This window comes from Eggerthella sp. AM16-19, from assembly GCF_003474385.1.
GTDB lineage: Bacteria > Actinomycetota > Coriobacteriia > Coriobacteriales > Eggerthellaceae > Senegalimassilia.
Window position 1 is genome coordinate 27,615 of sequence record NZ_QUCY01000010.1, and the last position, 57,671, is coordinate 85,285.

General features: G+C 60.8%; 43 protein-coding genes, 2 tRNA genes, 2 pseudogenes and 1 riboswitch (1 of these 48 only partly in view). Of the genes and pseudogenes, 18 read left to right on the forward strand and 29 right to left on the reverse strand.

Going from position 1 to position 57,671, the window contains the following annotated elements; all coding sequences use genetic code 11:
* The 21 genes and pseudogenes from DW178_RS11520 to DW178_RS05345 form a co-directional block, all read right to left on the reverse strand.
* Positions 1 to 554 (reverse strand): annotated as a pseudogene (locus DW178_RS11520) (3'-5' exonuclease); the annotation flags it as partial.
* On the reverse strand, positions 555 to 1,844 hold the full coding sequence (locus DW178_RS05245) for a S41 family peptidase (RefSeq protein ID WP_118350042.1): 1,290 nt from the start codon (positions 1,842 to 1,844) through the stop codon (positions 555 to 557).
* Positions 1,845 to 1,860: 16 nt separating this feature from the next.
* The gene (gene ftsX / locus DW178_RS05250) at positions 1,861 to 2,769 is read right to left on the reverse strand and encodes a permease-like cell division protein FtsX (protein WP_118350043.1); all 909 of its coding nucleotides are present in this window, start codon (positions 2,767 to 2,769) and stop codon (positions 1,861 to 1,863) included.
* The gene (gene ftsE / locus DW178_RS05255; protein WP_042433871.1) at positions 2,762 to 3,604 is read right to left on the reverse strand and encodes a cell division ATP-binding protein FtsE; all 843 of its coding nucleotides are present in this window, start codon (positions 3,602 to 3,604) and stop codon (positions 2,762 to 2,764) included. The genes ftsX and ftsE overlap by 8 nt, the downstream gene beginning before the upstream one ends.
* 56 nt (positions 3,605 to 3,660) lie before the next feature.
* Positions 3,661 to 4,626, reverse strand: coding sequence for a transketolase family protein (locus DW178_RS05260; protein WP_114621185.1), 966 nt, complete (start codon positions 4,624 to 4,626; stop codon positions 3,661 to 3,663).
* Positions 4,627 to 4,629: 3 nt separating this feature from the next.
* Entirely contained in the window at positions 4,630 to 5,457 is an 828-nt protein-coding gene (locus DW178_RS05265) for a transketolase (protein ID WP_118350044.1), read from the reverse strand.
* Positions 5,458 to 5,615: 158 nt separating this feature from the next.
* Complete coding sequence (gene prfB, locus DW178_RS05270) at positions 5,616 to 6,716, reverse strand: peptide chain release factor 2 (RefSeq protein WP_118350045.1); 1,101 nt, start codon at positions 6,714 to 6,716, stop codon at positions 5,616 to 5,618.
* Positions 6,717 to 6,809: 93 nt separating this feature from the next.
* Complete coding sequence (gene secA, locus DW178_RS05275) at positions 6,810 to 9,620, reverse strand: preprotein translocase subunit SecA (protein ID WP_118350046.1); 2,811 nt, start codon at positions 9,618 to 9,620, stop codon at positions 6,810 to 6,812.
* Positions 9,621 to 9,885: 265 nt separating this feature from the next.
* Positions 9,886 to 12,411: an AfsR/SARP family transcriptional regulator gene (locus tag DW178_RS05280; RefSeq protein WP_158574073.1), complete on the reverse strand. Its 2,526-nt coding sequence runs from the start codon at positions 12,409 to 12,411 to the stop codon at positions 9,886 to 9,888.
* Between the two features lie 280 nt (positions 12,412 to 12,691).
* Positions 12,692 to 13,129, reverse strand: a complete 438-nt coding sequence (gene rsfS, locus DW178_RS05285; RefSeq protein ID WP_042435097.1) for a ribosome silencing factor — start codon at positions 13,127 to 13,129, stop codon at positions 12,692 to 12,694.
* Between the two features lie 44 nt (positions 13,130 to 13,173).
* Positions 13,174 to 14,574, reverse strand: coding sequence for a nicotinate-nucleotide adenylyltransferase (gene nadD, locus DW178_RS11525; RefSeq protein WP_286168525.1), 1,401 nt, complete (start codon positions 14,572 to 14,574; stop codon positions 13,174 to 13,176).
* 1 nt (position 14,575) lies between these two features.
* Positions 14,576 to 15,883, reverse strand: a complete 1,308-nt coding sequence (locus DW178_RS05300) for a glutamate-5-semialdehyde dehydrogenase (RefSeq protein WP_118350048.1) — start codon at positions 15,881 to 15,883, stop codon at positions 14,576 to 14,578.
* A 48-nt stretch (positions 15,884 to 15,931) separates the two neighbouring features.
* Positions 15,932 to 17,074 (reverse strand): glutamate 5-kinase, encoded by a 1,143-nt coding sequence (gene proB, locus DW178_RS05305; protein WP_118350049.1) that lies wholly within the window; start codon positions 17,072 to 17,074, stop codon positions 15,932 to 15,934.
* On the reverse strand, positions 17,074 to 18,468 hold the full coding sequence (gene obgE, locus DW178_RS05310) for a GTPase ObgE (RefSeq protein ID WP_118350050.1): 1,395 nt from the start codon (positions 18,466 to 18,468) through the stop codon (positions 17,074 to 17,076). The genes proB and obgE overlap by 1 nt, the downstream gene beginning before the upstream one ends.
* A gap of 120 nt (positions 18,469 to 18,588) precedes the next feature.
* Positions 18,589 to 18,840: a 50S ribosomal protein L27 gene (gene rpmA, locus DW178_RS05315; RefSeq protein ID WP_042433844.1), complete on the reverse strand. Its 252-nt coding sequence runs from the start codon at positions 18,838 to 18,840 to the stop codon at positions 18,589 to 18,591.
* A gap of 18 nt (positions 18,841 to 18,858) precedes the next feature.
* Positions 18,859 to 19,164 carry a 50S ribosomal protein L21 gene (rplU, locus tag DW178_RS05320; RefSeq protein ID WP_118350051.1) on the reverse strand — a complete coding sequence of 102 codons (306 nt, stop codon included), beginning with the start codon at positions 19,162 to 19,164 and terminating at the stop codon, positions 18,859 to 18,861.
* Positions 19,165 to 19,387: 223 nt separating this feature from the next.
* The gene (polA, locus tag DW178_RS05325) at positions 19,388 to 22,018 is read right to left on the reverse strand and encodes a DNA polymerase I (RefSeq protein ID WP_118350052.1); all 2,631 of its coding nucleotides are present in this window, start codon (positions 22,016 to 22,018) and stop codon (positions 19,388 to 19,390) included.
* A gap of 99 nt (positions 22,019 to 22,117) precedes the next feature.
* Entirely contained in the window at positions 22,118 to 22,789 is a 672-nt protein-coding gene (locus tag DW178_RS05330; protein WP_042433833.1) for a winged helix family transcriptional regulator, read from the reverse strand.
* Between the two features lie 37 nt (positions 22,790 to 22,826).
* Entirely contained in the window at positions 22,827 to 24,170 is a 1,344-nt protein-coding gene (locus DW178_RS05335; RefSeq protein ID WP_118350073.1) for a glutamine synthetase family protein, read from the reverse strand.
* Between the two features lie 265 nt (positions 24,171 to 24,435).
* Positions 24,436 to 25,119 (reverse strand): methionine ABC transporter permease, encoded by a 684-nt coding sequence (locus tag DW178_RS05340; RefSeq protein ID WP_042433827.1) that lies wholly within the window; start codon positions 25,117 to 25,119, stop codon positions 24,436 to 24,438.
* The gene (locus DW178_RS05345; RefSeq protein ID WP_118350053.1) at positions 25,120 to 25,902 is read right to left on the reverse strand and encodes a methionine ABC transporter ATP-binding protein; all 783 of its coding nucleotides are present in this window, start codon (positions 25,900 to 25,902) and stop codon (positions 25,120 to 25,122) included.
* Between the two features lie 216 nt (positions 25,903 to 26,118).
* On the opposite strand from DW178_RS05345, the gene DW178_RS05350 reads away from it, so the two are divergent.
* The 3 genes from DW178_RS05350 (at position 26,119) to DW178_RS05360 (ending at position 29,409) form a co-directional block, all read left to right on the forward strand.
* The gene (locus tag DW178_RS05350; RefSeq protein ID WP_286168526.1) at positions 26,119 to 27,432 is read left to right on the forward strand and encodes a glycosyltransferase family 4 protein; all 1,314 of its coding nucleotides are present in this window, start codon (positions 26,119 to 26,121) and stop codon (positions 27,430 to 27,432) included.
* A gap of 94 nt (positions 27,433 to 27,526) precedes the next feature.
* Positions 27,527 to 28,810 (forward strand): DegT/DnrJ/EryC1/StrS family aminotransferase, encoded by a 1,284-nt coding sequence (locus DW178_RS05355; RefSeq protein WP_118350054.1) that lies wholly within the window; start codon positions 27,527 to 27,529, stop codon positions 28,808 to 28,810.
* Entirely contained in the window at positions 28,810 to 29,409 is a 600-nt protein-coding gene (locus tag DW178_RS05360; RefSeq protein ID WP_118350055.1) for a sugar transferase, read from the forward strand. The genes DW178_RS05355 and DW178_RS05360 overlap by 1 nt, the downstream gene beginning before the upstream one ends.
* A gap of 254 nt (positions 29,410 to 29,663) precedes the next feature.
* On the opposite strand, the gene trpS is transcribed toward DW178_RS05360, so the two are convergent.
* A complete protein-coding gene (trpS, locus tag DW178_RS05365; protein WP_118350056.1) occupies positions 29,664 to 30,707 on the reverse strand; it encodes a tryptophan--tRNA ligase in 1,044 nt (347 codons plus the stop codon).
* A gap of 168 nt (positions 30,708 to 30,875) precedes the next feature.
* On the opposite strand from trpS, the gene DW178_RS05370 reads away from it, so the two are divergent.
* On the forward strand, positions 30,876 to 31,514 hold the full coding sequence (locus tag DW178_RS05370; protein ID WP_118350057.1) for a lactate utilization protein: 639 nt from the start codon (positions 30,876 to 30,878) through the stop codon (positions 31,512 to 31,514).
* 261 nt (positions 31,515 to 31,775) lie between these two features.
* On the opposite strand, the gene DW178_RS05375 is transcribed toward DW178_RS05370, so the two are convergent.
* A tRNA-Ile gene (locus DW178_RS05375) sits at positions 31,776 to 31,850 on the reverse strand.
* 180 nt (positions 31,851 to 32,030) lie between these two features.
* Positions 32,031 to 32,105, reverse strand: a tRNA-Val gene (locus DW178_RS05380).
* Positions 32,106 to 32,296: 191 nt separating this feature from the next.
* Between DW178_RS05380 and DW178_RS05385 the strand changes: the two genes are divergently transcribed.
* Complete coding sequence (locus DW178_RS05385; RefSeq protein WP_118350058.1) at positions 32,297 to 32,953, forward strand: YczE/YyaS/YitT family protein; 657 nt, start codon at positions 32,297 to 32,299, stop codon at positions 32,951 to 32,953.
* A 280-nt stretch (positions 32,954 to 33,233) separates the two neighbouring features.
* On the opposite strand, the gene rlmKL is transcribed toward DW178_RS05385, so the two are convergent.
* The 5 genes from rlmKL to DW178_RS05410 all read right to left on the reverse strand — a co-directional run bounded on the left by rlmKL (position 33,234) and on the right by DW178_RS05410 (position 45,490).
* Positions 33,234 to 35,567, reverse strand: coding sequence for a bifunctional 23S rRNA (guanine(2069)-N(7))-methyltransferase RlmK/23S rRNA (guanine(2445)-N(2))-methyltransferase RlmL (gene rlmKL / locus DW178_RS05390; protein WP_118350059.1), 2,334 nt, complete (start codon positions 35,565 to 35,567; stop codon positions 33,234 to 33,236).
* An 84-nt stretch (positions 35,568 to 35,651) separates the two neighbouring features.
* Entirely contained in the window at positions 35,652 to 36,905 is a 1,254-nt protein-coding gene (gene rpoD, locus DW178_RS05395) for an RNA polymerase sigma factor RpoD (RefSeq protein ID WP_042433802.1), read from the reverse strand.
* Positions 36,906 to 36,999: 94 nt separating this feature from the next.
* A complete protein-coding gene (gene priA, locus DW178_RS05400) occupies positions 37,000 to 39,558 on the reverse strand; it encodes a replication restart helicase PriA (RefSeq protein WP_118350060.1) in 2,559 nt (852 codons plus the stop codon).
* Between the two features lie 429 nt (positions 39,559 to 39,987).
* Positions 39,988 to 41,253 carry a methionine adenosyltransferase gene (gene metK, locus DW178_RS05405; protein WP_118350061.1) on the reverse strand — a complete coding sequence of 422 codons (1,266 nt, stop codon included), beginning with the start codon at positions 41,251 to 41,253 and terminating at the stop codon, positions 39,988 to 39,990.
* Positions 41,254 to 41,263: 10 nt separating this feature from the next.
* Positions 41,264 to 41,358: riboswitch (SAM riboswitch) on the reverse strand.
* Positions 41,359 to 41,596: 238 nt separating this feature from the next.
* Positions 41,597 to 45,490, reverse strand: coding sequence for an FIVAR domain-containing protein (locus DW178_RS05410; protein WP_118350062.1), 3,894 nt, complete (start codon positions 45,488 to 45,490; stop codon positions 41,597 to 41,599).
* Between the two features lie 289 nt (positions 45,491 to 45,779).
* On the opposite strand from DW178_RS05410, the gene DW178_RS05415 reads away from it, so the two are divergent.
* From DW178_RS05415 to DW178_RS05475, 13 genes and pseudogenes are all read left to right on the forward strand, one after another.
* On the forward strand, positions 45,780 to 47,180 hold the full coding sequence (locus DW178_RS05415) for a carboxylate--amine ligase (RefSeq protein WP_118350063.1): 1,401 nt from the start codon (positions 45,780 to 45,782) through the stop codon (positions 47,178 to 47,180).
* 97 nt (positions 47,181 to 47,277) lie between these two features.
* Entirely contained in the window at positions 47,278 to 48,024 is a 747-nt protein-coding gene (locus DW178_RS05420) for a lipoprotein intramolecular transacylase Lit (protein ID WP_118350064.1), read from the forward strand.
* Between the two features lie 313 nt (positions 48,025 to 48,337).
* Positions 48,338 to 48,844 carry a hypothetical protein gene (locus DW178_RS11155; RefSeq protein WP_147363819.1) on the forward strand — a complete coding sequence of 169 codons (507 nt, stop codon included), beginning with the start codon at positions 48,338 to 48,340 and terminating at the stop codon, positions 48,842 to 48,844.
* Positions 48,845 to 49,200: 356 nt separating this feature from the next.
* On the forward strand, positions 49,201 to 49,284 hold the full coding sequence (locus DW178_RS05425) for a 23S rRNA methyltransferase attenuation leader peptide (protein ID WP_001814874.1): 84 nt from the start codon (positions 49,201 to 49,203) through the stop codon (positions 49,282 to 49,284).
* A 124-nt stretch (positions 49,285 to 49,408) separates the two neighbouring features.
* The gene (erm(B), locus tag DW178_RS05430; protein ID WP_002292226.1) at positions 49,409 to 50,146 is read left to right on the forward strand and encodes a 23S rRNA (adenine(2058)-N(6))-methyltransferase Erm(B); all 738 of its coding nucleotides are present in this window, start codon (positions 49,409 to 49,411) and stop codon (positions 50,144 to 50,146) included.
* A gap of 361 nt (positions 50,147 to 50,507) precedes the next feature.
* Positions 50,508 to 50,747 (forward strand): helix-turn-helix transcriptional regulator, encoded by a 240-nt coding sequence (locus DW178_RS05440; protein ID WP_002380754.1) that lies wholly within the window; start codon positions 50,508 to 50,510, stop codon positions 50,745 to 50,747.
* A 393-nt stretch (positions 50,748 to 51,140) separates the two neighbouring features.
* Positions 51,141 to 52,631, forward strand: coding sequence for a primase C-terminal domain-containing protein (locus DW178_RS05445; protein WP_002380753.1), 1,491 nt, complete (start codon positions 51,141 to 51,143; stop codon positions 52,629 to 52,631).
* 2 nt (positions 52,632 to 52,633) lie between these two features.
* Complete coding sequence (locus DW178_RS05450; protein WP_000393259.1) at positions 52,634 to 53,026, forward strand: GNAT family N-acetyltransferase; 393 nt, start codon at positions 52,634 to 52,636, stop codon at positions 53,024 to 53,026.
* Positions 53,027 to 53,779, forward strand: a pseudogene (aac(6')-Ie, locus tag DW178_RS05455) (aminoglycoside N-acetyltransferase AAC(6')-Ie); the annotation flags it as partial.
* Positions 53,780 to 54,068: 289 nt separating this feature from the next.
* Entirely contained in the window at positions 54,069 to 54,242 is a 174-nt protein-coding gene (locus tag DW178_RS11645) for a helix-turn-helix domain-containing protein (protein ID WP_353653290.1), read from the forward strand.
* A 397-nt stretch (positions 54,243 to 54,639) separates the two neighbouring features.
* Positions 54,640 to 56,133 carry a glutamate--tRNA ligase gene (gene gltX / locus DW178_RS05465; protein ID WP_118350066.1) on the forward strand — a complete coding sequence of 498 codons (1,494 nt, stop codon included), beginning with the start codon at positions 54,640 to 54,642 and terminating at the stop codon, positions 56,131 to 56,133.
* A gap of 21 nt (positions 56,134 to 56,154) precedes the next feature.
* Positions 56,155 to 57,228 (forward strand): ATP-binding protein, encoded by a 1,074-nt coding sequence (locus DW178_RS05470; RefSeq protein ID WP_118350067.1) that lies wholly within the window; start codon positions 56,155 to 56,157, stop codon positions 57,226 to 57,228.
* 33 nt (positions 57,229 to 57,261) lie between these two features.
* A protein-coding gene (locus tag DW178_RS05475) for a hypothetical protein (protein WP_118350068.1) crosses the window boundary here: on the forward strand, positions 57,262 to 57,671 show its beginning. Its footprint extends 733 nt past the window's final position; 410 of the gene's 1,143 nt are visible here — the first part of the coding sequence; the start codon lies at positions 57,262 to 57,264; its stop codon lies off the right edge, out of view.

The window sequence follows — 57,671 nt, forward strand, 5'->3', positions numbered from 1 at the left end:
AGAACCGCCGCATCGGCTTGCGCCAAAGCTCCTTCCGAAAACACGGTTTCAAGCTTGGCGCGAGCGATGATGGATTCAACGGAAACAGTTGCCTCGTCAGCCATGCCGAGCACTTCTTCGATAACGCCGCACGCGGCCTCGTGTCGAGACGGATATGCCGTCATGCGAACGCGCACAAGCGCTCTATCCGGGATATCCGGCGAATCGGCGCGCATGGTGAAAATGTCATAGGGGATATTATGATCCTCGGGCACCACCACGCCGAAAGGCTCGGCAACCTCATAGCGCCCCACCACGGTATCGTGCGCGCGGTCGATGACGCGCAGCACGCGCGCCGCCGGCCGATCGGCATGCGCGCCGCCGGACGCGCCGCGCGCGGGAAGCGGTGCCACTTCCACCAGGTCGCCGTCGAAAGCCCCCGCCATCTTCGATTCCGGGATGAAGTATTCCCCTTCTGCCGTCCGTACAAAACCGAACGATCCCGCATGAACCACCAGAATGCCGTGAGGATTGGGGCGCGGACGGCGACGCGTGTGCTTGCGCGTGCGCCCCATCTACTCACGCACCATGGATTGCGCGGTTTCCATGGCCAACGACTTTTGATTGTCGTCATCGTCGGAACGGCCGATGGAGATGTCGGGGTTGATGCCCAGCCCATCGATGTCATGATCGAGCGGGCTTTTGTAGTACGCGGCCGTATAGCGCAGCGCACCGCCGAACGTGAGCTCATGGGTGACCTGCACCGAGCCCTTGCCAAGCGTAGTGGTGCCCACGATGGTAGCTCGTTCGTTATCCTTCAACGACGCGGCAATGACCTCGGCCGAAGACGAGGTGTTGCCGTTAACGAGCACCACCAGCGGCTTGTCGGTAAGCACATCGCCCGTGGCGTTTTTCGTGGTCTCGTCCGAGCTCTTCGTGGTGATGCGCACAATGGTGCCGCTTTTGATGAAATAGCTGGAGATGTCAACGGCCTGCGTGAGGTATCCGCCGGGATTGTCGCGCAGGTCCAGGACATAGGATTGCGCCCCCCTTGCATCCAGATCGACGATGGCCTGCCGCACGAGCTGGGCGGAATTCTGCGTGATTTGCTTCAGCTGGATATAGCCGACGTTGTTCGTGAGCTCGGTGGCGACGTTTTTGACCGTTTGGTCCGTGACGGTGAGCGTGGTGGTGAACTCGGTGCCTTTGATGTCGTCAAGCGAAGAGCCGCGTCTCCAGGTGATGACCACCTGAGAGCCCTGATCGCGCTTGATGGCCTGCGTGACCTCGGATGCGGACCAAGCGTGGCTGCGGTCGCCATCAATGGAAACCACCACGTCATTGGTTCGCACGTCGGCCATCTGCGCCGGCGATCCCTCGAACACGTCGACCGCGTAGGCGCTGCCGTTGTATTCGTTGAACAGCACGCCGATGCCGCCGCCGTTGTCGGAGGCGTCGGAGGTAGACGAGGAAGCAGCGAAGCGGCTTGCATCGTAATAGCGCAGATACGGGTCCTGAGTGGACACGGCGAACGCATCGAGCATCTTAGTGGTGGCGGTGTCTAGATCATAGGAATCAAGGCTGTCCTTGTTCACGATGGTCTCCACCTCGCCCACACGAGCCGAAAGCGAGTTATAGGTTTGCTGCGTTTGCGCAGCCTTCGCCTTCGCGTCCTGGGTGCCCGTGAGCTGCGAAAGGCCCAGCGCATCGAGCAGCTCCATGTCTCCGCGAACGGCGAAGCCGCCGACAAATGCGGCGGCTACGACGATGATCAAGCTAAATAGCTTCGCGAGCTTTATGTTGCGGGCCCGCGCCTTGCGCGCGGACGCCGCCATGTTGGCAAGTTTATCGGTATGCCTTGGCATGCATGCTCCTCAAGCGCTACACCTTCAGATAACGACGCATAGCGAATGCCGAGCCGATCAAGCCGATGACCAGGCCGAACACCGCAAGCATCACATAGAACATAGCGAACGTGCCAGCGGAAAGGTCGATGGGCAGCCACGTCAGCGCATCCTGCAGCTTAGGCAGGGCCACATTGCGCAGGACCTCGAGGGTGCCGATGGCAAGCGCAGCGCCGACGATAGCGTGCAGCGCGCCCTCCATGAGGAACGGCCCTCGAATGAACCCGTTGGAAGCGCCCACCAAGCGCATGATGGCGATCTCCTTGCGGCGAGCCAAAATGGCCAAGCGGATGGTGTTGTTGATGAACACCAGCGCGATGAAGATGAGCAGGCCCACAAGCGCCACGCCGATAACGCGCACATAGCTGGTCAGCTGGAACAGGCGGTCGACCGTCTTTTCGCCGTAACGCAGCGAATCGGAGGGGTCGGAGGGGTTGTCGCAGATCTTCTGGAACGTCTTGTTCGCCTCGATCTGGGAGGCAACGTCCTCGACCATCTTCGGGTCGGACAACTCTACGTCGATGGAAGCTGGCAGCGGGTTCTGCCCGTCAAGCGACTCGGCGATATCAGAGCTGGAAGACGACTTGAAGTTCTCCAGCGCCTGCTCCTTATCGGTGTAGCTGACGTTGGCGACCGAGGACATGGATTTGATGTCGGATTGCAGCGACTGCACATCCGAGCTGGATGCGCTATCGGCGATCCAGACCGTGATGTTTACTTCCTGCTCCACGGACTTCACCACATTGTTGACCACTGAACCGCCCACCAAGAAGATGCCGATGATGAGCAACGACAGGAAGATGGTGACGATGGAGCCGAGCGCAGTGGAAAGGTTGCGCGTGAAGCCGGTCAGCGACTCTTTGAGGAAATAGAAGAAACTAGACATCGAAACCGTACACCCCTCGATCTTGGTCGCGCGTCAGGTTGCCGCGGTCGAGCGCGATAACGCGGCGACGCATGTTATCCACCATCTCGCGGTCATGGGTTGCCACGACCACCGTGGTGCCGGTGCGGTTGATGCGCTCGAGCAGGTCCATGATGCCGCGCGAGGTTTGCGGGTCAAGGTTTCCCGTGGGCTCGTCGCAGATAAGGATGGGAGGACGGTTCACGATGGCGCGCGCGATGGACACGCGCTGCTGCTCACCGCCGGAAAGCTGATCCGGGCGCTTGTTGAGCTTGTCCTGCAGACCGACCAGACGCAGAACCTCGGGGACCTGCGTTTTGATGACATGACGGGACTTGCCGATTACCTCGAGCGCGAACGCCACGTTCTCGAACACCGTTTTGTTCGGAAGCAGCTTGAAGTCCTGGAAAACGCAGCCGATGTTGCGGCGCAGATACGGCACGCGCCAGTTGCGCATGTTCGCAAGATCCTCATCGGCGATGTAGATATGGCCCTGCGTGGGCTTGACCTCGCGGATGAGCATGCGGATGAAGGTGGTTTTGCCGGAACCGGAATGACCGACCAAGAACACGAACTCGCCGGCGAAGATCTGCAGGGAGACGTCGTTGAGGGCGGGCTTGTTAGGCTGAGCCGGGTACACCTTGGTCACATGGTCGAACGTGATGACGGGCGTACCCGACTGCTGCGGGGTATCTTCGATCTCAAGCGTCGGAAGCGACGCGGACAGCTGCGATGTCACCTGTCGCGGCGGCGCAGCATGGGCGCCTGCACGCCTTTGCGGGCGCACGGGAGCCGCATGGCTCATATCGTTCGTCACAGTTTGCTCCATTCATGTAGTGATGTACTGAGACGAAGACGATTCTATCAGATGCCCTACTTGAGCGTGAGGCTTTTCACAGCTTTGACAATCGCCTTGGAGTCCAAGCCGAAGTACGCCATAAGCTCCTCGAACTCGCCGGATTTGCCGAAACGGTCGTCCATGCCCACGAAGCGCATGGGCACCGGGCACTCCTCGGCAAGCGCACGCGACACGGCCGTGCCCAGGCCGCCGTGGATGCTGTGCTCCTCTGCGACGACCACGCGGCCGGTCTTGCGAGCGGACGCCACGATGGTGGCGCGATCGAGGGGCTTGACGGAGAAGGCGTCGATGACCTCGGCGGACACACCCTCGGCGGCAAGCTCGTCGGCGGCGGCCAAGGCCTGCTCAACCTCAACGCCGCAGGCCACGATGGTGACATCGGAGCCCTCGCGCAGCGTGTAGGCGCGGCCGAGCTCGAGCTCTACGCCGTCGGCGTACACGGCCGGAACGCTGGCGCGGCCCATGCGCACATACACCGGGCCCGGCGTTTCGGCGGCCAGGCGAATGGCGGCGACTGCTGCGGCGTAGTCGGCCGGCACGAGCACGCGCATGTGCGGAAGACCTGCCATAAGCGAGATATCCTCGAGCATCTGGTGGCTGCCGCCGTCAGGACCCACGGACACGCCGGCGTGCGTAGGGGCGATCTTGACGTTCAGATCGGAATAGCACACGGTGTTGCGGATCTGATCATAGGCACGACCGGTGCCGAACACGGCGAAGCTGCCGGTGAACGCGATGTTGCCGGTGGTCGCAAGACCTGCCGCCACGTCGACCATGTTCTGCTCGGCGATGCCGCAGTTGAACAGACGGTCGGCGTAGCCGGCCTTCGCGAACTTGGCCGTGGTGGTGGAGCCGGTCAGGTCGGCATCGACGGCGACGACGGGCACGCCTTCGCCGGCGAGCTCCGCCAGCGTTACGCCGTAAGCCGCGCGCGTGGCGCGCTTGACCTGGGACTGTTCTGCGTTTGCAAGCGTAACCATCGCTTATGCCTCCTTACGTGCGGCCTCGAGCTCGACCACAGCCTGCTCGGTCTGCTCGGCATTGGGCGCCTTGCCGTGCCAACCAGCCTGGTTTTCCATGAACGACACGCCGCGGCCCTTGATGGTGTTGGCCACGAGAACATGCGGGCGGCCGTCGGCGGCGCACTTGGCGGCGTTGAGAGCCTTGATGAGCGCGTCGATGTCGTGGCCGTCAACCTGGCTTGCCTCCCAGCCGAACGCGGAGAACTTGGCGCACATGTCGCCGGGGTCGCACACATCGGCGGTGTCGCCGTCGATCTGCAGATGGTTGCGGTCGACGATGGCCACAAGGTTGTCCAGGTTCTCATGGGCGGCCCACATGGCGGCCTCCCAAACCTGGCCCTCCTCGCACTCGCCGTCGCCGAGCAGGCAGAACACACGCTGGGGCTTGCCCGCCAGCTTCAGGCCGGCGGCCATTCCGGCGGCGATGGACAGGCCCTGGCCGAGAGAACCGGTGGAAACCTCGACGCCCGGGCACAGGTTGCAGTCGGGATGGCCCTGCAGGCGCGTGCCCAGCTTACGCAGCGTCTTGAGCTCCTCGCGCGGGAAATAGCCGGCATGCGCGAGCGCCGCATAGAGCGCGGGCGCCGCATGACCCTTCGCCAGAACGAACCGGTCGCGGTCCTCCCACTTCGGCTGCTCCGGATCATAATCCATCACGCCGCCGAAATACAGCGCGGTGAGGATGTCGGTGCACGAAAGCGAGCCGCCGGGATGTCCGCTTCCCGCCTCGGCGATCATGCGCACGATGTCGATGCGCATATCGCATGCCCGCTGCTCAAGCTCGGTCATTGCTTGTCCTTTCGTCGTTTTGACGCTTTCACTATCAACAGGGAACGCAGCTTCCCGCATCCCGCTATCGCTATACCATGGCTCCCCTATCGGCGGCGTTGCGCCGGTAAGAGGACGGTGCTCCAAGCCGCTTCATGCGTCCGCAAGCACGTTAAGAGTTACTCCTGCGACACGCGCCACTTGTGGTAGCCCACCACGAACTGGTCGATGTCGCCGTCGAGCACCGCATCCACGTTGCCCGTCTCCACGCCGCTTCGCACATCCTTGACCAGCTGATACGGGAACAGCACATAGTTGCGGATCTGGCTGCCGAAGCTGTTCTCCATGCGCTCGCCTCGCAGCTCGTCGATCTGGTCGCGACGCTTCTGCTGCTCGATCTCATAGAGCTTGGATTTCAGCACGCGGATGGCGGCATCCTTGTTCTGCAGCTGCGACTTCTCGTTTTGGCACGTGACCACGATGCCCGTGGGCATGTGCGTCAAGCGCACGGCCGAGTCGGTGGTGTTGACGCACTGGCCGCCCGGTCCGCTGGAACGGTACACGTCGACGCGCACGTCGTTCATATCGAGGTTGACCTCGATATCGTCGGGGAGCACGGGAAGCACCTCGACGGCAGCGAAGGTGGTATGACGGCGCTGCTTGACGTCGGTGGGGCTGATGCGCACCAGGCGGTGCACGCCGTTCTCGCTGCGCAGCATGCCGTAAGCCAAACGACCTTCGATCTGCAGGGTGGCCTTGTTCAGGCCGACGGCCTCCGCACCGGGGACCAGGTCGAGGACCTTGACCTTCCAGCCCTTCGAGTCCGCATAGCGGCTGTACATGTTGTACAGCATCTCGGTCCAGTCCTGAGCTTCCAGGCCGCCTTGACCGGGGCTGACGGTGAGGATGCAGTCGCCGTCGTCGAAACGCCCGGAAAACCAGCTTTCCACCTCAAGGGCGTCGAGCTTGCCGTCAAGCGTTTCAAGGGTCTGCTGCACCTCTTCGGCGAACAGGGGATCCTCCCCTGCCAGCTCGTGCGCGGCACGGGCGTCGTCGAGCAACGAGACTGCGGCGTTGTACGCATCGATGGTGTCGCGCAGGGAGCTTGCCTGCTTCGACACGATTTGCGCGCGCTGCGCATCGTCCCAGAAGCCCGCCTGCGCGATCTGCGCGTCGAGCGCCGTGAGCTGGGCGGTTTTGTCATCGATGTGCAGGAAGCCGTGCGCATCGGAGACGCGCTGGGCAACCTGTTCGATATCTTTCAGTTCTTTATCTGCCATAGTTATTCCATACTACCAGCAAAACGCCCCGCGCTTGCGTGCAGGGCGTTGGAGTGCATAGTTTCTTCGCGCCTTCGAAGACGCCGGTTCGGGCTACCTATCCTTGCCGTGGCACTTCTTGAACTTCAGGCCGCTCCCGCACGGGCAAGGGTCGTTGCGTCCCACGTTGGCGAACGGATCGTCTTTATCCTTGACGTAGGTCTGGGGTTTCGCCGGCGCGGGCTTGGGCGCCGAACCCGCCGCCTGCTGAGCGCGCCGGGCAGCCTGCTGCTGGGCGACGGCGTGGCCCACGCCCGTCTGCCCGAGCGCCTGCTCGGGGTTGGAATAGCTCACGCGGCCCTCGAGCGGATTGGGCTCGGCGGGCATCTGCGGAGCGGCGGATGCCGCCACCTGCAGGCGCAGCAGGGTGCGCAGATACTCCTCGTACATGGAGTGCGTCAGGTTGCTGAAGGCACGGTAGGCCTCGTTCTTGTACTCAACCAACGGGTCGCGCTGGCCGAAGGCGCGCAGGCCGATACCGGTTTTCAGGTAGTCCATATCCTGCAGATGCGCCATCCACCTGCGATCGATGATGCGCAGCATAACTTGCGATTCCAGCATGCGCATGATGGGCTCGCCAAGCTCGGCGGTCTTCTGCGCCACCACGCCGTCCAGATATGCCTCAAGCGCCTCGCACACCTGCGCCGGATCGTCATCGTGATCGACCTCGGCCGCATGGAAGTCGTTAAGGCCAGTCATAGACGCCGCCCACAGATCGACCGCCTTGCAATCCCAGTCGTCGCTCGGCAGCTTCTCGGGGCAGTTCTCCTCCACCACGGCCTCGACGGCATCGGCCACGATCTCGGGGATGCGGCCCTCCATGTCCTTGCCGTCCAAGATGGCGTTGCGCTCCTCATAGATGGCCTTGCGCTGCAGGTTCATGACGTCGTCGTATTCAAGGACGTTCTTACGCGCTGCGAAGTGCATGCTTTCAACCTGGCGCTGAGCGGATTCGATGGCCTTGGACACCATGGATGCCTGGATGGGCATATCGTCGGGCATGTTGGTCTTCTCCATCATGGCGCCGATCTTATCCATGCGCGAACCGCCGAACAGACGCATAAGGTCATCTTCGAGCGACAGGTAGAACTGCGTGGTGCCCGGGTCGCCCTGACGGCCGGCACGGCCGCGCAGCTGGTTGTCGATGCGTCGGCTTTCGTGGCGTTCGGTGCCGATGACGCACAAGCCGCCGGCTTCCAAGACGCGCTTCTGCTCGGCTTTGCACGTTGCGCGCGCGATGTCGAGCGCCTCCTTGCGCTGACCCTCCGAGGGCGCCGGCAGGCCGCCTTCGTCGGCGGGCTGCATGCCTGGCTCGAGATCGGGATCGAGGCCGCGCTCGAGCAGCACGTCGTCGGCGAGCACGTCGGGGTTGCCGCCGAGCAGGATGTCGGTACCGCGACCCGCCATGTTCGTGGCGATGGTGACGGCGCCGACACGGCCGGCCTGGGCGATGATATGGGCCTCGCGCTCGTGGTTTTTCGCGTTGAGCGTCTCATGCTTGATGCCGCGCTTGTCGAGCAGGCGCGAGAGCCTCTCGGAGCTTTCGATGGACACCGTGCCGATAAGGCAAGGCTGACCGGCCTGATGGCGAACGGCCACGTCATCGGCCACGGCATGGAACTTCGCATCGACGGTGCGATAGATCAGATCGTCCTCATCGATACGTTTTACCTGCTTGTTCGGCGGGATAGCCACGACCGGCAGCTTGTAGATCTGGCGGAACTCGGCGTCCTCGGTCATAGCCGTGCCCGTCATGCCCGAGAGCTTGTCGTAGAGGCGGAAGTAGTTCTGCAGCGTGATGGTGGCAAGCGTCTGGTTCTCCTCGCGCACCTGCACGTGCTCTTTGGCCTCGAGCGCCTGATGCAGGCCCTCTGAGTAGCGGCGGCCCTCCATGATGCGGCCCGTGAACTCGTCGACGATCTTCACCTCGCCGTTAACGACCACGTAATCGACGTCGCGATGGAACAGGAACTGCGCCTTGAGCGCCTGCTGCAGGTGATTGGGCAGCTGGCCGGACGGGTCGGCATAGATGTCGTCGATGCCGAGCATGGTCTCGATCTTGGTGAGGCCGGACTCGGTAGCGTTGATGGTCTTCTTCGCCTCGTCCATCTCGAAGTCCTCGTCAAGCTTCAAGGCGGGCATGACGCGGGCGAACTTGTTGTACGTGTCGGCGGCGCGCGTGCCGGCGCCGGAGATGATCAGCGGCGTGCGGGCCTCATCGATGAGGATGGAGTCGACCTCGTCGACGATGGCGAAATGATGGCCGCGCTGCACGCGGGCGTCGGTGCGCGTAACCATGTTGTCGCGCAGGTAGTCGAAGCCGAACTCGGAGTTAGTGCCGTAGGTGACATCGGCCTGGTAGGCGAGCTTCTTGGCCTCGGGGCGCATTCCGTTCTGGATAAGGCCCACGCTCATACCCAGAAACTCATACACCTGCCCCATCCACTGGCTGTCGCGGCGCGCCAGGTAGTCGTTGACGGTGACGATGTGCACGTTCTGCCCGCCAAGGGCGTTGAGATAGCCGGCAAGCGTGGACACGAGCGTCTTGCCCTCGCCCGTGCGCATCTCGGCGATCTGGCCGTCGTTGAGCGCCATGCCGCCGATGAGCTGCACATCGAAGTGACGCATGCCCAACGTTCGAACCGACGCTTCGCGCACCGCCGCGAACGCCTCGGGCAGCACGTCTGCCGTGGAGGCGCCTGCCTGCACGCGACCGCGCAGCTCGTCGGTGAACGCGCGCAGCTGCTCGTCTGATTTAGCCTGCATCTCGGGCTCGAGGCCGCCGATCTTGTCGGCCAGGGCCTGGTAGTTCTTCAGCTGCTTGCCTTCGCCGAACGTGAGCAGCTTGGAGAGGAAACCTGCCATATGAGCGCCATTCCTTTCAGCGCCGGCCCTGTACGCCGGCGCGGGTTCGTTCAATCAACTCACTCTAACATATTCTCGATTTAGCTAGGTTCCATTAACCGACGTGCACAGCTTCTTCGCAGCGCCGCGCAGCTTTTCGCAGGGGTTTGCCCTCGTAGAGCTCTTGCTCCCCCTGCGCGCTTCACCCAAACGCGCACCGAAACGAGACCGCCCGCATAAATCGCTGCAAAGACGCGAGCTTGCAAGCCCTTGCAGCGATGGCGCCCTACACGCGCTCCTCGACCTCGATGATGGATCGGTACAGCCGCATCGTCTCGGCCGAAGGGTCGATGCCTAGATCGTCGGCCAGATACCGCCGGCAGGCGAAGTAGGTTTGCAGCGCCGCGGTGCGCTGCAGCGAGGCTATCTGGGCGCGCATGAGCGCCACATACACGTCCTCGCGCGAATCGTCGCGGGAAAGCGCCGCACGGGCGAACCACAGGCCCTCCCGGGGATCGCCCGAATCAAGCAGCTTCCCTGATGCCGCCACCAGGGCATCTACCAGGCGGTTTTTGCAATCCTCGCGAAGCCCGTCGATGACATCGCAGCCATCGTCGCCCGGCAGAAGCTCGTCGGCGAACGAATCTTCGACGCGCGCGAACAGGTGGCCCCATCCACCGCGGCCTGGACGGTTGAACAGCAACGCGCGACATACCTCCTCAAGCTCGAGAACGTCGCTTGCCAGCAGACGGGCCTCTATGCACACGCCGTTTTGATGCCTGATAAGGTAGGGGCAATCTCCGTCGGGCGTCGAAAGCGCCGAGCGCAGCTGCGACCAGGTGGCATAGAAGTTCTTTCGCCGGCATGACGCGCTCGACTCGGGCCAGAGCTGCGCAGCCAGGCGATCGCGCGACACGTCGCGCCCGCGGTTAAGCACGAGCAGGGCAAGCAGGGAGCGAACCTTCTGCCGCGAAAGGTGCCCCGACTCGACCGCAACATCGCCCACCTTCACCTCCAAGCGGCCGAACAGGTTCACGGTAAGGCGCGGCGGCGCCGGCATTGCGGGCATCGCCGTCCCCCACGCCACTTTGCGAAACGCATCGGGATGCGTGCTCTCGAACGACGCGCGGGAGCGCAGCTTGCGGGCACGAGCGCGCTCGCACTCCATGCGCTGCATGGACAGGGCCCTCTCAAGCCTGTTCGCCGCCATTGCGCAGCGGGGGTCCAAGCCCGGCATATCCAAGTATCCGCGCTCCAACACGCGCGAGAACGAGCAAGCCGCAAGGGCCTGGGCAAGCGTGAGCGACCCGATTGCGGCAAACGCCCGGGAAACGTCGCGGGCGACCGCGGCCGCCACGCGCTCGGCCAGCTGCACCGCCAGCAACCCCTCGGAGCCGCCCGCATCGTCAAGCAGCTTCGCGGCGCACAGCAGCGCGCCTTCCGCAAGCTCCGCCCCCTCGAACGCCATAAGCCACGCCTGCGCGGGAAGGATGTCCTCGTCAAACGCCGGATCGACCACGCAGGTCATGGCGTTCAGATGGGGAAACGGCCCATCGCCCAGCTCGCGTATGGCCGACACGCATGCGGCAGCGGCTTCCCCCACCGAGCCGGAAAGCTGCACGAGCTGCGCCACCGCCTGCTGCGCAGGGTCGGCGCCGCAGGCAAGGGCGCGACGCGCCGCAAGGCAGCCCGCCACGTTCTCGCCCAGCAGCGCGCAGCGCACCGCCTCCTCAAGATGCTGCTGGGCGTCAAGCTGACGGAAATCCAAACTTGCATATAACGTGCGCGCATTCAGGAGGCACGCCGCATCGCGCAGCCGGCGGCTTTGCGAAGCAAGCCAGGTGCAGCGCACGTGAGCGGATGCCAAGCAACGCATGACCTCGCAAGCCCGGGCACAGCGCCCAGCGTCCATGAGAGCCTCTGCCAATCGCAACACGAACGCGCCCGCATCCTCATGCGCGCTCGCACCGAGATTCGCCAGCCTGTCCGAGAACGCCTGGGCGATCTGGGGCACTCCGAACGGAGCCGCGCAAAACGTGCCGCGCACGCGATCAACGCCCACGTAAACATAGCTTCGCTCCAAAAGCTCCGCCACCTCATCGTCGATACGGACGATGCGCCTGGCGTCGGAAAGGCTTCCCGACCCCAGGCACAGCAAGGCGAACAGAGCCGCCATCACATCAGCGGGCAGCTCCTCGGACGCGGCAAGCTCCAAAAACGCAGGCGATACGGACTCTCCCCAGGCAAGCGCCGCCACGCGGCTGCAACGCGCGACATCGTGCGCCGGGGTCTCGGCGATGTCGGAAGGCAGGCGCGCGAAATCCACCTCCTCGTCGCTGAGCAGCAGGTCGCCCGCACCTACGAGCATGCGATCGGTCTGGTCGGCGAACACATCGGCCGCCGGCGTGCAGGTGATGAGCGCCTCGCAACCTCGGTCGAGCAGATCATCGAGAACGGCGCCGAACAACTCGGCTCGCAGGGAATCAAGCGGCGGGACATCCTCGAACACGGCGAGAAAGGACTGGTCGTCGACTTCGACGAGACCATCGACGATGCCGCGCGCGTCTAGATCGCGCAAAAAGCACGGGCTGGCGCAATCGATCCAGAACACGTGGTCGAACGCGAACACCGTTTCAGCGTATTCAAGTGCTAGAGTGCTTTTCCCGAAACCTGACGGGGCCACCATGAACCGCGCGACGTTGCGCTCACGCAACAGCTTGGCCACCAGCGCCGGGCGCGGATACGCGCGCAAAGAAGAGAACCTGGACGGCCGGTTACCACGGCACGCCGATTGAGCTAAAAAGGACAGCATCCTGCAAACCCCCTATAAGACGGGATCGGATGCTTGGCCTGTGCTGCCGTCACCATACCGCAATATATTGATGTCGACAAGAGCCGGTAATTCGATAATGCAAGGTGATTTCATATATATTCACAAACCATAGGATTGTTCAAACTATATGTTGTGGGTATCACAAAGCGAACTCACAACAGATTCGAGGTCCGGATACAACGATGCCCGCACTCCTTGCGACGTGCGGGCATCTGCTAACGGCACCGGCGGCGCCTTGAACGGTTGTGGGGATGATACGCTACGCTTCGCGGCCAACCAGCTTGGCGATGCGCTCGGAATAGGTCAGATCGGTCAAGCCGGCCTCCCCTTCCAGATCGACCAGGGGCGCGTCATTCCACAGCGACTCCAGGCGATAGTAATCGCGCGTTTCGGGCTGGAACACGTGCACGATGAAGCTGCCGTAGTCCAGCAGCGACCACGTGCCGTCGGCCGTGCCCTCGATGTGATAGGGCTTCGCGCCGCCGCGCAGACGACATTGCTCCTCGATCTCGTCGACCACGGCATCGACCTGACGGTTGTTCGACGCCGTGCAGATGACGAAGTACTCGGTGACGCCGATCAGGTCGCCGACCTGCTGCACCATGATATCGGTGGCCTTCTTCTCGTTAGCGGCCTGTGCGGCGATGATGGCGCACTCGCGCGGGCTGAGAAGGTCGGGCTTCTGACGTCCGTACATATCCACGCCCTGGTTGATGGGGGCGTTGTTGTCCACTGCCTCGTTCACTTGCTTCCTTTCGCATCGTTTGCGGCGGCGCGCTCACGTGCGCGTGCCACGTAATAGTTCCAAACGGTCACGGTATCGGGATGGATGAGCTTGCGACGCTCGATGAGGTTTCCCACCACGTATACGAGCGTTGCCATGAACAGCTCCTCAAGCTCCACCTTCCCCACCATATCGCGCAGCTTGTCGACCCCCGCGCAATAGCGCCCGGGCTCGATGACGTCTGCCACGTACACGATAAGGTCGAGCGGCGACATGCCTACGGCCCCGGTGGTATGCAAGCGGATGGCCTGCAGCAACGGCGCCGGAAGCTCAGGGAATTCCCTGGCCAGCGCTGCCGCGGCGGTAGGGCCGTGCAGCAGATGGGGCATATCCAGATAGCTTGCCAGCTGATCGGCGATGCCGAGCTCGACCGCGCGGGCGCGGATGCCCTCGTCGTCGTAGCCCTTATCCCAATCGTGCAAAAGCCCCGCCAGACGGGCCAGACGTTCATCCTGCCCGTAGACCCGCGCCATGCGCGCCGCCGTCTCGGAGACCCCCAGGGAATGCTCGAACCGGCTACGTTTCACGCGATGCGCGAGGTCTTCGCGTCGGGCCTGGTAAAACGCATCGCCGAGAACGTCTGCCGCACCCAGCTCCGTTGCCCTGTTTCGATCCGGTTCGACTTCGCTCACTTCGCACACCGCTTCCCTGTTCCGCTTCCAACCATAGAGCCCATGGGCGGCAATATAGTCGAGCACCCGCTGCACCGTCAAATAACGTATGGACAGGCCCGCTTGCACGCGGGCGCGCAGGTAGCTTGACGACACGGCCAGCCCCGTCGCCTCCAGCATGTGAATGCGGAAGTTGCCCGACCGCTCTATGGTAAGCCGGGTTTCCTCCGAAAGGGCGTATCCCGGCCGCGTTGCGGCGATCAACTCCGCCATGCTGGCGATAGCTGCGCTTTCGCGCCACTTCAAGATGGAGCATACCGCATCCGCGCCCGTGATGAAGAACAGCGCCACGTTTCCCGGATAATGTTCACGAAGCTGGCGCAGCGTATCAGCCGTGTAGGTGACGCCCGGGCGGTCGATCTCGATGCGGCTGACATCGAAAGCGGGGTTGCCGTGAACCGCCAGGCGGCACATCTCGAAGCGCTGTTCGGCGGGCGTGACGTCGCGCTTGAGCTTGAACGCCGGCTTTCCCGCGGGGATGAACACCACCGCATCCAGATCGAACGCCTCGCGCGCCTGCTCGGCGCAGGCCAGATGCCCGATATGGATGGGATCGAACGTACCGCCCATGATGCCGAGGCGCACTGGGCTGCCGTCGGCCCCAAGATCGTCGAAGCGCTCGCAGACCACGGGCGCAGCCGCCGCTTGCACACACCCGGCTTCGGCGCTGGCTTGCGTAAGGCCCATCCTAGGCGCGCACCTGCCCCGAGCCGCGCAGCACGTACTTGTACGAGGTCAGGCCCTCGAGCGCGAAGGGACCGCGCACGTGAAGCTTCTGCGTGGAGATGCCGATCTCAGCGCCCAGGCCGAACATGCCGCCATCGGTGAACGCGGTTGAGGCGTTCACGTACACCGCCGCCGCATCCACTTCGTTGACGAACCGCTCGATGGCGGCCGCGCCTTCGGGAAGCTTCGGATCGGCGACGATGGCCTCGGAGTGCATCGTGCCGTAACGATTGATATGGGCGATGGCCTGCTCAGGGCCGCTGACGCAGCGCACGGCCAAGTCAGGGGAAAGGTATTCCATTTCCCAATCCCGCTCGGAAGCGCGCTCTACCTGCAGCGCAGCATCGGTCGGTAACCGCTTTTCACCGGCAGCAAGGGCGGCCTTGCACGCAAGCTCGTCGCCATGGATGCGCACGCCCTTGTCTGCGAGCATGCCGAACAATTCCGGCAGGAAGCGCTCGGCCACAGCTTCGTCGACGAGCAGCGTCTCGCAGGCGTTGCACACGCCATAGCGACGGCACTTGGCGTTGACGACGATGTTTCGCGCCATATCGAAGTCGGCCGTGGAGTGGACGTACACATGGCAGTTGCCCGTTCCCGTCTCGATAACGGGAACCTTCGCGCAATCGACGCAATGGGCGATAAGGCCCGCACCGCCGCGCGGCACAAGGACGTCGACCACGCCTCGCAGGCCCATGAGCACGTCGGCCGCGGCGCGATCGGTGGACTCGATGATGCCGATGCAACCGGCGGGCATGCCAGCCGAAACCGCCGCATCGTGCAGCACATGCGCGATGGCGGCGCAGGACCTGGCCGCCAAGGAACCGCCGCGCAGCACGCAAGTGTTGCCCGACTTCAGGCAGATGCCCGCAGCATCGGCAGTGACGTTGGGGCGTGCCTCGTAGACGACGGCCACCACGCCGAGCGGGACCGCCACGCGCGAGAGTAGGATGCCGCTGTCGAGCGTGCGCGAATCGAACACGCGGCTGAGCGGGTCGGGAAGCGCCACCAGGTCCTCGAGCGCGTCGGCCATGGCCATCACGCGCCCTTCGTCGAGTATCAGGCGATCGAGCAGGCTTTCCTTGGTGCCGGCTTGACGCGCTGCGTCCATATCCTGGGCATTGGCGGCCACGATGGCGCCGGACCGATCGCGTAAGGCACGAGCCATAGCGGTCAGGGCGGCGTTACGCTCCTGCGCGGTAGCCTGCGCGAGCGCCGGGCTAGCATTCTTGGCGGCCTGCGCGACCGCCAGCACTTCCTGTTCCAGCATGATCGACTCACATTCTGTCGTATATCCAAAGCACGGGGCGAAAGGCCCCTATTCGAAGACCACCAGCTCGTCGCGGTGCACCAACGGACGCTGGGTCAGTGCGGCGAGCAGGCGGTTGCGCTCGAGCACCTCGCGCGTTTTGCCGCAGGCAAGCTCCACCTCGTCAGCGGAGAACGCCGCGCGGCCGCGGGCGAACAGATGGCCCGCAAGGTCTTTGATGTCGACGATGTCGCCGGCCTCGAAACGACCCTCGACGCCGGCAACGCCCACGCAAAGCAAAGATTTGCCGTGCCCGATGAGCGCCGACTTCGCACCTTCGTCGACCACCACCGCGCCGCGCGCCGAGTCGCCAAGGGCGATCCATAGCTTGCGGGGCGTGATCTCGTGGGGCTTCTCCAACGCCGAGAAACGCGTGCCGACGGCCTTGCCCGCTGCCGCATCCTCGACCACATGGGGCTGGCGACCGTAGCAGATGACCATGGGGATGCCGGCCACCATGAGCACGCGCGCGGCTTTGATCTTGGTGATCATGCCGCCCGAGCCCACCGTGGAACCGGCGCCGCCGGCGACCGCCAGGATCTCAGGCCCGATGCTTTCCACATGAGGAATGAGCTTGGCATCGGGGTTCGTGTTCGGATTGCCGTCGTAAAGGCCGTCGATATCCGAAAGGATGACCATGAGGTCGGCATCGATCAAGCACGCGGCCAGCGCGGCGAGCGTGTCGTTGTCGCCGAACTTGATCTGCTCGACGGCAATGGTGTCATTCTCGTTGATGATGGGCACCACGCCCAGCTCCAGCAAGCGCAGAAGCGTGTTGCGGGCATGCAGATACGCATGGCGATCTGCCGTATCGCGGCGGGTGAGCAACACCGTGGAGGTGACGATGCCGTGAGCCGCGAATGCCTCGGCATACGCCGTGGCCAAAGCCGACTGCCCCACCGACGCCGCAGCCTGCAAGCTTGGCATGTCGCTGGGACGCTTCTGGATGCCCAGGGCCTCAAGGCCGCACGCGATGGCGGCAGACGTCACGATGACGGGCTGCCAGTCAGCGGCCCGCACTTTTGCGATCTGGTCGGCAAGCGCCGCCAGGTACTCGTAATCGATGCTGCTCTCCGACGTGGTGAGCGTCGAAGAACCGATCTTTATGACCAGGCGCCGTGCGGCGCCCGCCCTAGCATCCAGCTGCTCCATTAGATATCAAGCTCCTCGAACAGATCGGCGGCCGTCCTGGTAGACTCGAACTCGAAGGCGCGCCCACAAATGCGGATCTCGTCGCCATCGACGGCGCCCGCCTTCTCGAGCGCCTCCTCGACGCCCACGCGCTTGAGGCGGTGCTGCAGAAACACCACGGCCTCCTCGTTTTCCCAATCGCACTGCACCACCATGCGCTCGACCTGGGCGCCCACCACGCGGAACACGCCCTCGGAGAGCTTGCGCACGGTGAAGCGCCTGTCGCGGGCCTCGCGCTTGAGCTCCCAAACGTGCTCGTACTGCACGTCGGACGCCTCGGCCTGGCGAGCCTGCTCGCGAAGCTCGTGGACCTGGTTGGCGATGGCCGCCTTCAAACTGTCCACGCCCTCGCCGGTAAGCGCGCTGATGCAGTACACCTTTGGGTCGATGGGGCTCGGCGCGAACTCGTTGCCGCCGGCAGCCGCGATGGAATCGGCCTTGACCTGGGCCTTCAGTCGCTCCAACGCCTCTTCGGTACCCGCGACGTCGATCTTGTTCGCCACCACGATGCGCGGGCGCGCCGCCAGCTCGTCGGCGTAGAGCGCCAGCTCGTTGTTGATGATCTTGTAATCATCGAGCGGGTCGCGGCCCTCCCAGTCGCCCGTGAGGTCGACCACGTGCACGATGAGCGCGGTGCGCTCGATATGGCGGAGGAACTCGTGTCCCAGGCCGCGCCCCTCGTGCGCTCCCTCGATGAGACCGGGGATGTCGGCCACGACGAAGCTCAAATCGCCCGAGCGCGCCACGCCCAGGTTGGGCACGAGCGTGGTGAACGGGTAATCGGCGATCTTCGGGCGTGCCGCCGAGATCTTCGAGATAAGCGAGCTTTTGCCGGCAGAGGGCATGCCTACAAGCGCCGCGTCGGCCATAAGCTTCATCTCAAGCTCGATCCAGCGCTCCTGCGCAGGCTCGCCCAGCTCGGCGAACGCCGGCGCGCGACGCGTAGAGGTGACGAAGTGGATGTTGCCGCGGCCGCCCATGCCGCCGTCTGCCACGGTGATGCGCTCGCCGTCGTGGGTAAGGTCGGCCATGAGCTCGCCGGTTTCCTTGGATTCCTCGAAGTATTCGTGGACCACGGTGCCCACCGGCACCTTGAGCACCAGATCGTCGCCCGTGGCGCCGTGCATGCGGCTGCCCTTGCCGTGCGTGCCGCGCTCTGCCTTGAAGTGGTGCTTGAAGCGGTAGTCGATCAGCGAGGACACGCTGGCATCGGCTTCGAGCACCACGTTGCCGCCATGACCGCCGTCGCCGCCGTCGGGACCGCCCTTGGGCACGTGCGCCTCGCGGCGAAACGACATGCAGCCGGCGCCGCCGTCGCCGCCCTTGACGTGGATTCGGACCTTATCAATGAACACGATGTGACCTCCATCGGTTTTAGGATTGCGTGTATCCCCTGATTGTATACGAAAAAAGCCCCCTGCAAGGCAGGGGGCTTCGCGAATGCATAGATGCCACGCACGCGTGTGCGGCTTGTGCTACGCCTGGGGGCGGACATGCACGCGACGCTTCACGCCACGCGTGAACTCCAGCGTGCCGTCGCACAGAGCGAACAGCGTGTCGTCCTTGCCACGGCCGACGTTGTCGCCGGGATGGAACTTGGTGCCGCGCTGACGGACGATGATCTGGCCCGTCTTGATCTGCTGGCCGGCGAACATCTTCACGCCCAGTCGTTTTGCGTGGGAATCGCGGCCGTTACGGGTAGAACCGAGACCTTTCTTATGTGCCATTTCATTCCCTCCTTACAATTAAGCGATGGACTTGATCTCAACGCGCGTGAGCTGCTGGCGATGGCCGCGCAGCTTCTTGTAGTTCTTGCGCTTCTTGAACTTGAACACCAGCTGCTTGGGGCCCTTGAACTGCTCGACGACCTCAGCGGTGACCTTCTTGGCAGCTGCCTTGGCCGGATCGGCCTCGACGGTGGAACCGTCGACGAAGCAGATGACCGGAAGCTCGACGGTGGCGCCGACCTCGGCGTCCAGCTTCTCGATGTTGAGCTTGTCCCCGACGGCAACCTTGTACTGCTTGCCGCCCGTTTTCACGATTGCGTACATGTTTTCTCCTACTTTCGAAATAAACGCAAGGCGATAGCTTAGCAGCGCGACCGTAGCAAGTCAACGAAGTGATCGAATGCACAGTCTCCGCGTATCATCGCACTTATTTCCGCTGCGCCTCCTCGGGCACAACATTCGATATGATACCAGATGTTGTGGACACACGCGGCGGCGTTGCCCGCTTTTTCCGCATCGCCACCCCGCTTCACGGAATGCCCACAAGCTAGTGCGCTTCAGCCCAGGTATCGGCAGCCGAGATATCGGCGAGCAAGGGCACCTTCAGCTCGGCCACGTGCTCCATAACGTCGCGGACCATGGCCGAGAGCGCCTCAACTTCCCCATCGGGCACGCTGAAGTCCAGCTCGTCGTGCACCTGCACGAGCAAGCGGGCCTTGAAGCCCTCTTTCATGAGGCGCTCCTGCACCTGGCGCATGGCAAGCTTGATGATGTCGGCAGCGCTGCCCTGCATGGGGTGGTTCATGGCGGTGCGCTCGCCGAAGCCGCGCGTGTTGCCGTTGGCGGCGCGCAGCTCGGGGATATGGCGCTTTCGCCCGAACATGGTTTGAGCATAGCCGTTGGCGCGGGCCTGCTCGACCGTTTCATCGAGATAGGCGCGCACGCCGGGATGCACCTCGAAGTAACGGTCGATCATGCCCTTCGCCTCAGCGATGGAGATTCCCAGGCTTTGCGCCAGCCCGAACGCCTGCTGGCCGTAGACGATGCCGAAGTTCACCGCCTTGGCGCGGCTGCGCTGCTCGGGCGTGACCTGGTCGATGGGCACGTCGAACACGCGCGACGCCGTGGAGGCGTGGAAGTCGGCGCCGCTGGTGAACGCCTGGACGAGCGCCTCGTCGCCTGAGAGGTGCGCGAGCAGGCGCAGCTCGATCTGAGAGTAGTCCGCCGAGAGGAACTTGCATCCCGGCTCAAGCGGGACGAAGCACTCGCGGATATGGCGCCCGAATTGCGTGCGCACGGGGATGTTCTGCAGGTTGGGATCCGATGAGGACAAACGCCCGGTGGTGGTGACGGTCTCGTTGAAGCTGGAGTGCACGCGCCCGTCGCCGGCGCGCATGCGCGGCAGGGCGTCGATGTAGGTGGACTTGATCTTCGCCAGCTCGCGATAGCGCAGAACGAGGGCGGGCAGCTCGTGGATCTCGGCAAGGTCTTTAAGCACCTTGGCGTCGGTAGAGTACCCGCGCTGGGTTTTTTTGCGCGCGGGCAGCCCAAGCACCTCGAACAGGATGTGGCCGAGCTGCTTGGGGGAATCCACGTTGAACTCCTGGCCGGCAAGCTCGAAGATCTGCGTTCGCAGGCCCTCGATTTCCTCGCCCGTGGAGGCGCCCAGCTGCGCAAGACGCTCGACGTCGATGGCCGCGCCGGTGCGCTCCATGATGGCGAGCACCGCCACAAGCGGCAGGTCGATATCGAAATAGGCGCGCTCCGAGCCCTCGTCCTCAAGGGCGCGGGTAAGCGGGCCGACCAGGGTGCGCGCGGCGGCAGCCTGCGCGGTTGCGCGTTGCTCTTCGGTTTTCGCCACGGGCAGCACGCCGCCCATATAGGTGTCGAGCAGCACATCGTAGGTATACTCGGACACCGAGGAGTTCAAGACGTACCCGGCAAGCCCCAGGTCGAAGGTGCGCATGGACATGAGCTGCCCATCGTCGACCAGCGCGGGAAGGGCGTTGTCGGTCGGATAGACGCGATGCACCGCCGCCTTGACATCGATTGCGGCGAAGTTACCGCCGGCGACCAAACGCGCAAGCTGGGAAAACGCCGCGTCGTCGGTGAACACGGCGCAGCCCTGCGAAGCGGACACCGCCACGACCGACCCGCCGCCGAACAGCGACTCCTGCTCGGGATCGACGATGGCAACGCCCACCTGCTCGCCCGATTCCAAGACCGCATCCACAAGCTTCTCGGCCTCTTCGCCGTGCAGAACTTGGCCCACCTCGATGGCGGCGGACTCGCGCTCGGGGGCCTCGCCCACCAGCTTGAGAACGCGCGTCAGATGCGAGTTGAAGCGATACTTCGAGAACGCCTCGGTGACGGCCTGGGGGCTGAACGCGGGGAACGCCGCGCCCTCGAGGTCCAAGGGGAAATCCAGGTCGCGCACGATGGTTGCCACCTTGCGGCTGGTGAACGCCGCCTCGCGGTTTTCCTCCATGCGCTCCTTCTGCTTGCCGCGAAGCTCGTCGATATGCTCGTAGATGCCCTCGAGGCTGCCGTAGGCGCCCAGCAGCTTCGCCGCCGTTTTGTCGCCCACGCCCGGCACGCCGGGGATGTTGTCGGAGCTGTCGCCCTTGAGCCCCAGGAAATCGGGGAACTGCGAAGGCTCCACGCCGTAACGCTCGCGCACCTCGCCCGGCCCGTAGATGGCCACGTCGGTGATGCCCTTGCGCGTGGTGACCACGTGCGTGAGCTCGGAGCACAGCTGGTAGACGTCCTTATCGCCCGAGACCAGCAGCGTGCGATAGCCCAGCTCCTCGTCGCGCGCCGCAACGGTTCCCAGGATATCGTCGCCCTCCCAGCCCGTCACGCGCACCACGGGGATGCTCATGGATTCGAGCAGCTCCTCGATGATGGGGAATTGCGCCTTCAGGCCCGGGTCCATGGGAGGGCGCTGGGCCTTGTATTGCTCGAGCGCCTCGGTGCGGAACTTCGGGCGCCCGGCATCGAAGGCGCACACGATGGCGTCGGGATTGGAGATGTCGATGAACTTGAGCAGCATGGCTATGAAGCCAAACACCGCGTTGGTGGGCGTGCCGTCCGGGGCGTTCATGGTCGGCGGCACCGCGTGGAAGGCGCGGTGCATCAACGAGTTGCCGTCGATGACGGCCACTTTCTTCTCAGGCATAAGGCTTCCTTCAGGTTGGTTGCGCTTTCCCACCATTATATAAGCGACGAAGGGAAAGCGGCGCCAACCGCATCAGACAAGCACCGTTTGCCCGCTTCGCTACGCGCTCCAAAGGTAGCCGACGCCGCGCACCGTCTCCAGATGCTGCGAAAGCTCGGGGCCGAGCTTTGCGCGAACGCGCCTGACGTGCACGTCGACGGTGCGGCTACCGCCGTAGTAATCGAAGCCCCACACGCGGCGCAGCAGGGCATCGCGGCTGTACGTGCGGCCCGGATGGGTGACCAAAAAGGCCAGCAGCGCGTATTCAAGGTACGTGAAGTCAAGCGGCTCCCCGCCCACCGTCACCTGGTACGTTGCCAGGTTGATGGTCATGTTGTCCACCGTCACGAAATCGGTCGAGGTGCTCTCGTTGCCGGGCCACAGAAGCTGGCGGATGCGCGCGGCGCACTCCTCGCTGCCGGCGCCGTGCACCACGAAATCGCTTTTCACCTGCACGGGAAGGCGGAACTCGGGAAGCTGCGCCTCGTTGACGATGACCAGCAGCGATGCCGAGCCGTCCTCGAGCAGCACCGATTCCACCTGCGACAAGGTTGCGAGCGCATCGGCGCGCGCCTCGTAGATGACCAGGTCGTAGGAAGGATGCTGGGACAGCAGCTTTTTAAACTGCACCGAGGACCCCGCCGCGACATCGACGTCCAGGCCTGAGAGCACCTGCTGGAACTTATGGGCGTTATCAAGGCTGTCGGCGATGAATATGACCGTTTTCCTCATTGTTAGCGCACCTCCTTACGTCGCATCCCGCGCACCTCTACAAAACCGCCAGGTAGCGGTCAAGCTCCCAGGTGGACACGTTGGACTGGTACTCGTCCCACTCCGCCTGCTTGGCTTCCACCAGGTAATCGCAGATGTGGTCGCCCAGCGTTTCGCGCATGAGCTTCGAGCGCCTGAACAGCTCGACGGCCTGGCCAAGGCTTTCGGGAAGCGTGCGGAACCCCTGACGGAGCAGCTCCTGACGCGATTGGGTGAACAGGTCGCGGTCCTCGACGGGCACCGGGGGCTCAAGGCCCTCCTCGATGCCGGCCAGGCCCGCCGCCAGCATGACCGCGAAGGTGAGGTAGGGGTTGGCGCTGGGGTCGGGGCTGCGCAGCTCCAGACGGCACGCCATCTCGCGATTAGGACGATAACCGGGCACGCGCACGAGCGTGGAACGGTTGGCGCGAGCCCAGGAAAGGTAGATGGGGGCCTCGCCGCCGGCGAGCAGGCGCTTGTAGGAGTTGACGCAGGGGTTGGTGATCAGGGCGAACTCGGGCGCGTACTTCAAGATGCCCGCGAGGAAGCTTTTCGCGGTTGCCGACAGATGATAGCCTTGCGGGTCATCAGGGTCGAAGAACACGTTGCTGCCATCAAAATCGAACAGGCTCATGTGCACGTGCATGCCACTGCCGGGCGCATCGGAGAGGGGCTTGGGCATGAAGGAGGCGTACACGCCGTGCTTCATGGCGATCTCCTTCACCACCAGCTTGTAGGTCATGACCGCATCGGCCATGGACAGGGCGTCGGTGAAGCGCAAGTCGATCTCGTGCTGGGAAGGGCCGTTCTCGTGATGGCTGTACTCCACCGGGATGCCCATCTTCTCAAGGGTGAGCACGGTGTCGCGTCGCAGGTCGCTGGCGTAATCCAAACTGGTCAGGTCGAAATAGCCGCCGCGATCCAACAGCTCGGTGCCCTCGGCATCTTTAAAGTAGTAGAACTCCACCTCGGGGCCGACGTTGAACACGTACCCCATGTCCTGCGCCTTGCCCACCACCCGCGCCAGCACATGGCGCGGGTCGCCCTCGAAGGGCTTGCCATCGGGCGTGCGGATGTCGCAGAACATGCGCGCCACGGCGTTGCTCTCCGGGCGCCACGGAAGCACCTGGAACGTGGAGGCGTCGGGAAACGCCAACATATCGGATTCCTCGGTGCGGCAAAAGCCCTCGATGCAGCTGCCGTCGAAGCCCATGCCGTCGGCGAAAGCGTCCTCAAGCTCGCTAGGGATGACGGCGAACGATTTCATGCTGCCGAGCACATCGGTGAACCAGAAGCGCACGAAGTGCACATCGCGGCTTTTGATGGTTTTCAGAACGAAATCCTGTTCCGGGTTGGAAGCCATGGACGATTCCTCCTTCGCGCGCCAGGCCATGCAGCGGCGCGGATCCTGACAACTTCTTAAAGGATGATTATATCAGCGCATGTTGCCAACACGTTACGCGCATTACCCATTGCGGAAGCGAATCGAACCCGGGGCTTCCCATCGAAAACGGCATGCGCATACGCGAAGGGCCGCCTCGAAAGGCGGCCCGAAAGCTGTTGAACCTATTTGGTTAGCGCACCGCACCCGGCGAAGGCGCGCACCGTACCAACCGGAGCGCAGAACCCTACGACCTGCGGACGCGCTTGTCGACCAGTCGTGCGACCAAATCGCCGATGGACTGGAACACCTGCACGAGCACGATGCACAGCACGATGGAGGCGATCATGACATCGCCCAGATAGCGCTGGTAGCCGTAGCGGATGGCGATATCGCCGATACCGCCCGCGCCCACCGCGCCGGCCATGGCGGTGTAACCGAACAAGGTGATGACGGTGATGGAGGCACCGCGCACCAGGCTGGGCAGGCTTTCGCGCAGCATGACCTTGCATACGATCTGCCAAGTGTTCGCGCCGAAGCTTTGCGCGGCCTCCACCAGGCCGCCATCGACCTCTGCTAGGCTCTGCTCGACCATGCGGCCCACGAACGGGATGGCGGCCACGGTAAGCGGCACGATGGCGCCGGGAACGCCGAGCGACGTGCCGACCACCAGGCGCGTGAACGGGATGATGGCCACGAGCAAGATGATGAACGGGATGGAACGGCCGATGTTGACGATCCAGCCGAGCACCGTGTTAAGAGCACGCTGGGGCTTCAGACCGTCTTTGGCCGTGATGACCAGGAGCACGCCGAGCGGCACGCCGATAAGGTAGGCGAACAGCGTGGACGCAAGGGTCATGACGAGCGTGTCCACCGTGCCCTGGGCGAACAGGGCGCCATACTGCGAGATGAAGTTGCTGATGTAATCCATTTAGCCCTCCTGGCCCTTCTCCGCATCGCGCTCGATAGCCGCGAGCATGTCGTCGTTGGCCAAAAGCTCGCGCGTGACAGGGCTTTGCGGATTGCCGAACACGGCTGCCGTAGCGCCCTCCTCCACAATGCGGCCATGGTCGATAACGGCCACGCGGTTGCAGATCTTGCAGGCCACGGGCAGCGAGTGGGTGATGACCACCAGCGTGACGCCCAACTCGCGGTTGATGTCCTGCAGAAGCTGCAGGATAGAGGCGGTGGTGCGCGTGTCAAGGGCGCTGGTGGCCTCGTCGCAGAGCATGACCTTGGGGTTGTTGGCCAGCGCGCGGGCGATGGCCACGCGCTGCTGCTGACCGCCGGAGAGCTGGCTGGGATAGCGCTCGGCAAGGTCGGCCAGGCCCACCAGCTCGAGCAGCTCCATGGCACGCTTGCGGGCCGTCTCGCCCTTCTCGCCGCGAAGCTCGAGCGGGAAGGTGACGTTGCGCAATACGGTGCGCTGCTGGAACAGGCTGAAGTTCTGGAAGATCATGCCCACCTGGCTGCGCAGCTCGAGCAGCGCGCGGCCAGACAGGCCCGTGATATCGCGGCCGTCGTAGAGGATGGCGCCCTCGGTGGGTCGCTCGAGCAGGTTCAGGCAGCGGACGAGCGTGGATTTGCCGGCGCCCGAGGCGCCGATGATGCCGAACACGTCGCCATCGTTGATGGTAAGGTTCACGTTGCGCAGCGCATGATGGGCGTTGTCGCCTTCGCCATACGTCTTGCACACGTGCTGCAATTGGATCATACGTTTCCCGATCACTTGGTTGGATACGACGCAACGGGCGCCAAGAGCCCTATTTGCGCGCGCGAATGCGCAACTTCTAATAATAGGCTAAGCTCAAGCCGCGCACAAGGACGGCGTTTGAGGGAAGGCGCCCATCAGCGCGCGAATCCTACGGAGCTCGTGGGGGTTCGCTGTTCGCCGAGCACGACGTGGCGCGGGCTTGGTATACTTGCTTGCATGAATACGCAAACCTACACACAGCGCGCCCAGACGCGCCCGCGCCCCCGCATCGCCGTGGTCACCATGGGCGTCAAGCTCGGCGACGAGACGCGCGGCTACACGCGCTTCCGCGTCCTGTCCGAAATGCTCGTCGAGCAGGGCTTCGATGTGGACCTGATCACCTCGTCGTTCCAGCACTGGGAAAAGGCCCAGCGCAACACCTCGAAGACCTGCTACCAGGGCCTTCCCTACAACGTGGTGTTCATCGACGAGCCGGGCTACACGCGCAACTTGGACCTGCAGCGCATCCACAGCCACCGCGTGGCGGCGAAGAACCTGCGCGAGCGCTTCGAGCGCACCGCGGGCCGCTACTCGCTCATCTACTCCGAGATCCCGCCCAACGACGTGGCGCGCGTGTGCGCGGAATACGCTTCCGAGCACAACATCCCTTATATAGCCGATATCAACGACCTGTGGCCCGAGGCCATGCGCATGGTGGTGAACATCCCCGTGCTCAGCGACGTGGCATTCTACCCGTTCGCCCGCGATGCGAAACGCGTCTACCAGCTGCTCTCCGGCACCGTGGGAACCTCGGATGAGTACACGGCGCGCCCGGCGAAGGACCGCACGACGCCCTACCCCCATGCCACGGTGTACGTGGGCAACGACCTTGCGGCGTTCGACGAGGGCGCTCGCGAGCACATGGCCGACGTGGTGAAGCCCGAGGGCGAGCTGTGGGCCGTCTACGCCGGCACGCTCGGCGCCAGCTATGATCTGGCAACCCTTATCAAAGCGGCGGCATTGCTCGAGAAGCGCCGCGCAGCCCATACCGCCCGCACCGCCGCCGCGGGAACGGCCAAGCAACATCGCCCCTTCCCTCCCGTGAAGGTGAAGATCTTAGGGGACGGCCCCGACCGGCAACGCCTGGAAGAGCTTGCCCGACAGGAAAACGCCCCCGTGGAGTTTTTGGGCTATCAGGACCACGGCAGCATGGCCGCCTGGCTTCGCGCAAGTGACATAACCGTGAACTCCCTGGTGAAAAGCGCGGTCCAGAGCATCGTCACGAAGATCGGCGACTACCTTGCCTCCGGCAAGCCCATGATCAACACCGGCTCTTCGCCGGAATTCCGCAACAAGGTGACCACCGACGGCTTCGGGCTGAACGTAGTGGCCGAAAACCCCGAGGCGCTCGCAGATGTGCTCGAGGAGCTGGCACGCAACCCATCGCTGCGCAAGATCATGGGAGCACGCGGGCGCGCCGTGGCCGAGCGGGAGTTCGACCAGCGAACCTCATACCTTGCCATCGTGAATTTGCTACGCAATCTGATATAAGCGTCGCGGTTTGCGTCATCATCGAATGAAAACCGCCTTGCGTCAGCATGCGTTCATGCACCAGACGCTTAAGCCGGATAGCTAAGGAGATACCATGTCCGAACAGATCCGCATACCGTTTTCCCCGCCCGATATCACCGAGGCGGAAATCGCCGAGGTCGCCGACGCGCTGAGAAGCGGATGGATCACCACGGGCCCGAAGACCAAGCAGCTCGAGCGCGAGCTGGCCGCCTTTTTGGACACGCCGCGCGTAGCCTGCCTGGGATCGGCCACGGCCGCGCTCGAGTGCGCCCTGCGCGCGCTCGGCATCGGCCCGGGCGATGAGGTGATCACGAGCGCCTACACCTACACCGCCAGCTGCTCGCCCATCTGCCACGTGGGCGCGACGCCCGTGCTGTGCGATGTGGCGCCCGACAGCTACGAAATGGATTACGCCCAGCTGGAGAGGCTCATCACCCCGCGCACGAAGGCAATCATCCCCGTCGACTTAGGCGGAGTCATGTGCGATTACGATGCGCTGTTCGACGCCATCGACGCCTTCGGCGGCGCTTTCACGCCCGCAAACGCCCGTCAGCAGGCCATCGGCCGCATCGCCGTGGTCACCGACGGGGCGCATGCGCTCGGCAGCGTGCGCCATGGCAAGCACGCAGGCCAGGTTGCCGACCTCACCACGTTCAGCTTCCACGCGGTGAAGAACTTCACCACGGCCGAAGGCGGCGCCGTCACCTGGCGCGAGGGCCTGTTCGATCCCGATGAGCTGTATCGCGACTTCATGCTCATGTCGCTGCACGGCCAGTCCAAAGACGCGCTCGCCAAGACCAAGGCCGGCGCCTGGGAATATGATGTGGCCTTCCCTGGCTGGAAGTGCAACATGACCGACTTGCAGGCGGGTTTGGGCCTGGCGCAGCTACGCCGTTACCCGGGCATGCTCGCACGACGCCGTCAGATGGTCGCGCGATACACGCGCAACCTGGCCGACCTTGACGTGTCAATCCTGCAGCACTATCGCGCAGCCGACGGCTCCGACGCCTGCAACGCCGATGATGCCGCTGCGCGCGCCGACGTATACCAGGAGTCTTCGAGCGGCCATTTGATGCTCGTGCGCCTGAACGGTTGCGGGCGGCAGCTGCGCGACCGCGCTATCGAGCTGATGGCCGAGGACGGCGTTGCCACCAACGTGCATTACAAGCCCCTGCCGCTGCTCACGGCCTATCGCAACCTCGGGTTCGACATCGCCGACTTCCCCAATGCCCTGGCCCAATTCGAGAACGAGATCACCCTGCCGCTGCACACCAAGCTCACCGATGCGGACATCGACGAGGTATGCCGTTGCCTGCACCAGGCCATCTCGCAGGCGAAGGCGGAGGGTGCGCGCTGATGTACGTACGCTTCGGAAAACGAATCTGGGACATCGTCATCGGGCTCATCGCGCTGCCGTTCGTGCTGCTCGTCATCGCGGTGCTGGCGCCCCTTATCAAACTGGAAGACGGCGGCCCGGTGTTCTACAACGCGCCGCGCGTGGGCAAGGACGGCGTGGATTTCAAGATGTACAAGCTGCGCAGCATGCGCGTGAACGCCCCCGACCTGATCATGGAGGACGGCAGCACCTACAACGGCGCCGACGACCCCCGCATGACCAAGATCGGCGCGTTCATGCGAAAAACCAGCTTGGATGAAATGCCCCAGTTCTTCAATGTGCTGCTCGGCGATATGTCGGTTGTCGGCCCCCGCCCCGACCTGCGCCGCGAGACCGAGCTTTACGAAGGCGAAGAAGGCCTGAAGCTGTCGGTGAAGCCGGGCATCACCGGTTACGCCGCCGTGTACGGCCGCAACTCCCTGCCCTGGAAGCAGCGCCTTTCGCTTGACGTGTATTACGTCAAGCACGTAAGCTTCCTGCTGGACGTGAAGGTGTTCTTCCGCACGTTCGCCACGGTGCTCGGGCAGGAGGGCATCTACGTGGAGGAGGACGAGTCGTAACGCACTCGTTGCATGAGCGATACGCATGACGCGCCCGCTAAACTGCGAGGCGAGCGCCGCAGAATGCCATCGCCGCTGCGAAGGAATCGATTCGCAGCGCTTATCGTCGCTTCACCGTATGCGCTTCGCAAACAACCGAACAGCGCATATGATGCAAGACGATCGAGCCAGGCATATTGCCCGGCTCGATTCACATAGGCGCCGATAACGCGCCTGCACATGAAAAAGCCGCCCGAGGGCGGCTTTTCGTTTCCCTAGTACACCATGCCCATGGCTTCGCGTACTTCTTCCAAGGTTTGGTTCGCAATCTCGTTGGCGCGGTGATTGCCCTCGCGCAGGATGTCCTTCACGTAGTCCATGTCGCCCATAAGCTCCACACGGCGTTCGCGGATAGGAGCCAGGAAATCGTTCACGCTTTCGGTGACGTACTTCTTCAGCTGACCCGAACCGCCGTTGCCGATCTCTTCAGCGATCTCCTGCTCGCCGCGGCCGGTGCACAGCGACGCCGTGGTGATAAGCGCCGACACGCCGGGGCGATTGTCGGGATCGAAGGTGATGAAGCGCTCGGAGTCGGTCTGGGACTTCTTGATAAGCTTCGCCGTCTCCTCGGCCGTGGCCGACAGGCTGATGGCGTTGCCGTAGCTCTTCGACATCTTGCGACCGTCCAGGCCGGGGATGAGCACGGCGTCGGTGAGCAGGCCCTCGGGCTCGGGGAACACGTGACCATAGCGCTCGTTGAAGCGACGGGCGATCTGGCGGGTTTGCTCGATGTGCGGCAGCTGGTCTTTGCCGACGGGCACGATATTGCCCTTGCAGAACAGGATGTCGCAGGCCTGGTGCACGGGATAGGTGAGCAAAAGGCCGGTGAGCGCGTGGCCGGAGGCCTCCTGCTCGGACTTCACCGTGGGGTTGCGCTCAAGCTCGGCCTCGGTGCACAGGGAAAGGAACGGCAGCATGAGCTGGTTGAGCGCCGGCACCTGCGAGTGGGTGAAAATGATGGCCTTCTCCGGGTCGATGCCGCAGGCCAGATAGTCGATGACCATGTTGTACACGTTGTCCTGGATGTTTGCCGTGGTGTCACGGTCAGTGATGACCTGGTAGTCTGCGATGACAATGCGGGAGGTGACGCCAAGGTTCTGCAACGCCACGCGCTCACGGATGGTGCCGAAGTAATGGCCCAGATGCAGCCTGCCCGTGGGGCGGTCGCCCGTGAGCATGCAGTATTTGCCCGGGTTCACGGAAAGGTCGGCGCGAATCTCATCGCTACGTTTCTTGCTGGCTTCGAAGCTATCGCCCATTATGCCCTCACATTCATAGTTAGGCGGGAATTCAGTAGTTGTTCCAGTATAGCGCTTATGCCCGATGTGAGCGCGCACCATCTGCGGCCGTTTCCCAACCGCAGGCATCGCACCGCGGAAAACATGGCACAATGGGAACCATCCGCCAGACGAGAGAAGGAGCGCACCATGGAAAACCCCCGCACCCTTGCATTCGCGCAAACGGCGCAAACCATCATCAAACAGCTTGAGCGCCGCAACATGGAAGGCTATTTCTGCGAAACCTCTGCCGATGCTGTGGAGCTGGTGCGCAAGCTAGTGCCCGCTGGCGCCTCCATCGCCTGGGGCGGCACGGAGACGTTCAAGGAAACGGGCGTGAAGTCCATGCTGGAAGCCAGCGACTACCGCATGATCGACCGCGCGAAGGCGACCACGCCCGAGGAAGCGCGCGAGATCTTGCTGCAGCACTTCGCCAGCGACTGCTTCTTCATGAGCGCCAACGCCATCACGCGCAAAGGCGAGCTGGTCAACATCGACGGCAACTCCAATCGCCTTGCCTGCCTGTTGCATGGCCCGCGCGAAGTATACGTGCTCGTAGGCATGAACAAGGTGGTGGAGGACGTGGACGCCGGCATCAAGCGCATACACACCATGGCATGCCCGCCGAACGCAGCGCGCCTGCACACGGACACACCCTGCGAGCGCACCGGCGTTTGCGGCAACTGCCACGAGGCCGGATGTATGTGCTGCAACGTGGTGGTAACGCGCCACAGCCGCCAAGCCGGCCGCATCAAGGTGATCTTGATCGCCGAGGACCTTGGGTTCTAAATGTTAGTCGGTTAAGCGAAGCTCACTGCGCATAAGCGTAGCTATGAAAATGCCGCCAGATATCCAGGCGGCATTTTCATAGCCCCCATGATTGCCCGTATTGCCGGATTTCGGCGATGACCAGGCGACAAGATGAGGAATGCATGGCCAGCTATCCCATGGGGCGAGCACAACCCGCCGCCAACGGACCGCGACGCTTCCTAATACTAGAAAGATGCAAAAGAAAAGGCCAACGGGACAAGCCATTGGCCTTGAATGTTTTGGTGGGCCCGCCCGGATTCGAACCGAGAACCAAAGGATTATGAGTCCCCTGCTCCACCGTTGAGCTACAGGCCCGCATTATCACGACGGTGCTCGTTTTTGCGAAGCACCCCCTACCGCTTTCGAAGTATGTGCGAAGCTCGGCAAAAACCCGGCTTCGACGCATTTGAAGCATGCGGCATCTCCCGCAAGCTGCCTGCTGCACCCGCTTGAAAGAAAAAGGCCGGAACCACTTGATTCCGGCCTTGTCATTCGTGGTGGTCGCTACAGGATTTGAACCTGTGACCCCCGCCGTGTGAAGGCGATGCTCTCCCGCTGAGCCAAGCGACCGTGTTGCGTACTTCGTAGCGCGCTCGATATATACTACGCGAAAGGACCCTACCACGCAACCCCTGATTTTAACTTTTTTGAAAAAGTTTGGTTGCAGGAATTCTCCGGTATACCTACAATCGAAATAGGGTTTCACTCGACCATTCTTGGTATGGCGTTTTACCCGACCCCCTCCAACAGAAAGAAGAACTATGAAGCAACGCCTAGCACTACGCTGGTGCCTGCTCGCCATCGGGATCGTCGTCATGGCCGCGGGCATCGTCATCGTCACGAAATCGGCTACGGGCAACACCCCGATCTCATCGACGGGATACGTGCTCAGCGTGGCCTTCCCCAGCGTATCGTACGGCGTGTTCATGTTCTTCTGGAACATCTTGCTGCTATTTGGGCAGGTGATCATCCTGCGCCGGCGGTTCCAGCCCCTGGCATTGTTGCAGATCCCCATCAGCGTGCTGTTCAGCTTGAGCATCGATGCGTTCGCAAGCCTGCTTTCCTGGTTCACGCCCTCCAACTACGCCGAATCACTGGGCATGCTCGCCTTCGGCATTCTCACGCTCGCAGCGGGCGTCTCGTGCACGGTCGTGGCAAACGTTGCTATGAACTGCGGGGAGGCCTTGGTAGCAGCCATCACCTCGAAAACCGGGTGGAATTTCGGCCACACCAAGGTCGGGTTCGATATCAGCTGCGTCATCATCGCCTGCGCGGTTTCGCTTGTCACCATGGGACGCGTGATTGGCGTCCGCGAGGGCACCGTAGCGGCCGCGGTTCTCACCGGGTTCGTCGTGAACTTCTTCGTTCGCAAGATGGGCGGTGCGTGTCCTCCTCTGAAAGCAGGCGGGAAAGCGTAACAGGAGTCAACGGCCAGAAGCACGTCACACGAGCAAAGCGGTCGCACCAGCAAAGATATGCATGGTGTAGCGGGAGGGTCTGAAAGCGCATTGCGCAAGGTGCTACGCTTGCTGCAAGATACTAAGCATGGCCGATGCTAGGAGCCTGCATTGCGTTACGCAAGATGGCGCATTCGCCGCTCTTGCACATAGCGACAAAACGGCAGGAGCCTGAAAGCGATGCAGCTTTCAGGCTCCTGCCTTATATAGGGTTAGTTGAACGAGTTAGGCACCGTCCGCTTTACGCGCGCTTCACCAGATAGCACTTATGGATGCGCGGATTGCGCTCGAAATCGTGCGGGATGGTTTGCGCCGTGATGTCCTCGAGCGCAACCCCGTACTTGCCCAGCTGCTCCATATCGGGCTTGAACGAGCGCAGATTGCAGCTGAACACCGCCGTGCCCTCCTTGGTCAGCAAGCGGGAGACGCCCACCAGCAGCTCGACGTGATCGCGCTGCACGTCCCAGGTGCGCTTGCCCATGGATTTCGAGTTGCTGAACGTTGGCGGGTCCACAAAGATCAAATCGAAGCGGCGCGGGCTGCGGCGGCAATCGGTGATCCAGTTCATCACATCGCCGCGCTCGAAGCTGTGCGCACGCCCGGTGAAACCGTTTTGCTCCATGTTACGCTCGGCCCAATCAAGGTAGGTTTGCGACAGGTCGACCGTGACGGTTTCCACCGCCCCGCCCGCCGCGGCCTGGACCGTTGCCGAGCCCGTGTAAGCGAACAGGTTGAGGAAGCGCTTGCCCGCGGCCATCTTGCGCACCATAGCGCGCGTGTCGCGATGATCGAGGAACAGACCCGTGTCCAGATAGCCGGCAAGATCCACCTCAAGCAGGCACCCAGCCTCGTCGACATGCGTGACGTAGTTGCGCTTTCCCGCACCACGGTACTGCCCGCCGCCCTTTTCATGGCAGCGAACCTTCGAGAACACATGGTCGGGGCGAACGCCTAAGACAACCGGGGCCAACGTGAGGATATCATCGAAGCGACGGCGCGCCTTATCGGGGTCGATGGAGCGCGGCGGCGCATATTCTGCGATATGCAGGTACGTATTGCCCGCGGCCTGGCCCGCACCAGTGTACACGTCGATGGCGGCGGAATAATCCGGCAGGTCGGCATCGTAGACGCGATAGCACGTCACGCCTTCACGGCGCGCCCACTTCCGACGCTCCTTGGCAACCTTGCGCAGACGGTCGGCGAACTGCTGCGAGGATTCCTCGAACACCTCTACCTTATGCTCCGCGCCGCCGTTGGCGTCCGGCACCACGGCCTGGGCAAGCTGCGCCGGGGGCCGCATGAACAGCAGCACCTGGGTTTCCACGCGTCCGCGGCCGAAACGCAGGATGTCGGCGGCATCAACGCCGAAGCGTCCCTGCACGCCCTGGCCGCCGGCGACCGCATACAAGCTGCCCGCCGGAACCGCTGCCGCCGCCTTCACGAACGCCGCTGCTTCGGCCTGAGCGCGGGCCTCGGACTGAATGCGGTCGCCTGCCGGCATGTTGGATGCCACCAGGCACGGACACAGCTTATCCTGGCCGGTGTCGGCCGCACGCCTGCTCTGCAGCCGCTCAGCCACATCGCACGCGCGTTTGGCCATATCGACCACGGTATGGGCATCGCCCAGCTCGATGCTGACGACCTGGCGCAAGCCGGCGCGCTTGGCGCGGTTACGAGCACGGGCGATGGCGGGGCTTGAGTTGGTGGCGCCCACGATGCGCACGCGCTCAAGATCGGGGCGGTCGGTTGCTGAGGCGTTCGCCGCACCGGCGCCGCCGACGGCCTCCAGGCCTTCCTCGAAGCGCTCATCGGCCTCGTCGAGCAGGCGTTCCCAAGCAGGTTCGTCGAACGCGGCCCAGCCCATGAAACCCCAGCGGCTGCGCGCCAGGCCCGGAGCCATATCGCACGCCGCCGCGGCAGCCTCCACCACCAGAGAACCGTCGCCGCACGCCGGGTCGACCAACGCAGCGGCGTTGCGCATGCCGCCCCACTCGCACATGGCCAGCACGCCCGCGGACAAGGCGCACTCGAGCGGGGCATCCTGACCCGCATCGGGCTCCAGATACGGGCGCGCATACAGCGATTCGCCGGAAAGGTCCAGCGAAACGGTGGCACGGCTGTCGCGGATGCGCACATCGATGTTGGCGTCGGCGTTGGCGCTATCCACATCGGGGCGCGATCCCGTGCGCTCCCTGAGCGCATCGCAGATGCCGTCCTTGACCTTCAGCTCGGTGAAATGCGTGTTGCGAAGCTCTTCGTTCATGCCGTGCGCGCGAACGGCGATGCTGGCGCCGGACGCGATGACCTCATGCCAGGGGATGCGGCGGATGCCCTCGTACAGCAAGCTGGCATCGCCGGCGTTCACGCGCTTGACCACCAGCGTGACGCGCGAGGCCAGACGAGACCACAGGCACACGCGCTGGGCCACAGCCGCCGTGCCGAAGAACGCCACGCCGCCGTGCAGCGGGCGGATGCGACGGCCGCGCAGGCGCTTGAGCTCGTCGGCAAGATATTGCTCGAACCCGGCCAGGCAGCTGGCGAAGAACTCGTATTCATCGTATGCGGGAGAAGTCATCTGGATGCCTTTCGTGGGCGATGGGTCTAGCTAGGGGCGTTTGCCACCCGAAAAGAAACGCGGGCCTTACGACCCGCGTTTCCGTTAATCTTCCAGGTAATCCTTCAGCTTGCTGGAGCGGGAAGGATGACGCAGCTTTGCAAGCGTCTTGCTCTCGATCTGGCGGATACGTTCGCGCGTGACGCCGAACTCGCGACCGACCTCCTCGAGCGTGCGAGGATGGCCGTCCTCCAGGCCGAAGCGCAGGCTGATGACCTTGCGTTCGCGCTCGGCAAGGCCGTCGAGCACCTTGGACAGCTGCTCTTGGAGCATGCTGAAGCTGGCAGCATCGGGCGGCACCACGGCGGCGTCGTCCTCGATGAAGTCGCCGAGCTGGGAATCCTCTTCCTCGCCGATGGGCGTTTCCAGAGAAACGGGCTCCTGGCTGATCTTCTGGATCTCGCGCACACGCTCGGCGGGAAGGCCCATCTCCTTGCCGATCTCCTCGGGCGTTGGCTCGCGACCGAGCTCTTGCAGAAGCTGGCGCTGGATGCGCACGAGCTTGTTGATGGTTTCCACCATGTGAACCGGGATGCGGATGGTACGCGCCTGGTCGGCGATGGCGCGGGTGATGGCCTGGCGGATCCACCACGTGGCGTACGTGGAGAACTTGAAGCCCTTCGTGTAGTCGAACTTCTCGACGGCGCGGATCAAGCCGAGGTTGCCTTCCTGGATAAGGTCCAGGAACAGCATGCCGCGGCCGACATAGCGCTTGGCGATGGACACGACCAGACGCAGGTTCGCCTCGATGAGCTGCTGCTTGGCATCGATGCCCACCTGCTCCACACGGCCCAGACGGCGCTTCTCTCGACGCTCGAGTTCGCGGCCCTCCTCCTCGGCCTTATCAAGCTCGGCCGCGGCGGCGACGCCTGCTTCGATCTTCATGGCCAGGTCGATCTCCTCGGCGGCGCTGAGCAGCGGGACCTTGCCGATTTCCTTCAGGTACATGCGCACCGGGTCGCCGGTGAGCATGGTGACGTTGGCGGCCTCGTTGCGCTTGCGCACCGAGCTACGGGTTTTCTTCGTGCGCACCTTGGGCAGCGACACATCGGAAGCGGCCTTGAGCTCCTCCTCGGGGATGCCCTCGAGCAGGTCCTGCTCCTCGCCGTCCTCGTTGATGTTGGACTCCGGCTTCTCGTCGGATGCCGCCTCGGTGCTGCTCATATCGGGCTCGACGTCGTCGACGTCGAGCACGTCCTCGTCCTCAAGCACCTCTTCGACCACCGCGGGGGCAGCGGCCGGCTTCGCGGATTTCGCGGTCTTGGAAGCGGTTGCCTGGTTCTTCGAAGCTTGAGCCACGTGTTCTTCCTTTCGACAGGATAAAAAACGCGCCTATTGCCATTCCGCAAATGGGCGCAAATAAGCATCAAATTAAGATAGCATAATCTGCACGTCAGAGCAAGTCATCAGGGTCAACGTCCACGGCGACGTTCACCCACTTGTCGGCCTTGCGGCGTCGGAACACCGGCAGAAGCACTGCGGACACGTCGGCGTCCGCGGGGCACTTGACCACAATATGCCAGCGATACGTGTTGCGCAGCTTCGCCAGCACGCACGGGGTTGCCGGCAGCACGCTCCACCCGTCGCCGCCGAAGGCGCGCGCCTGCTCGGCAAGCTCGACCGCGAGCTCGCGAGCGAGCGCCGCCACGTCGGCCTCGTGAGCGCCCCATACCAGCACGTTCGCCATGCGCACGTACGGCGGATACCCGAGCATCTTGCGCTTGGGCAGCTCATCTCGCAAAAACAGCGCGCGATCGTAGCGCGCCGCGGCGCGGATGGGCGCGGCGTCGGCCTCGTAGGTCTGCACGAGCACGCGCCCGGGCAGTTGAGCGCGGCCGGCGCGGCCCGCCACCTGCTCGATCAGGTCGAACGTGCGCTCGTGCGCACGGAAATCGGGCAGCTGCAGCTGCGTGTCGGCGTTGATGACGCCCACCAGGGTGACGTCATCGAAGTCAAGGCCCTTCGCGATCATCTGCGTGCCGAGCAGCACCGCCGCCTGCGCCGCCGCGAACCGCTCGAGCAGGCGCTCGTGGGCCCCCTTCCCGCTGGTAGTGTCGGCATCCATGCGGATGATGGGCACGCCCGGCCCCACCCCGGGCATGGCGTCGAGCGCGCAGCGCAGCTCGTCTTCCACCCGCTGCGTTCCCGCGCCGAACTTCTTCAGATAAGGGCTCGAGCACTCCGGGCACACCGCCGGCGATGCCTGCCGGTAACCGCAATGGTGGCATGCCAGGAAGTTGCCTCGCTCATGGTAGGTGAGCGACGTGTCGCAGTGCGGGCACTTCGGCACGAAGCCGCATTCGCGGCACAGCAAAAACTTCGCGAAACCGCGCTGATTGAGCAGGAGCACGACTTTGCGCCCCTGCGAAAGCTCCTCTTGCAAGGCGCGCGTAAGGGCGGCGGAGAACATGGAGCGAGAACCCTCGGCGAACTCGCGCGCCATATCCACCACGCGGACAGCGGGCATCGGGCGGCCGTTGGCGCGCTCGGGCAAGCGGACCTGCGTCCAACGCGGATGCTTCGCGCACCGGTAAAGCGCCTCGATCGACGGCGTGGCGCTGCCGAGCACCACCGCGGCGCCGCTTCGACGGGCCATCCAGCACGCGACCTCGCGCGCGTGGTAGCGCGGGGCGCTGTCCTGCTTATAGCTGCCCTCGTGCTCCTCGTCGATGACGTAGAGCCCCACGTTGGCGAGCGGGGTGAAAAGCGCGCTGCGCGCACCCACCACCACGCGGGCCGCGCCGCTGCGGATGAAGTCCCATTGGTCGTAGCGTTCACCGGCGGACATGCGCGAATGCATGACCGCCACGGTATCGCCGAAGCGGCCGCGGAAGCGCCCTACTGTCTGCGGGGTCAGCGAGATCTCGGGCACGAGCACGCACGCCGTGCGACCTCGCGCAAGGACCCGCTCGATAGCCTGCAGATACACCTCGGTCTTGCCCGAGCCCGTGACGCCGTCGACGAGCACCACGTGGCCGTCGGCGGCATCGCAGGCGGAGGAGATGGCGTCGAGCGCCTGCGCCTGGCCCGGGGTGAGCTGCGGCTTGCGCGAGGGAGCATGCGCTGCGTTTTCGTTGCCCACCGCCAGGTCGGCATCGTCGGCGCACAACCGGCCCGCATGACCTTCGCAGGCGGTAGCGAAGCCGGCGGCTCCCCCCTCGACGACGCCCCCGCCAGCGGCCTCCCCGAAGCCGACCGCCTCTTCGCCGGCCGTATCCCCAGCCGCACCCGAAACCGCGCGCTGCGCGATGCGCGCCGCGTCTTCGGAAAACCCGCGCATGCGGCGGCGGTGCTCGATGACCACCGCGCCCTTCGCCTCCAAGGCCTTAAGCGTCGAGGAAACCGAGCCCAGCTGAGCGGCCAACTCGCTGACGCGCAGCTGCCCGCCGCGCAACGCCTCCATGACCGCGACCTGTTTGACGGCGTTCGCGCGGGGTGTGAACTCGGAAAACGCCGGGCCGGCGACCACCCAGCGATCGTCGACCTGGCCGACCGCGGGCTGTTCGAGGCGCCAACCGCCATCGCGCCCGTGCACCATGCGCGGCACGCCGCCCGGCGGCGTGAACAGGCGCACACACGCCGACAACGGCGCAATGTAGCGCTCGGACAGCCACTGGGCGCAGGCGGCGCCCTCTTCATCGAAATACGGCTGGCTGACGGCGCGCTCAATGGCCTTGAGCTTGCCCGCGTCGATGCCCTGCGGCCACTGCGGCCCGCCGGGCTGCCCATATTCGCCGATCGACACCACAAAGCCCACGGCGCGCCGGTGACCGAACGGCACCAGCACAGCGCAGCCCACCGAAATGGCGAAGTCGCGCCCAAGCGGGCCGTCGTCGCAATCGCCCGCGCCTTCGCATGCGGCGGCGAACAGCCCCTCTTCAGGGACTGCATAGGTATAAGGCGCATCGAGCGCCTGCGTAGGTATGTCCAAGATCACAGATGCCAGTTTCATAGCGCACCAGTATACCAGCGTTTCGCGGAAAGTCCTCGAAAAGGCGAACAGATATACGCTTTTCGAGAATCGCCTGCGCTCGTACCCGATTCTCCCGCCGGTCCCGCATTCTGGTCGATACCGCGACCGTTCGATAGGGCGAAGCAACGCCCGCGCACATCGGCGTGGCGGTCGCCGACATGGCGATCACCCACAGCATGCCCGAAACGCAGGAAAGCCCGCCGGCGAGCGCGGCATATCCCGGAACCCCGAACTATGCCGCGCTCGCTTCCAGCGGGCTTTCCCTATTTCGCGATATCGATCATGTCCGCCGCCTTCCGCAGCGGGCTTCCTAGCCGATTCCGGCCCGGCCCCATTCCGCAACATGCGTTGCGATCGGTGTAAGCCGGTCACGCGCCATGCCCTTCTGCCGAAGGGCGCCGAAAACGCTTACTCCAGACCGCAGGCCTTGCGCAGGGCGTCCGCGCGGTCGGTTGCCTCCCAGGTGAACTCGGGAAGCTCGCGGCCGAAGTGGCCGTAGGCGGCCGTCTTGCGATAGATGGGACGGCGCAGGTCCAGGTCGTCGATGATGGCACCGGGGCGCAGGTCGAACACCTCGCCGATGGCGCGCTCGATGTCGGCCACGGGCACGCACTCGGTGCCGAACGTGTCGACCATGACGGACACGGGGCGAGCCATGCCGATAGCGTAAGCCACCTGCACCTCGCAGCGGTGCGCGAACCCCGCGGCGACCACGTTCTTGGCAACCCAGCGGGCAGCGTAGGCCGCGGAGCGGTCCACCTTCGTGCAGTCCTTGCCGCTGAATGCGCCGCCGCCGTGGCGGCCCATGCCGCCGTAGGTGTCGACGATGATCTTACGGCCGGTCAGGCCGCAGTCGCCCATGGGGCCGCCGATGACGAATCGGCCGGTGGGGTTGATGTGGATGCCGGCGTCGGGGGCGAGCTCCACGCCCTCGCGCTCGAGCACGGGGCGGATGACGTTGGCCTCGATCTCGGCGCGCAGCTGCTCGGTGGAGATCTCCTCGGAATGCTGCGTGGAAACCACGACCTTTTCCACGTTAACGGGCTTGTCATCGATGTAGCGGACCGAGACCTGGGTCTTGCCGTCGGGGCGCAGGTAGGGCATGGTGCCGTCCTTGCGCACCGCGGCCAGCTGCTCGGCCATGCGCTGTGCCAGGTAGATGGGCATGGGCATGAGCGTGGACGTCTCGTCGCAGGCGTAGCCGAACATCATGCCCTGGTCGCCGGCGCCGACCTTCTCGTAGGGGTCGTCGCCCGCCTGGCCGTGCTGGGCCTCGTAGCTCTCGTCGACGCCCTGGGCGATGTCGGGGCTTTGGTCGTGGATGGCGTTGAGCACACCGCAGGTATCGCAATCGAAGCCGTACTTCGCGCGATCGTAGCCGATCTCGCGCAGCACCTCGCGCGCAAGCGCGGGCACGTCGACGTAGGCCTGGGTGCGGATCTCGCCGGCCACGATAATCATGCCCGTGGTGGCCATGGTCTCGCAGGCGCACCGCACCTGCGTGGGGTCGGCCGGTTGACCGGACGGGGAGACGTAGCCCTGCCCGGCAAGCTCGATCTCCTTCTCAAGGATGGCATCGAGCACGGCGTCGGAGATCTGGTCGCACACCTTGTCGGGATGACCCTCGGTGACGGACTCGGACGTGAACAGATAAGAAGAATGCGCGTTGGCCATTGATGTTCCTCCTTCATCGTTGTCGGCCGGACCACCTTGGCGCTTTTGCGCCAGGTTGGTGTCGGGATCTGCGAGCCAACCCTCTCCCCCGACTCTTGATAAACGGATATGTTCGGACGGTGCGCACCGCCCGCGTTTATGCTAGCTGCGAACGATACCACACGGGCATCATTTTGTATGCCCTGCCCGTCGCGCTCGTGGAATCACCATATATCGATACGCGCGAACCGCATGAGACGGCCGGCTTTCGGCAGATGTCAACGGGCCCGTCCGACGCCTCGCCGGACGGGCCCGACTTATTCATATAGGTGCGAAGATGGAAAGGGGGTTCCTCACCTGCGCTTTAGCGACGGCCTTTCAGCGCACGGCGCTTCAGGCGGGCCCCCAAAGCCGTAGCCGCTGCCACGATGGCCGCCACGCCGGCCGCGCCAGCAACCGCACCGGCCGCGTCGCCGGTCGTCGCCAATCCCGTCGATGCACCGGCCTTGACAGTAGAAGCGTTACCGGAGCCGGCAGGCACGGAAGCACCCTTCGAAGCGTCTTCGCCCGTTTGGCCCGTGCCGCCCTGCTCTTGATCGATGCCGCTATCGTCTCCCTCGCCGCCGGAATCCTGGTCATCGCCAGCCGCTGAGCCATCGCCTGCGGCATCGGCCTTCTTCAACGCCGCCATGGCGTCGCGGATGCCCTTCTCCGCCTGGTCGATCTGCTCTTGCGTGGCCGCGCCGTCCTCCAAAAGCGCTTTGCCCGCTGCGATTTTCGCCTGTAGCGCATTCCAGCTATCGGCCGTCCAGCCATCGTTCGCCAGCGCGCTCGCCTGCTCGATGGCTGCCTCCAAGCTCGTGCGATCTGCCACCTTCGCCAAGCCGTCCATGGCAAGCTGCAGCTCGGCAGCAGCCTGGTCGTACTGGGCTTTCGTGGCATAGGACGCGGCAAGCAACGTGTTCGCCGCCTCCAACTTGGCGGCCAAGATCTGCCAGCTATCCGGCGTCCAGTCGGCCTGCGAGAGCTGAGCGGCCTGCTCGACGAGCGCCGCGAGCGCCGAAGGGTCGCCCGCCGCCTCGCGCCAATCGTAAGTCAGCAGCAACGCATCGGAATCACCCTTGGACAGGCCCGCGAAATCGCCGTCGTTGGAGTCTCCGTACATGAGCAGGTTCAGCTGATACCCGTTCACCGCCGTGATCTGGGCCGCGTAATCGCCCGCGGAACCGCCCACGACGTCAAGAGACAAACGCTTTCCCGCCTTGTCGTACTGCGCCACGTACACATCGCTCGAGCCCTTGTTCAGGTCCTTGAAATCGAAGTCGGTCCCGTTGCTATTGCCGATGACCACATACCGGTCGTCAAGCTCCACGGCGCGCTCCGCCTCGTTGGACTCCGAGCTTTTCAGGCCATCGACCCACTCGACATGGCCGGTAGCGCCGAGCTTCATGATGTAGGAGTTCTCGTATCCGGAAAATCCCGCGAACGTATCGGTAGAGGACTTCGTCTTGCCGAGCATGACGAACCCGCCGTCGGAGGTGGCGGTCACGCCGTTGAAGTACTCGTTGGACTCGCCGCCGTAGGTGTTGAGCCACACGCTGGTCCCGTCGGCTGCGCTGATCTCGGTTGCGAACAGGTCGAACGTGTTGCCGTAATAAGGTGCGTCGGCAAAGTCCTCGGTGTAGGAGGACTTGATACCCGCGACCACGTAGTTGCCGTTCGCAAGGATATCGATGCCGAAATCGCTCGATTCAAGGTTCCTGCCGCCGATGGTGCGCGTCCATTCGGTGTTACCCGACGCATCGTATTTGACCACGACCAAGTTGAAGATGCCGCGGTTCAGATCGGTCAGGTCGCCGTCGTGCGACGAGGTCTCGAACAGGGCAACACAACCGCCGTCGGGCGTCGCCTTCACGGCTTTCGCCTGATCATGGCCCGAACCGGTCAAGCCCCGCATCCAAGCCACGGTGCCGTCAGCGGAAAAGCGCGTCACGAAGGCGTCGGTCTGCCCGAACACCGCCCCGTCGCGATCGAGCGAGGCGAAATCGCCCTTCGGCGTGCCGTCGGCGGTGGTGAAACCGCCGCACAGGTAGAACCCGCCATCGGTTGTGGCGTCGACGCTTGCCGCGTAGGCCGTGTAATTGTTCTCAAGCCCACCCAACTCGATGGTCTTGAGCGAGTTGCCCGCCGCATCGCGGATGTTCACGTATGCGTTCGACGGGCCGCGCTGCAAGCCCTCCACGTCGCCGTCGAAGCTGTACGTTTGCCCCACCGTGGCCAACGTGCCGTCAGCCAGCACGGTGGAATCGGCCGCGTATTCCGCGCTCGAGCCGCCGAACGTCGTCTTCCACGTATAGGGGAAGTCGGGCAGCGTCACCTCGACCGGGGCGAAATACGGCGGCGTGTCGGTTACGCGCGCGTTCGCAGGGTCGAACGACAGGCGCACATCGCCCATGGCGTTGTCGATATGGATGCGCACGGGCTTATCAAGGCTTTTCACCTGGATGGTCGTGGTTTTCACGCGCGTCGAGGGGTCATAGGAGTCGGAAAGCGCGTCCACCATGACGCCATCGCCGCGATCGTAGGTGACATCGCCCAAAAACGACGGCGTCACCTCCGAGCCCATGATAGTGGCGCGCTGGAAGTACACCGTCACCGTGTACTGCTCGCCCGTGCGCTGCACGTAGGCGTCGGCATACAGCATCGGGGCCATCATCGACGCCTCGTCCTTGGTCGCATGCAGCGCGCTCACCGGCACGAGCGTGGTCTCCTCGGCATGCGTCGTGAGCTTCTCGGCGTTCAGGCTGGCGACGAACCCGTCGATCTTGCCCGCCCGCCCGGCGAAGATGCCGTCGTCGGATTTCGTGGTGCCGCAAACCAGGAAGTCGTCGGTACCGCTCACGGACAAGCCCTTCGCCGTGTCGTCGTCGTTGCCGCCGAACGTTTCGATGCCCAAGCGCGCGCCGTCGGTGGAGAAATGCGCCGCGTAGGCATCCTTCTTGCCGAACACTTGCGTGCCGGTGAAATCGTTGTCAGCGGCTTTATGGGTGCCCGCGACGATATAGCCGTCAAGCGCCGTCACGACCCCGTCGGCGGTGACGGCTTCGCTGTCCTCGATCAGGTTCGACCAGATGACGTTGCCCGTCGCGCCGATGCGCATCACAAAGCCGGCCGAATCGGAATCAGCCGCATCGCGCACGCCGAAGTCACCGTCGGCGGACTTGGTCGTTCCCGCGATGATGAAGCCGTTGTCGATGGTCCCATGGCCCTCGTCGGCGGACGACATCGTGGAGATGACGCGCGAGACGCTTGCGGCCTCGTCCTTGCCCGCGCCGCCGTAGGATTTCGTCCACTCGACGGAGCCGTTGGCGGCGATCTTGGAAACGAGCACGTCGTTGTCACCCTTGTTCTGGCCCTCAAGATCGCCGTTGTTCGCGTTGGTCTTGCCTACCGCCAGATAACCCGCGGACACCGAAACGCTGTTGCCCATGTCATCGAGCGCGGTGGCATCCTGCATCTGCACGACGGCGGAGAACTCGTCGGACTGCAAGGACTGGCCTTCCATCTTCGAGCCGCCCACGCGCGTCACCCACACCAAGTTTAAGTCGTCATCGTACTTCGCGATGACGGCGTCGGTGTCGGTCTCGGTCTTTCCCGTGGCCTGCATATCGCCGTCCGTGGACGCCGATGAACCGACCACGATGAAGCCCCCGTCGACGGCGGGCGTGATGCGCTGCAGCACATCCTTGCCGCTTCCGCCGAACGTCGCCGTCTTCACCAGGTTGCCCTGGGTGTCGAACTTGGCGAGCAGGCCATCCTGCCCGCCGCGGCTCTTGCCCTCCAAGTCGAACTTGGTCGACTGTGTGGCGCCAACCGCCACGAAGCCGCCGTCATCGGCCTCGGTCACGCTGTTGAACAGATCGGCCTTCTCGCCTTCCACCCAGCCGCGCCACAGCTCGTCGCCATCGGCGTCGTAGCGCACGAGCACGGCGTCCGCCTTGCCCTTCGCGTGCTCCTGCGTGCTGCCGCCCGGCGCATCGAAGGTGGCGGCGGCCACGAAGCCCCCGTCGCTTAAGCGCTGGGTCTGGTTCACGCTATCGCACGTCGTGGAGACCGTGCTGCTTCCGGCATCGCCGAACAGATGCGCCCAATCGACGATCGACGACGCTTCGGCGCCGGCCGTCGCGGGCGCCGCGCATGCCAAAGACAGCGCGATAGCCGCACCGGCCGCCAGGGGCCTTCCCATATGCTTCCCCACCGTTTCGCTCCTTTGAACTTCTCGAACGGGCATGCCGCCGAGACTCTTAAGTTTTGTCGGGGTAACTTTATAAGAGCGGAAGTTGTTATTAGCCAAGGGTTACCCTGCATCACAGAATCTTCACTATGGCAAACTTCTCTTCGCCATCAGCGGGAAGGAGGCGTGCAGATGGCTGCCGGCGCACGCGCGGTATATGGGCGTATCTGAGGTTCCCCGTCCTGCTGCATCAACGCGGCTCCTCGTTTGCTAAACTGGGCGGAAACCAGCCCCAACCGGGAAAAGAGGACGCATGACGTATACCGCACCCCAGCCTGCCGACCAGCCCGTTTTCAAGAACGCAGCCTATACCCAGGAGTACATCGACATCGCCGAATCCCTTGACGGCGACATCCCCGGCCGCCGCGCAGCGCGCGCCTACATGGATTCCTCCACGGCCATCGTGCATCACCGCGTGGTATCCACCAGCTTCGTGCCCAAGCTCTACGACGCCGCATCGCGCCGGGTCATGCGCGAGGTCGTTGAAACCACGCACCGCATCCTGTGCAAGGTCATGCAGCACTACCTCGACGACGCCGAGTACCGCAAGATCTTCGACTACGACCCGCGCCTAGCCGAGCTCATCCTGGTCCCGCGCGGCTACGACGCGCTGCTGCCCTTCGCCCGCTTCGACATCTTCTTGGACGAGAACACCGGCGACGTGGCGTTTTGCGAGTTCAACGGCGACGGCAGCTCGGGCATGAACGAGAACCGCGAGATCACGCATTCAGTGGAGGGAACGGCCACCTTTAAAGAGTTCGCACGCCGTCATCACGTGGAGGGCTGCGAGCTGTTCGACGCGTGGGTGCGCGAGTTCGCCGCCATCTACGCCACCTACGAGCATCGCGTGGAAAACCCCCGCTTCGCCATCTGCGACTACCTGCAAAACGGCGTTGTCGACGAGTTCCACCTGTTCGCGAAGCGCTTCACCGAGGCCGGCCACCCCTGCACGGTGTGCGATGTGCGCGACCTGACCTTCGACGGCGAAGTGCTGCGCGACAAGGAAGGCCAGCCCGTCCACGCCATCTGGCGCCGCTGCGTCACCAACGACGTGCTGGAGTTCTGGGACGAATCGCAGGCGCTCATCGAGGCTGTCAAGGCGCAAAAAGTGGCGCTCATCGGCAGCTTCGCCGGCCACGTCGTGCACGATAAGCAGATTTTCGAGGCGCTGTTCAACCCGATGACGCAGGCGTTTTTGACGCCCGAGGAAATCGCGTTCGTGGAGCGCACCGTCCCGCAGACGCGTTACCTCAACGAGAAGGAAGTCGACCTGGACGCCATCCGCGCCGACAAGGACGCCTGGATCATCAAGCCCACCGACGCCTACGGCGCGGCCGACGTGTACGCGGGCTGCTTCCAAACGCAGGAGCAATGGGAGCAGATCATCGCGAAGTTCGCCAACGGCGCCGCCGGCGCGCCGTTTTTGGTGCAGCGCTATATCACGCCGTTTAAGACGCAGATCCTCACGCCCGACGACGGCATCGCCAACCTGGCCGATGACCAGGTGCAACGCGAGCCGGTGCTGTACAACAACCTGGAGGGCCTGTACTGCTACAACGGCACGTTCCAGGGCATCTTCAGCCGCTTAGGGCCCTTCCCCACCATCAGCAAGCCTATGAAGGGCATCACCTGCGCCACCATCTGGGTCGACTAGAACGCGCCCAGCCTGCCCTGCTCGCGGCCCCCAAGTCCCAAGACGCGGGGACCGCGGCCGTTTCACCCTTCCCCAACACCTGCGAGGCCCCTTTCACATGACCCGACTGTTAAACGGAATCGTCGCCTTCGGCAGCGCGCTGCTGCTGGCCGTCACGCTCATCGGCGCCGGCTTCGCCGCCGTCGCCATCCCCGATGCAGCCACCGCAACGCTGTCGCGGGCGTTTTCCGGCTGCGACCAGCCGAACACCCCGCTCACCGCCGACGAGTTCGCCTCCATGGCCATAGCCGGCAAGCATTACACCTTCGACGACAACGACCGCGAAAAGCTTGACGCCGCCATCGCCGAGGCCAACGTCGCCGCCGAGGCCAACGTCGCCGCCGAGGCAGACGGGCGCGCCACCGCGTCGACCAGGGAAAACGCTGCCCGCAGCCTGCCCGCTGACGCGATAAGCCACCTCGACGATGTCTACCGCGTGGCAAGCATGGCCAAACCTGCCCTCGCGATCGTGGCCGTGCTATGCATCGCAGGCCTTGCGCATGTGGCGGTGCGCATCGGCCGGCGGGCGCTCGGGCGCACGCTTATCGCAGGCGGCGGGTTAGTGCTTGCGGCGTTTTGCGCGCTCGGGGCATGGGCGGCCATCGACTTCGACGGGCTGTTCGCCGCCTTCCACAGCCTGTTCTTCCAGGCGGGAACCTGGACGTTTCCCTACGACAGCCTGCTCATCACCTTGTACCCAACCGCTTTTTGGATGGGCATGGGCGGCATCTGGCTTGCAGTTACCTGCATTGCCAGCATCATCTGCATCATCGTAGGACGATTGCTGCGCAGTGAAACTGAATAACGTACTGGATAGAATTTGTTCGGCAAATGGAAGGGCGGAAGCGAGATGCCCCCCTTCCATTTGCCGAACAAATTAACCTTGTGGGTTAATTCAATAACATCTTCCGATATCCTAAAAGTGTTTCTTAGAAGAAGCGACACATATACGGACAAAAGGAGGCGCACTATGTCCGCGCAAGACTACGCTCTATTCGAGCCCATCGCGTACCCCGACGAAAAAATCAAAGTCCTTGGGGTACACGATGGCTGGAATACTTATGCTCGGCGCTTTATCTTCTGCTTCCCAAACTACATAGACACTTATGGAGCCTTCTATGGATAGCAAAAAGAAAACAGCTCTGATTACCGCATTAGTTGTTCTCGCGCTATCGATTCTGTGCCTTTCCCTAATTACGATAAACTCAATCTGCCCTTCACGCAAAACAGCCGACGAAAGCAGCAGCGCCCCGTCGCAATACACTAACTTTGGCTCCATTAATGACATCGGACCCGAAACCAACAAATCAAAAACCATGGCGAACGGATTTAACATAAGCAACAACGTGAGTGGAGACAGCCCTACCGTAATTATCACAACGAGATGTTCGGTTCAAGCCACCGAAATTTCCGAAGATGGACAAAACCTCGTGACAATTACTTCTTACGCCAATGAATTGGCCGATCTAATTGGCGCGCAATCTCTTATTCTTGACTGCACGCCACGAGTTGATAACGGCACCGCTCCGCCACCTCCCGACGTCGGATCCGATGCAATCGCCGAATTCGGATGGCCACAGGGGTCGAACCCGCCACTAGGATCAATCAAGGCAACTAGCAATTAAATTAGCAAAGGAAACCGCCATGGAGCACTGCTCCGATTTCAAGCAAAGCAAACAAGCCGAAAACAAAATCAAAAACACGTGCGCGACAATCGCTCGTGTTTTCATGGTTTTGTTTGTACTATCAGTAATAGGCCTACTAGCCTATTTAGGCGTCTCTGTACATTCCTTCATAAGCAACGACGATGCATCCTTACTAAGCATTTTTTATCCAACAATCCAGCTCGCAACGGCATGTATTACTCTACGGCTTATGTATGCACTGTTTCGCAATATCGCAAACGGCAGGTCGCCTTTATAATAGGAATTGAAGTTAAATTAGATGCTAAAAATTTGTAATTAAGAAGGAGGGATTCGTCATGTTGGTATTCCAAATGCGTAATGTAGATAAAACATCTACTGTTTTGAAACAGACTAAAAACAGTGATTACGCAGATAAATAAATACGTTAGATTAATTCCTACCAGTGACTAATCTTATGACTTTTTAAACAGATAACTAAAATTACAAACAAATCGTTTAACTTCTGTATTTATTTATAGATATAATCATTTCAGGAGTGATTACATGAACAAAAATATAAAATATTCTCAAAACTTTTTAACGAGTGAAAAAGTACTCAACCAAATAATAAAACAATTGAATTTAAAAGAAACCGATACCGTTTACGAAATTGGAACAGGTAAAGGGCATTTAACGACGAAACTGGCTAAAATAAGTAAACAGGTAACGTCTATTGAATTAGACAGTCATCTATTCAACTTATCGTCAGAAAAATTAAAACTGAACACTCGTGTCACTTTAATTCACCAAGATATTCTACAGTTTCAATTCCCTAACAAACAGAGGTATAAAATTGTTGGGAGTATTCCTTACCATTTAAGCACACAAATTATTAAAAAAGTGGTTTTTGAAAGCCATGCGTCTGACATCTATCTGATTGTTGAAGAAGGATTCTACAAGCGTACCTTGGATATTCACCGAACACTAGGGTTGCTCTTGCACACTCAAGTCTCGATTCAGCAATTGCTTAAGCTGCCAGCGGAATGCTTTCATCCTAAACCAAAAGTAAACAGTGTCTTAATAAAACTTACCCGCCATACCACAGATGTTCCAGATAAATATTGGAAGCTATATACGTACTTTGTTTCAAAATGGGTCAATCGAGAATATCGTCAACTGTTTACTAAAAATCAGTTTCATCAAGCAATGAAACACGCCAAAGTAAACAATTTAAGTACCGTTACTTATGAGCAAGTATTGTCTATTTTTAATAGTTATCTATTATTTAACGGGAGGAAATAATTCTATGAGTCGCTTTTGTAAATTTGGAAAGTTACACGTTACTAAAGGGAATGTAGATAAATTATTAGGTATACTACTGACAGCTTCCAAGGAGCTAAAGCGCTCGGGACCCCATTAAGTATTTTTAAAAGCATGGTCGCAAGTTTCACTAGCAGCCATGCTTTTATTGAATCATTGTAGGACATTTTAAAGATAATTGCCCACTTTAAAATTAAACATGTGCTTAGAATCGTTCTAGGCAACACCAATAACAATCACTAATCACAAGTGATTTGTGATTAATCACTTGTGATTTACAAGGTGTAACGATATAATTAAATGGAAAACGTGCAAAATATTTACATAAACAGGAGGGAGAAACTTGGAACTAGCATTTAGAGAAAGCTTAAAAAAGATGAGAGGTACCAAATCAAAAGAAAAATTCTCCCAAGAATTAGAAATGAGTAGATCAAATTATTCATTGATTGAATCAGGAAAATCAGATCCGACATTAAAAACATTGGAACGAATTGCAGAATTGACAAACTCAACCTTAGTTATTGACTTAATTCCTAATGAATTAGAACAAGTAGAGTTGCAAATAGAAGAAGAGAAGCAATGATTGTCGTTAATATATTTAACGAAATTGTTGCTTATTTTTTTAAAAGCGGTATACTAGATATAACGAAACAACGAACTGAATAAAGAATACAAAAAAAGAGCCACGACCAACTTATTTTCCGCCAAGAAAATAAGTTGCGAGCCTTAATTGATTACCACCAATCAATTAAAGAAGTCGAGACCCGAAATTTGGTAAAGTATTTAATTACTTTATTAATCAGATACTTAAATATCTGTAAACCCATTATATCGGGTTTTTGAGGGAATTTCAAGTCTTTAAGAAGATACCAGGCAATCAATTAAGAAAAACTTAGTTGATTGCCTTTTTTGTTGTGATTCAACTTTGATCGTAGCTTCTAACTAATTAATTTTCGTAAGAAAGGAGAACAGCTGAATGAATATCCCTTTTGTTGTAGAAACTGTGCTTCATGACGGCTTGTTAAAGTACAAATTTAAAAATAGTAAAATTCGCTCAATCACTACCAAGCCAGGTAAAAGCAAAGGGGCTATTTTTGCGTATCGCTCAAAAAAAAGCATGATTGGCGGACGTGGCGTTGTTCTGACTTCCGAAGAAGCGATTCACGAAAATCAAGATACATTTACGCATTGGACACCAAACGTTTATCGTTATGGTACGTATGCAGACGAAAACCGTTCATACACGAAAGGACATTCTGAAAACAATTTAAGACAAATCAATACCTTCTTTATTGATTTTGATATTCACACGGCAAAAGAAACTATTTCAGCAAGCGATATTTTAACAACAGCTATTGATTTAGGTTTTATGCCTACGTTAATTATCAAATCTGATAAAGGTTATCAAGCATATTTTGTTTTAGAAACGCCAGTTTATGTGACTTCAAAATCAGAATTTAAATCTGTCAAAGCAGCCAAAATAATCTCGCAAAATATCCGAGAATATTTTGGAAAGTCTTTGCCAGTTGATCTAACGTGCAATCATTTTGGGATTGCTCGTATACCAAGAACGGACAATGTAGAATTTTTTGATCCCAATTACCGTTATTCTTTCAAAGAATGGCAAGATTGGTCTTTCAAACAAACAGATAATAAGGGCTTTACTCGTTCAAGTCTAACGGTTTTAAGCGGTACAGAAGGCAAAAAACAAGTAGATGAACCCTGGTTTAATCTCTTATTGCACGAAACGAAATTTTCAGGAGAAAAGGGTTTAATAGGGCGTAATAACGTCATGTTTACCCTCTCTTTAGCCTACTTTAGTTCAGGCTATTCAATCGAAACGTGCGAATATAATATGTTTGAGTTTAATAATCGATTAGATCAACCCTTAGAAGAAAAAGAAGTGATTAAACTTGTTAGAAGTGCCTATTCAGAAAACTATCAAGGGGCTAATAGGGAATACATTACCATTCTTTGCAAAGCTTGGGTATCAAGTGATTTAACCAGTAAAGATTTATTTGTCCGTCAAGGGTGGTTTAAATTCAAGAAAAAAAGAAGTGAACGTCAACGTGTTCATTTGTCAGAATGGAAAGAAGATTTAATGGCTTATATTAGCGAAAAAAGTGATGTATACAAGCCTTATTTGGTGACGACTAAAAAAGAGATTAGAGAAGCGCTAGGCATTCCTGAGCGGACATTAGATAAATTGCTGAAGGTACTGAAGGCGAATCAGGAAATTTTCTTTAAGATTAAACCAGGAAGAAATGGTGGCATTCAACTTGCTAGTGTTAAATCATTGTTGCTATCGATCATTAAAGTAAAAAAAGAAGAAAAAGAAAGCTATATAAAGGCGCTGTCAGAGTTTTTTGACTTAGAACATACATTCATTCAAGAGACTTTAAACAAGCTAGCAGAACGCCCAAAAACGGACACACAACTCGATTTGTTTAGCTATGATACAGGCTGAAAATGGAAGAAGTTTTAATTGATGATAATATGGTTTTTGATATTGATAATTTAAAAGGATTTCTTAATGATACCAGTTCATTTGGGTTTATAGCTAAAGAAAATAATAAAATTATAGGATTTGCATATTGCTATACACTTTTAAGACCTGATGGAAAAACAATGTTTTATTTACACTCAATAGGAATGTTACCTAACTATCAAGACAAAGGTTATGGTTCAAAATTATTATCTTTTATTAAGGAATATTCTAAAGAGATTGGTTGTTCTGAAATGTTTTTAATAACTGATAAAGGTAATCCTAGAGCTTGCCATGTATATGAAAAATTAGGTGGTAAAAATGATTATAAAGATGAAATAGTATATGTATATGATTATGAAAAAGGTGATAAATAAATGAATATAGTTGAAAATGAAATATGTATAAGAACTTTAATAGATGATGATTTTCCTTTGATGTTAAAATGGTTAACTGATGAAAGAGTATTAGAATTTTATGGTGGTAGAGATAAAAAATATACATTAGAATCATTAAAAAAACATTATACAGAGCCTTGGGAAGATGAAGTTTTTAGAGTAATTATTGAATATAACAATGTTCCTATTGGATATGGACAAATATATAAAATGTATGATGAGTTATATACTGATTATCATTATCCAAAAACTGATGAGATAGTCTATGGTATGGATCAATTTATAGGAGAGCCAAATTATTGGAGTAAAGGAATTGGTACAAGATATATTAAATTGATTTTTGAATTTTTGAAAAAAGAAAGAAATGCTAATGCAGTTATTTTAGACCCTCATAAAAATAATCCAAGAGCAATAAGGGCATACCAAAAATCTGGTTTTAGAATTATTGAAGATTTGCCAGAACATGAATTACACGAGGGCAAAAAAGAAGATTGTTATTTAATGGAATATAGATATGATGATAATGCCACAAATGTTAAGGCAATGAAATATTTAATTGAGCATTACTTTGATAATTTCAAAGTAGATAGTATTGAAATAATCGGTAGTGGTTATGATAGTGTGGCATATTTAGTTAATAATGAATACATTTTTAAAACAAAATTTAGTACTAATAAGAAAAAAGGTTATGCAAAAGAAAAAGCAATATATAATTTTTTAAATACAAATATATAATTTCTTGCAATCATTGCATCGCTCTTACTTGCAAGCTGCCTAGTCGAAATTGTCATGCAATTAATTCCTGCAGTAAGCGAACATATTTTTCAAGTTGGATCTTTCGCAGAAATCGGATACGTGCAAGACCCTGCCACCAGCTCCTTACACATTGACTTGAAAACCACAGTCATGGCTGCATTCTGCTACGCCGTTTCAGCCGTGTTTTCTTATGGAGCCGATTTGCAGCAGCTATCAGACGAAACAATTTAATATGAGCAAAATTATAGTTGACATCGATAGCGCAATGCGGCTCAAGGGGCTCAACAATAAAAAGCTAGCGGCCATTCTTGGCTTAACAGAAGTTCACGTTAGTCGATTGAAGAACACAAACATTAAAGCAATTCGTCTTGATACCCTAAATTCTCTTTGCGAAGTACTTGAGTGCGAGCCCGGGGACATAATCAAGCGAATTCCCTAAATGTCAATTCGTCAATCACTTTGTGCTCGTATAGCTCATAGAAATATTTATTCATAGCGCAGTACGAATCGGGGCTATCGAGCTGCACGTTTCCCTTTGGTTTCGTTTTTAAAATAGCCAGAATAAGACTTCCTCTTAACCGACCGAGAAAAGAACATGCATGACCTCCAGTGAAGAAAAATGCACTTCTACTGCCCCAAACGAAATAAGCATCCCTCATTCATGAGACTCGGGCAACCGCTAAATCGACGAGCGTCAAGCATTAGCAAGTTCAATCACATCGTTTAGCCGTATGTCGCATTTTGGGTGGTGAACGCATACGCCTACCTTGCAGCTGCGCTCAAGCCGCCTATACTGGAACAACCGATGATTCAAACACGTAAGGAACTAACGAACCATGACTGAGAGCAAACCGGTGCGCGTCCGTTTCGCGCCTTCCCCCACGGGCAAGCTGCACGTCGGCGGCGCCCGCACGGCCATCTACAACTGGGCGTTCGCCCGCGCCACAGGCGGCACCTTCATCCTGCGCATCGAGGACACCGACCCCACCCGTTCCACCGAGGAGAACACGCAGGTCATCCTGAACGCCATGAAGTGGCTCGGCCTTGACTGGGACGAGGGCCCGGAGGTTGGCGGCGAGTGCGGCCCCTACTTCCAGACCCAGCGCTTCGACACCTACGCTGACGCCCTTGAGCGCCTGAAGGAGCGCGGCATGGTCTACCCGTGCTTCTGCACGAAAGACGAGCTTGACGCCAAGCGCGCGAAAGCCGAGGCGGAAGAGGGCGGCTATGCCGGCTACGACCGCACGTGCCGAGACATCGACCCTGCCGAGGCTGCCCGCCGCATCGAGGCCGGCGAGCCGCACGTGTGGCGCCTGAAGGTGCCGCTCGAGCACGGCCCCATCGAGTTCGACGACGCCGTCTACGGCCACATGTCCTTCCCCGCCGACGTCATGGACGACATGATCGTCGTGCGCACCGACGGCACGCCCACCTACAACTTCGCCGTGGTCTGCGACGACGCCAACATGGGCATCACGCACGTCATCCGCGGCGACGACCACCTGTCCAACACCCCGCGCCAGATCCTCATCTACGAGACCCTCGGCTACGACGTGCCCACCTTCGCGCACCTGTCCATGATCTTGGGCTCCGACGGCCACAAGCTCTCCAAGCGTCACGGCGCCGCCAGCGTCGAGGAGTTCCGCGACAACGGCTTCCTGCCCGATACCATGGTGAACTTCCTGGCGCTGCTCGGCTGGAGCCTTGACGGCGAGACCACCATCATCGACCGCGAGACCCTGTGCTCGAAGTTCAGCCTGGACCGCATCACAAAGAAGGACGCCATCTTCGACCAGACCAAACTCGAGTGGATGAACGGCCAGTACATCCAGCGCATGGGCGCCGACGAGTGGGTTGCCGCAAGCCGCCCGTGGCTCGTGCAGGCCGGCGCATCCGAGGCCGACATCGATGCGCGCCCGGAATGGTACGCCAAACTCTATCCGCTGATTTCCGAGCGCTTGCAGCGCCTCGACGAGGTGCCTGCGAAGCTCGCCTACATGTTCTGGGGCGCCAACGTCGCCGAGCTGGACGAGAAGTCGGTAAAGAAGGTGCTGCTCAAGGAAGGCGCCCGCGCCGACGAGGCCCTGGCCAACTGCCGCGCCATCCTGGCCGACGAGTCCCGCGCCTGGGAAGCAGCCGGCCTTGAGGCCGCCTGCCGCGAGCTGGGCGACAGCATGGACATGAAGCTGAAGTTCGTGTTGCAGCCGCTGCGCGTGGCCGTGTGCGGCAACATGGTCTCCCCGCCGCTGTTCGAGTCCATCGAGCTCATGCCGCGCGAAGATGTGCTCGCCCGCATCGACCAGGTCACCGAGCAGGTCTTCGGCGCATAACCCGAGCACGGAAGGCACCTGTTGACCGAAACCAACGAACAACAGCCGTTTCAGATCCCGCAGCGCATCCTCGTGCTGCGGGATCTGTGCATACGCACCCGAGGCGCCGATTGCACGCGCTGCGGCGAAGCCTGCCCGAAAGACGCCCTGTCGTTCCCCGAGGGAAAGCCGCCCGTCATAGACGATGCTGCTTGCTCGCTGTGCGGCATCTGCCAGGGAACCTGCGATGCGTTCGCCTCCACAAGTTATACGCTCACGCAGGCCCATGCCGACGCACGGCGGGCCGCCATGGGCGCCAGGCCCGCTATCATCACCTGCGCCGAGAACGTCTCGGACGAAGACGACCCTGCAAGCAACGTGGTAGAGCTCCCCTGCTTGGCCATGTTGTCAGCCGAGCTGTGGGCGGCGCTGTTGGCCGAAGGGGCCGATGTGCAGGTGGCCATCGACATGGAACGCTGCGAAACCTGCACGAAGGCGGGCGGGCCTGCGCAAGCCCTCTACGCCGAGCGCATCGCGCATGCCGAGGAATGGACGCAGCGCAATGTGGGGTTCGCGCCGTCGCTGCCCCAGGCGGCTGACGAAGGGTTGTTCGCCGGCCTGGCCAACGCCGGCGCCGACGGAGACCGCCGCAGCCTGTTCACCGATATGCTCTCGCAGCTCAAGGACGCGGCATCGGGCACCACGCGCGAACGCACCGACGCCCACCTGCAAACGCTGCGCGAGCAAAACGAGCGGTTCGCCGCCCATCAGCGGCTCGACCTGGGAAACGGCACGCAATTCAACAGGTTCGCGCCGCACGGGCGCGTAAAACGCGTCATGGGTTCGTCGCGCAACCTGCTGCTGCAAGCGCTCGACACCCAGCCCGACATGGCGGCGCGGGTGGAGCTTTCCCTACCTGAAATCGATGCCGATGCCTGCGAGGGCTGCCTGCGCTGCACCCGCGCCTGCCCCACCGGTGCGCTTGCGCCCGACGCCCAAGACGGCACGCTTACCCTCGACTGGCGCTACTGCATAGGCTGCGGCCTGTGCGAGTCGGCATGCCCCCGCAATGCCATCACGTTAACAACCAAGCCCATCTCCGAGGCCGCGTGCTAAGATAGCCGGGAACAAACCGTTAGGAGCGCTTCCATGAACCAGCCTCGCAACAACCCCGATTTCAATCCCTACGAATCTGCTCAACAAGCGGGTACGCAAAACCCGCAGCTTGACGCAACCGCAAGCGCTGCGCAGACGCCCGGCAACGCCAGCCCAGCGTCGGAAGCAGGCAACTGCGCCGATTCCAGCCCCAACGAAACCGCTGAGCCAACAGCACCCCAGGTCGAACGCGCCGAAACGACGATGAGCGCCGCACAGGCGCCGTGCCAGGCCGGCACCGCAGCCGGCCCGCAAGCCGCTCAGCAGCCTTCCGGATACGCCGTTCCCCCGCAGGCACCCTATGCGCAACCTTCCTACGGCTCAGCGCAGCCGCCTGCAAACCCCTATGCCGCCGAGCCGAAACCTGCGAAGAAGTGGCCTTGGATTCTTTTGGGCTGCGCGCT

Excerpts from the sequence above, each read along its gene's own strand:
- DW178_RS05420 (WP_118350064.1), top strand. The coding sequence starts at position 47,278 with ATGACCCGACTGTTAAACGGAATCGTCGCCTTCGGCAGCGCGCTGCTG.
- DW178_RS05415 (WP_118350063.1), top strand. The coding sequence starts at position 45,780 with ATGACGTATACCGCACCCCAGCCTGCCGACCAGCCCGTTTTCAAGAAC.
- DW178_RS05370 (WP_118350057.1), top strand. The coding sequence starts at position 30,876 with ATGGAAAACCCCCGCACCCTTGCATTCGCGCAAACGGCGCAAACCATC.
- metK (WP_118350061.1), bottom strand. The coding sequence starts at position 41,253 with ATGGCCAACGCGCATTCTTCTTATCTGTTCACGTCCGAGTCCGTCACC.
- polA (WP_118350052.1), bottom strand. The coding sequence starts at position 22,018 with ATGCCTGAGAAGAAAGTGGCCGTCATCGACGGCAACTCGTTGATGCAC.
- secA (WP_118350046.1), bottom strand. The coding sequence starts at position 9,620 with ATGGCAGGTTTCCTCTCCAAGCTGCTCACGTTCGGCGAAGGCAAGCAG.
- rsfS (WP_042435097.1), bottom strand. The coding sequence starts at position 13,129 with ATGTACGGACGTCAGAAGCCCGACCTTCTCAGCCCGCGCGAGTGCGCC.
- DW178_RS05345 (WP_118350053.1), bottom strand. The coding sequence starts at position 25,902 with ATGATCCAATTGCAGCACGTGTGCAAGACGTATGGCGAAGGCGACAAC.
- DW178_RS05445 (WP_002380753.1), top strand. The coding sequence starts at position 51,141 with ATGAATATCCCTTTTGTTGTAGAAACTGTGCTTCATGACGGCTTGTTA.
- DW178_RS05280 (WP_158574073.1), bottom strand. The coding sequence starts at position 12,411 with ATGCTGTCCTTTTTAGCTCAATCGGCGTGCCGTGGTAACCGGCCGTCC.
- DW178_RS05260 (WP_114621185.1), bottom strand. The coding sequence starts at position 4,626 with ATGGTTACGCTTGCAAACGCAGAACAGTCCCAGGTCAAGCGCGCCACG.
- DW178_RS05350 (WP_286168526.1), top strand. The coding sequence starts at position 26,119 with ATGAATACGCAAACCTACACACAGCGCGCCCAGACGCGCCCGCGCCCC.
- DW178_RS11155 (WP_147363819.1), top strand. The coding sequence starts at position 48,338 with ATGGATAGCAAAAAGAAAACAGCTCTGATTACCGCATTAGTTGTTCTC.
- rpmA (WP_042433844.1), bottom strand. The coding sequence starts at position 18,840 with ATGGCACATAAGAAAGGTCTCGGTTCTACCCGTAACGGCCGCGATTCC.
- prfB (WP_118350045.1), bottom strand. The coding sequence starts at position 6,716 with ATGGCAGATAAAGAACTGAAAGATATCGAACAGGTTGCCCAGCGCGTC.
- DW178_RS05360 (WP_118350055.1), top strand. The coding sequence starts at position 28,810 with ATGTACGTACGCTTCGGAAAACGAATCTGGGACATCGTCATCGGGCTC.
- DW178_RS05245 (WP_118350042.1), bottom strand. The coding sequence starts at position 1,844 with ATGCCAAGGCATACCGATAAACTTGCCAACATGGCGGCGTCCGCGCGC.
- trpS (WP_118350056.1), bottom strand. The coding sequence starts at position 30,707 with ATGGGCGATAGCTTCGAAGCCAGCAAGAAACGTAGCGATGAGATTCGC.
- DW178_RS11645 (WP_353653290.1), top strand. The coding sequence starts at position 54,069 with ATGCGGCTCAAGGGGCTCAACAATAAAAAGCTAGCGGCCATTCTTGGC.
- DW178_RS05340 (WP_042433827.1), bottom strand. The coding sequence starts at position 25,119 with ATGGATTACATCAGCAACTTCATCTCGCAGTATGGCGCCCTGTTCGCC.
- priA (WP_118350060.1), bottom strand. The coding sequence starts at position 39,558 with ATGAAACTGGCATCTGTGATCTTGGACATACCTACGCAGGCGCTCGAT.
- proB (WP_118350049.1), bottom strand. The coding sequence starts at position 17,074 with ATGGAGCAGCTGGATGCTAGGGCGGGCGCCGCACGGCGCCTGGTCATA.
- DW178_RS05335 (WP_118350073.1), bottom strand. The coding sequence starts at position 24,170 with ATGGCTTCCAACCCGGAACAGGATTTCGTTCTGAAAACCATCAAAAGC.
- ftsX (WP_118350043.1), bottom strand. The coding sequence starts at position 2,769 with ATGTCTAGTTTCTTCTATTTCCTCAAAGAGTCGCTGACCGGCTTCACG.
- DW178_RS05300 (WP_118350048.1), bottom strand. The coding sequence starts at position 15,883 with ATGCTGGAACAGGAAGTGCTGGCGGTCGCGCAGGCCGCCAAGAATGCT.
- DW178_RS05425 (WP_001814874.1), top strand. The coding sequence starts at position 49,201 with ATGTTGGTATTCCAAATGCGTAATGTAGATAAAACATCTACTGTTTTG.
- rlmKL (WP_118350059.1), bottom strand. The coding sequence starts at position 35,567 with ATGACTTCTCCCGCATACGATGAATACGAGTTCTTCGCCAGCTGCCTG.
- nadD (WP_286168525.1), bottom strand. The coding sequence starts at position 14,574 with ATGGGCCTTACGCAAGCCAGCGCCGAAGCCGGGTGTGTGCAAGCGGCG.
- DW178_RS05450 (WP_000393259.1), top strand. The coding sequence starts at position 52,634 with ATGGAAGAAGTTTTAATTGATGATAATATGGTTTTTGATATTGATAAT.
- gltX (WP_118350066.1), top strand. The coding sequence starts at position 54,640 with ATGACTGAGAGCAAACCGGTGCGCGTCCGTTTCGCGCCTTCCCCCACG.
- DW178_RS05330 (WP_042433833.1), bottom strand. The coding sequence starts at position 22,789 with ATGAGGAAAACGGTCATATTCATCGCCGACAGCCTTGATAACGCCCAT.
- DW178_RS05385 (WP_118350058.1), top strand. The coding sequence starts at position 32,297 with ATGAAGCAACGCCTAGCACTACGCTGGTGCCTGCTCGCCATCGGGATC.
- DW178_RS05265 (WP_118350044.1), bottom strand. The coding sequence starts at position 5,457 with ATGACCGAGCTTGAGCAGCGGGCATGCGATATGCGCATCGACATCGTG.
- rplU (WP_118350051.1), bottom strand. The coding sequence starts at position 19,164 with ATGTACGCAATCGTGAAAACGGGCGGCAAGCAGTACAAGGTTGCCGTC.
- DW178_RS05355 (WP_118350054.1), top strand. The coding sequence starts at position 27,527 with ATGTCCGAACAGATCCGCATACCGTTTTCCCCGCCCGATATCACCGAG.